Raw genomic sequence first — 55,158 nt, 5'->3', positions numbered from 1 at the left:
GGCCTGGGCGGCGACCTGCACGGCAAGACGCTGGCGATCCTCGGCCTTGGCAGCATCGGCCAACGTGTCGCGCAATTCGGCCAGGTGTTCGGCATGCGCGTCATCGCCTGGAGCGAAAACCTCACCGCCGAACGTGCGGCGCAAGCCGGTGTGACCCGTGTCAGCAAGCAGGAGCTGTTCGAACAGGCCGACGTGCTGTCGGTGCACCTGGTGCTCAGCGACCGCAGTCGGGGCCTGGTGGACGCACAAGCCCTGGGCTGGATGAAGCCCACGGCACTGCTGGTAAACACCGCCCGCGGACCGATCGTCGATGAGGCGGCGCTGATCAAGGCACTGCAGAAGCAACGACTGGCCGGTGCCGCACTGGACGTCTTCGAGCATGAGCCGCTGCCCGCGCACCATCCGTTCCGAACCCTGGACAATGTCTTGGCCACGCCCCATGTCGGGTACGTGAGCCAACAGAACTACCGGCTGTTTTTCTCGCAAATGATCGAGGACATCCAGGCCTGGGCGGCAGGGGCTCCGATTCGCCTGCTGGGTTGAACGAAAATCCCCTGTGGGAGCGGGCTTGCTCGCGAAGGCGGAGTGTCAGGCAGCATTAATGTTGATTGACCCACCGCATTCGCGAGCAGGCTCGCTCCCACAACGAATAAATGTTCATGCTGCGGTGTTCTCATCACATCAACCTTGCACTGCGTCTGGCGGGACGCGTCCTGATCTGAACCCATGAAGCTCTGGAGCAAAGCCCATGAATATTCGTTTTGCAGTTCTGATGCCCCCGTTGTTGCTGACCGTTGCGTTGTCCGGTTCCCTCGCCCTGGCCAACGGCGGCGATGACGAGCCGCCCGCCAAACCCAACTGCCCGAAAGGACAGGTGCTCGATACCCGATCGCAGCGGTGCGTCAAGCAGACCAGCAATCTGGTGCCTGACGAAGACCGCACCAACTATGCCTATCAACTGGCCAAGGACGGGCGTTACGAAGAGGCCCTGGCCCTGCTCGATACGCTGAAACAGCCAAATACCGCAAAAGCGCTGAACTATCGCGGTTACGCCACGCGTAAACTGGGACGCACCGACGAAGGCATCGGTTATTACCTGCAATCGGTAAAACTCGACCCGCAATACGCGCAAGTCCGCGAATACCTGGGCGAGGCCTATGTGGTCAAGGGCCGGCTGGACCTTGCACAGGAGCAACTGCAGCAGATCAAATCCATCTGCGGCAATACCCAGTGCGAGGAGTACCAGGACCTGGCCGAAGCCATCAACGGATCATCGAAAACCTGACAACCCGAGCGGACGGAGGTCGCCATCGCCAGCGATCAGGCAATACGAACGGAACTGAACCAGCATCTGGCGCGTTTATGGCGCTACGGCCTGCTGTTGTCCCGGCAACGGCATATCGCCGATGACCTGGTGCAGGCCACCTGCGTGCGCGCGCTGGAGCGGGCCGGGCAATACGAGTCGGGGACGCGCATGGACCGCTGGCTGCTGAGCATCCTGCACTCGATCTGGCTCAACGAAGTCCGTGCCCAGCGGGTGCGGCAAGGTCAGGGCCAGGTGGATGCCGACCAGGCCTTGTCGTTCGATGGAGAGTCGGTGGCCCAGACCCACGTGTTGGCGGCACAGGTCATCCGCCGCGTCGATGCATTGCCCGAGGCCCAGCGTGAAACGGTATTTCTCGCCTACGTCGAAGGATTGTCCTACCGCGAAGTCGCCGACGTGCTGCAAGTGCCCATCGGCACGGTCATGAGTCGCCTGGCCGCCGCCCGGGCGAAACTGGCCGAATATCCACCGTTGCACACGGTGCCCCACCCTTACCGAGGAGAACATTGATGAACACGAAACCCTCGGACGAACAACTGGTGGCTTATCTCGACAACCAGCTCGATGCCGAGCAGCGCTCGCGCATCGACGCGGCCATCAGCGCCGACCCGATGCTGGGCCTGCGCCTGCAATGGCTGGATCGCAGCAGCCTGCCGTTCAAGGACGCCTACGATGAACTGGCCCGGCAGGCGCCGGTGGATCGCCTGCAAGCCATGCTCGCCACACTGCCCTCACCCGCCCGCCCCGGGCTCAGCCGACGCTGGTTCCTGGCCGCAGCGGCCGGGTTGCTGGCCGGCGGCGTGCTGGCGGACCGTTTGTTCCTCGGCTTGCAAGCGAGCCAGCAGACTCACAGCTGGCGCGGTCTGGTGGCCGATTACATGGCGCTCTACGTGCCGGAAACCCTGGATCACCTGCCAGCTGATGAAGCCACCCAGCGGGCCCAACTGCGGACCATCGACGCGCGCCTGGGCCTGAACCTCGCTCCGGCAAAACTGAGCCTGCCCCGTGCCGAGCTCAAGCGGGCGCAAATCCTCGAGTACGACGGCGCGCCCATCGCCCAGATCACTTACCTCGATCCGGTGCACGGCCCCATGGCGCTGTGCGTGACCCGCTCCAACAGCGGCAGCCGCCATTTCGCCCGGGAACAGCGGCGCGAGCTGAACATCGTGTATTGGGCGGACATGGAACACGCCTGGATGTTGATCGGGCACCAGCCGATGGCGGATCTGGAGGAGATGGCCAAGGTGTTGCGGGGCCGGTTGAGCGCTTGATACGCAGGCACAGGTTTGCGGGGTCGTAAAAAGCCCCCGCAAGCCATCATGTTCTGCTGCCGACGCCCGACTTCTCGAGGTCTTGTACCCTTGGCGGCACACCATCCACCCCGCTCGTCATCGTGTATCTCACCGCATCGCCGACAAGAAAACAGGCGTTACCCTCTGCGGTCATGTTCGGCCCAATCCGGATCGCCAAGGTGCAACAGCCGCCATCAGGCATGACCATCGCAAACTTTGTCGACAGGCTTTCGACCTTGACGTCCCTGATTGCACTGATCGTGCCCTGCCCGCTGGTTTTTATTATTGGCGTGCCCATTCGTCCCTCCAGCCTTGCCGCCCTGTATTGACTTCGCAGGCTAATGAAACCCGTAAGCGTGGCACCTTGCTACTGTCAAACCTGACAGATGATGCGGCCGTTTGTCGTAATCAGACCGGCAATGGCAACCATAAACGGAACCGCGCCCCGCCCAGCGGCGAGGCTTGCACCGTCAGCGTGCCGCCCTGGGCTTCCAGGGAGCGGCGGCTGATCGCCAGCCCCAGTCCGAAACCACCCGTGGCGCGGTCTCGGCTGCGGTCGAGACGGTAGAAGGGTTCGAAAATCCGTTCGCGCTCGTCATCCGGAATGCCGATGCCGTCATCGTCGACCCAGATTTCACAGCCACCGGCACAGACCTGCACACCGATCTGGATACGCTTTTCGCAGTAGCGCATGGCGTTGCGCAGCAGGTTTTGCAAGGCGCGGGCGGTCAGGCGCGGGTCGAGGTTGAAGCGTTCGAGCTGGCCGTGGAGCAATACGTCGATGACGATGTCCGGGGATTGTTCGTCGTCGATGCTGCCCAGAATGCTGTCGATGAATTCGTCAAGCGACACTTCGACCCGCTCCGGTAACCGCGCCGGGTTTTGCAGACGGCTGTAGGACAGCAACTCAAGCACAAGCTCATCGAGCTCACGGATGTGATCGACCAGCCCTTGCAGGCGTTCGCGACTGGTGGCCGGCAAGTCGTCGGACAGGGCCAGCGCCAGGCCAAAATCCAGCCGTGTCAGCGGTGTGCGCAGTTCATGGGAGACTGCGTTGAGCAGATCACGCTGCTGGTTCAACAGGTTCTCGATGTCGCCGGCCATGGTGTCGAAGACGTTGGCCAGACTGCCGATGTTTGAACTCGGGGCAATCTGCGTGCGCTCGCTCAAGTGGCCCTTGCCGAAGCGTTCCGCCGCGCTTTTCAGACGTTCCAGGTCGCGCCAGTGCGGGCGCAACCACAGCAACAGGCACGCGAGCATGGTCGCGCCGATCAGCACGTTGATGCTCCAGTACAACAGGCTGACATCCATCGGGTCCGGCGGCACGACCATTTGCACCACGGTGCGCTCGTTCAGTGGTGCCACTGCCAAAGTGCGCCAGCCCCAGTCGCCGATCCGCACAACGTTCTCGCCGCGCTGCAATCGCTGCTGCTCATCAGACGTCAGGCTGCTGTCATCGTTACCGCTGAGCACGATGTGCAGCGGATTGAAGTCCTTGTCCATTTCGGCGGCCAGGGCCGGCCACTGTTCGGCCGGGGCCGCGTGAAACTGTTTGACGATCAGCGTTTGCAGGCCACGGGAGTAATCGAGGTTGTAGGTGACAAAGCGCTCCTGGAACACCTTGATCACCAGATCCGGCACCAGATAAATCGCCGCGCTGAACGAGACGATGGTCACCAGGTACAAGCGAAAGAGGATTCTGAACATCGGCTCAGCATTCCCACTCGGAACGGCTGAACAGGTAGCCCTTGCCCCACACAGTCTTGATCTTGCGCGCCTCGCCGGCGTGGTCGTCGAACTTGCGCCGCAACTTGGAAATCGCCACGTCCACCGAACGATCGGTGCCGTTGAATTCGATGCCGCGCAGGCGTTGCAGGATCTGGTCGCGGCTCAGCACCTCCCCGGCATGCCGGGCCAGCACCACCAGCAGGTTGTACTCACCGCTGGACAAGTCCACCAATTGCTCGCGCCAGGTCACGGTGCGTTCGGACAGGTCGATGCACAGGTTGCCCATCAGAATGCGGTCGTTGGCGGTCTGCGGCTCGCTGAGGCTGCTGCGGCGCAACAGGGTCCGCACCCGCGCCAGCAGCACCCGTGGCTCGCAGGGTTTGGTCACGTAATCGTCGGCCCCCATTTCCAGGCCCAGTACCTGATCGTGGCTGTCGTCGCGGGCGGTGAGCATCAGGATCGGCAAGGTCGCCGAATCGGCGCGCAGCAGGCGACAGACTTGCAGGCCGTCGAGGCCGGGCAGCATCAGGTCGAGGATCACCAGGTCCGGCGGATTGAGCCGCGCACGTTCGCGCACATGGTCACCGCGACCGATCACGCTGACGGAATAACCGTTGCGCTCCAGGTAGCTGGCAATCAGTTCGGCGAGGGCGGTGTCGTCTTCGACCAGGAGGATGTTGGGCATGGGGTGTTTCCAGAAAGAGCCGTGGCGTCTGCATTGGCCTCTTCGCGAGCAGGCTCGCTCCCACAGGGGACCGCATTTCAAATGTGGGAGCGAGCCTGCTCGCGAAGGCGGCCTGACAGACGCAATAAAATTCAAGGACTGAAGGATATACGCCCTCACTCGTCTCTGAGTAAAACCCTTACACAATTTCACACAGCACCAACAAAGCTTCACCGCTACCCTCGCCTGCGCCCAGTAGGATGCTGGGAGTCTTTATTGGGGTATTACATGTCGAAGAATCTGCTTGCCAGGCTCAGTCTGATTGCTCTGGCGTTGACACTGGGCGCGTGCGACAAGGCCTCGAACGCCGAGGAACAGGCGCCGCTGGCCACGGTTCGCATCGAGACCATCGAAGCACAACCACTGACCATCAGCAGCGAACTGAGCGGACGGATTGCCGCACCACGCATGGCCGAAGTGCGTGCCCGCGTGGCCGGCGTGGTCCTGCAGCGCACCTTCCGTGAAGGCAGTGACGTGAAACAGGGCGATGTCCTGTTCCGCATCGACCCGGCACCGTTCAAGGCCGATCTGGACAGCGCCGAAGCAGCGCTGCGCAAGGCCGAGGCCAACGCGTTCCAGGCCCGGTTGCAGGAACAACGCTATGCCCAGTTGATCGACGACAAGGCCATCAGCGGCCAGGACTACGACAACGCCCGGGCCAACGCACGGCAGACCGCCGCCGACGTCGCGGCCAGCAAGGCTGCGGTGGAGCGGGCGAAACTCAACCTCGGCTACGCCACCGTCACCGCGCCGATTTCCGGGCGCATCGGGCGTGCGCTGGTCACCGAAGGCGCGCTGGTCGGGCAGAACGAAACCACGCCGCTGGCGCTGATCCAGCAACTCAATCCGATTCATGCCGACCTGACCCAGTCCACCCGTGAGCTCAACGAACTGCGCCGCGCCTTCCGTTCCGGTCAGTTGCAGCAGGTCGGCCAGGACCAGGCCAAGGCCACGCTGATTCAGGATGACGGCAGCCTCTACCCGCTGCCGGGCAAAATGCTGTTCAGCGACATCACCGTCGACCCGGGCACCGGCCAGATCATCCTGCGCAGCGAGTTCCCCAACCCCGACCTCGACCTGCTGCCCGGCAGTTTCGTGCGCGTGCGCCTGGAACAAGCGGTCAACCGCCAGGGCATCAGCGTGCCGCAACGGGCCATCCAGCGCGACAGCGCGGGCATCGCCCAGGTGTTGCTGCTCGACGCCGAACAGCGCGTCGGCCAGCAACCGGTCGAACTGGGCGCCGTGCAGAACGATCGCTGGATCGTCACCGGCGGCCTGAAAGCAGGCGACCGCATCGTCATCGAGGGCCTGCAGCACGCCCGCCCCGGCGAGAAAGTGCAGATCGACGACACCCCTCTTCCACTTGCCCAGGTGACTGGTCAGTAAGCAGGACGCTTTTTTATGCCGCAGTTCTTTATCGACCGCCCGGTGTTTGCCTGGGTGGTCGCGTTGTTCATCCTGCTGGCCGGTGCCCTGGCCATTCCACAGTTGCCGGTGGCGCAATACCCCGACGTCGCGCCGCCGCAGATCGAAATCTATGCCGTGTACCCCGGCGCTTCGGCGCAAACCGTGGACGAAAGCGTGGTCAGCCTGATCGAGGAAGAACTCAACGGCGCCGATCACCTGTTGTATTTCGAATCCCAGAGCAGCCTCGGCAGCGCGACCATCAAGGCCACTTTCCAGCCGGGCACCAACCCGGAACTGGCGCAGGTCGATGTGCAGAACCGCCTCAAGGCCGTGGAGTCGCGCCTGCCGCAAGCGGTCATCCAGCAAGGTTTGCAGGTGGAGAAAGTCTCCTCCGGTTTCCTGCTGTTGATCACCCTGACCTCCAGCGACGGCAAACTCGACGACGTGGCGCTCAGCGATTACCTGGCGCGCAACGTGATGAACGAGATCAAGCGCCTGGACGGCGTCGGCAAGGCGCAGCTGTATGGCGCCGAGCGGGCGATGCGGATCTGGATCGACCCGCAGAAACTGCTCGCCTTCAACCTGACGCCAGCGGACGTCAACGCCGCCATCGTCGCGCAAAACGCCCAGGTGTCGGCCGGCAGCATCGGCGATCTGCCGACCCGCACCACTCAGGAAATCACCGCAACCATACTGGTCAAGGGGCAGTTGTCGACCCCCGAAGAGTTTGCCGACATCGTTCTCAAGGCCAATCCGGACGGTTCGACCGTGCGCATCAGCGATGTCGCGCGGGTCGAGATCGGTAGCCAGGAATATCAGTTTTCCACGCGTCTGAACGGCAAGCCGTCCACCGCCGTCGCCGTGCAGTTGTCGCCTGGCGCCAACGCCCTGAACACCGCGACCCTGGTGCGGGCGAAGATGGATGAACTCAAGCGCTACTTCCCGGCGAACGTCGAGTACTCGATCCCGTACGACACCTCCCCCTTCGTCAAGGTCTCGATCACCAAGGTGGTCTACACCCTCTTTGAAGCCATGCTGCTGGTGTTCGCGGTGATGTTCCTGTTCCTGCAGAACATCCGCTACACGTTGATTCCGACACTGGTGGTGCCGGTAGCATTGATGGGCACCTTTGCGACGATGCTGGCGCTGGGGTTTTCGATCAACGTGCTGACCATGTTCGGCATGGTGCTGGCCATCGGCATTCTGGTGGACGACGCCATCGTGGTGGTGGAGAACGTCGAGCGCATCATGGCCACCGAGGGCCTGTCGCCCAAGGAAGCCACGCGCAAGGCCATGCGGCAGATCACCGGGGCCATCATCGGCATCACCCTGGTGCTGGTCGCGGTGTTCATTCCGATGGCGTTCATGCAAGGCTCGGTCGGGGTGATTTACCAGCAGTTCTCGTTGTCGATGGCCACCTCGATCCTGTTCTCGGCCTTCCTCGCCCTGACCTTGACCCCGGCCCTGTGCGCGACGCTGCTCAAGCCGATTGCCAAAGGCGAGCACCACGAAAAGAGCGGATTCTTCGGCTGGTTCAACCGCCGCTTCGAGCAACTGACCGCGCGTTACCAAGGCTGGGTCGCTTATGCGTTGAAACGCACCGGGCGCTACCTGATGATCTACGGCGTGCTGCTGATTGGTCTGGGCCTGGCCTTCAGTCGCCTGCCTTCCTCGTTCCTGCCGGTGGAAGACCAGGGTTACACCATCACCGACATCCAGTTGCCACCAGGCGCGAGCAAGAACCGCACGGTGCAGGTGGCCGAGCAGGTGGAAGCGCACAACGCCGGCGAGCCGGGCATTCGCGACAGCGTGGTGATTCTCGGATTCAGCTTTTCCGGCAGCGGGCAGAATGCGGCGCTGGCGTTCAGCACGCTCAAAGACTGGTCCGAGCGCGGCAGCGACGATTCGGCCAGCTCGATTGCCGACCGGGCCAACGTCGCCCTCAGCCAGATCAAGGACGCGGTGACCTTTGCCGTGCTGCCGCCGCCCGTGGATGGCCTGGGTACATCCAGCGGCTTCGAGTTCCGCCTGCAGGATCGCGGTGGTCTCGGCCATGAGAAGCTGATGCAAGCGCGCACCGACTTGCTCGCGGCCGCCGAAAAAAGCCCGATCCTGATGAACGTGCGCGAAAGCGCCCTGGCCGAGGCGCCGCAGGTGCAACTGGTGGTCGACCGCAAGCAGGCCAACGCGCTGGGGGTGTCCTTTGCCGACGTCGGCAACGTCCTGTCCACGGCCGTGGGCTCGGCCTACGTCAACGACTTCCCCAATCAGGGGCGGATGCAGCGCGTCGTGGTGCAGGCCGAGGGCGACCAGCGCAGCCAGGTGCAAGACCTGCTGAAGATCCACGTGCGCAACACCCACGGAAAAATGGTGCCCTTGTCAGCCTTCGTGCAGGCCAAATGGACCCAGGGCCCGGCGCAGTTGACCCGCTACAACGGCTACCCGGCGATCAGCATTTCCGGTGAACCGACGCCGGGTCACAGCACCGGCGAGGCCATGGCCGAGATCGAGCGGTTGGTGGCGCAAGGCCCGGCGGGCCTGGGCCAGGAATGGACCGGGTTGTCGTTGCAGGAACGCCTGTCCGGCAGCCAGGCGCCGATCCTGCTGGGGCTGTCGCTGTTGATCGTGTTCCTGTGCCTGGCGGCGTTGTACGAGAGCTGGTCGATCCCGACCTCGGTGCTGCTGGTGGTGCCGCTGGGTGTGCTCGGCGCGGTGCTGGCCGTGACCTTGCGCGGCATGCCCAACGACGTGTTCTTCAAGGTCGGGCTGATCACCATCATCGGCCTGTCGGCGAAGAACGCGATCCTGATCATCGAGTTCGCCAAGAGCCTGTACGACGAAGGCCACGACCTGGTCGACGCCACCCTGCAAGCGGCACGCCTGCGGTTGCGGCCGATTGTCATGACTTCGCTGGCGTTCATCCTCGGCGTGGTGCCCCTGGCGATTGCCACAGGCGCCAGTTCGGCGAGCCAGCAGGCCATCGGCACCGGGGTGATCGGCGGGATGATCACAGCGACGCTGGCCGTGGTGTTCGTGCCGGTGTTTTTTGTGGTGGTGATGAAGCTAGTGCGCAAACGCCACAAGAATATCTGACCCGATACTCATCAACTGTGGGAGCGAGCCTGCTCGCGAAGGCGGAGTGTCATTCAACATAGATGTTGGATGTGATGGCCTCTTCGCGAGCAGGCTCGCTCCCACAGGGATCTCCGTGATTTCAAGACTGGGGGCAACTGGGCTAAGGTGATTGCATCGCCCCAACTCGTCGAGCCTCCATGCCCTACCTCACCCACACCCACCCTCGCCTGTCCGCCGCCACGACGCTCGGTATCGCGGCGGGCATCCTGGTTCCGGCCGATTCGGTGATCAGCAAAATCCTCATCGGCTGGAATGCCGGAGTCTGGACTTACCTGATCCTCATGTCCTGGCTCACCGTGCGTTCAAAAGCGACCGACGTAAAACGCATAGCCGAAATCGAAGACGAAAACGCCGGGCTGGTGCTGTTGGTGGTGTGCATCGCGGCATTGGCCAGCCTGGCGACCATCACCTTCGAACTGGCCGGCAGCGAAGACCTGGAAACCACGCGCAAGCTCCTGCACTACGGTTTCACTGCATTGACGGTGATCGGCTCGTGGCTGCTGATCGGGGTGATTTTCAGCGTGCACTACGCGCGCCTGTTTTACACCTGGGAAGGCAAAGAACCGGCACTGCGCTTTGCTGAAGGCCTGACGACGCCCAATTACTGGGACTTCCTGTACTTTTCGTTCACCGTCGGCGTGGCGGTGCAAACCTCGGATGTCGGCGTGGCGACCCGTGATTTGCGCAAGATCGTGCTGGCGCAGTCGCTGATCGGTTTTCTGTTCAACACCGCCATCCTCGGGTTCTCAATCAATATTGCGGCGGGCCTGTTCAACTGATGCCTGCACAAACGTTCTAGTCATCGCACTTGCAGCAGGCGTTAAATAGCTCGGTTATCCGTCCCGCAGGTGCAACATGAGCGCTCACAACTGGATCGACCTGTCCCGGGATGCCGACACCGGCATCGAGACCCTGCGTGCGCATTTCGAAGGCCACGCCTACGACCCGCACTGGCATGACAGTTATCTGGTGGGCGTCACCGAGCAAGGGGTTCAGCAATTCAATTGCCGACGGGCCAGGCACCAGAGCACGCCGGGCAAGGTGTTTTTGCTCGAGCCCGGTGACATCCATGACGGTGACGCACCGACCGCCGACGGTTTTACCTACCGCATGCTGTACCTTGATCCGCAGTGGTTGCAGCGCGAACTCGGCGCCGTGTTCGATCATGCCCCCGACAACAGCCAACTGAGTTTCGCCGCCACCCTGGCCTGCGATGCGCGCCTGGCCCAGGCCACCAGCCTGGCGTTTGAAACCCTGCATCGCGGTGAGCTGAAGATCGTCCGCCAGACCGCCCTCGACGCGTTGCTCGAGCGCCTGACCAGCCACTTGCATTGGCGCGCCCGCGATGGCCAGGACCCGCGTCTGCCGCGCGTGGCGCAGAAGGCCCGGGACTACCTGCATGCCAACGCGCAATACGACATCGGCCTCGATCAACTGGCAGCCGTCACAGGTGTCGACCGCTTCCGCCTGACCCGTGCGTTCAAAGCCGCTTACGGCATGGCGCCCCACGCGTATCTGGTGCAATTGCGCCTGGCGACCGCACGGCGAATGCTGGCCCGTGGTGAACAACCGGCGGCGGTGGCGATGGCGCTGGGCTTTGCCGACCAGAGCCATCTGGGCCGCTGGTTCGTGCGCGCCTACGGCCTGACACCGGCGATGTATCGCAAGCGCTGCTCAAATCTTCCAGACAAGTAACGTCGGAGATTGTGAAGATCGGTCTCACTGATCTTTACCGGAGTTTGCCCGCGATGCTGTCCTCTTTTCCGACGTTACTGCCTTTCTTGCTGTTTGCCTTTGTGGCCTCCATCACCCCTGGACCGACCAACATTCTGGTGCTCAGCAACAGTGCCCGATACGGCGTGGGCGCTGCCCTGCCGATTATCTTCGGCGCCTGTGCCAGTGCCGCGACGCTGGTGTTGCTGGTGGGCATGGGCGTTGGTTCGTCACTGACGGCCTGGCCTGCGTTGCAAAGCGTCATGCAATGGGCCGGCGTGGCGTGGTTGAGTTATCTGGCCTGGCAGATTATCCGTTCGCCGGCCGAAGCCATCAGCACGCAGAAATCCGGAGCTCGACTGGGATGGGTGGGCGCCGCCAGCCTGCAATGGATCAACCCGAAAACCTGGATGATGGCGCTGGCTGTGGTCAGTGTTTTCGCCGGAGCGGGGGAAGATCGGCTCATCCATGTGATCAATCTTTCATGGGTGTTTTTCCTGATCTCCTTGCCCTGCCTGGGTGCCTGGGCGCTGCTCGGTGCCGGGGCGAGTCGTTGGTTGCGCTCGCCCCGGGCCGTGCAACGTTTCAATCGCTGCATGGGCCTGGTGCTGCTGGGTTCAGCATGGCTGAGCGTGCTGGCCTGAACGCCACCCGTCGGTGTTTGTTCAACAATCGACAACCCGGGGCTTGACGGCGAATTGGCTTTTGGTGTCTTCTGAAACCGGTTTCAGCGCAATCTCACGAAGCGCTCGACCTTATAAATCCAATAAGAAGGTTTCAGACCGTGAACGATTTCTCCGCCGCCCAGCGCAGCCGCGTGACCATGCTCGACGTGGCCGAACACGCCAAGGTCTCCAAGGCCAGCGTTTCACGGTTCATCGGCGAAGACCGCACCCTGCTCTCCGATGCCATTGCCCAGCGCATCGAGCAGGCGATTGCGGAACTGGGCTATCGCCCCAATCAGATGGCCCGCGGCCTCAAGCGCGGGCGCACCCGCCTGATCGGCATGCTGGTGGCCGATATCCGCAACCCTTATTCAATTGCCGTGATGCACGGGGTGGAAACCGCCTGCCGTCAGCACGGCTATAGCCTGGTGGTGTGCAACACCGACCGCGACGACGAGCAAGAGCGCCAGCACCTGGCCCTGCTGCGCTCGTACAACATCGAAGGCCTGATCGTGAACACCCTCGGTCATCACCGTGACGAATTGCACGAACTGCACCGGGAAATGCCCCTGGTACTGGTGGACCGCAAGGTCGAGCACCTTGAGAGCGACATGGTCGGGCTGGACAATCCGGCAGCCGTTGAAATGGCCCTCGCGCATCTTGAAGAGCGCGGCTACCGCGATGTGTTGATGGTGACCGAACCGTTCGATGGCACCAGTTCACGGCTCGAGCGGGTCGCCAGTTTCAAGGCGCAAATTGCCCTGCGCCCGGCCCTCCATGGCAGCCTCATCGAAACCGGCAGCGAACTGACCGCAAAACTTGCAACCTTCCTCGACACGCCCGGCCCCGGCCCGAAAGCGCTGTTTTGCGCGAACGGCATTGCGGCGCTGGCCTGCACCCACGCGTTGCGTGAACTCAAGTGCAACCTGTTTGAGGACGTGGGCTTGATTGCTCTGGATGATCTGGACTGGTATCCGTTGGTGGGTAGCGGCATTACCGCGCTCGCGCAGCCGACCACCGAGATAGGCGCCAGTGCGTTTGAGTGTCTGCTCAAGCGGCTGCGGGGGGATGACGGGGCTGTGCGGACGCTGGATTTTTCGGCGCGGTTGATTGTTAGAGGATCGACCCTTGGACATTCTCGGTGAATGTTCCGGCCTCTTCGCGGGCAAGCCCGCTCCCACATTTGGAATGCATTCCCCTGTGGGAGCGGGCTTGCTCGCGAAGGGGCCATCAAGATCACCCACTATTTTTTTGAACAAAAATGAAACCGGTTTCAGAGGTAAAACAACAATGAACAAACCCGCCGTTTCCATCAGCCTCTCCAGCTACGGCGCCGACCTGGTGCGCCAGCGCGGCCAAGGCAGTTTTATCGAAGTACTGGCCGCCGCTGGCGCCACGCGCATCGAGTGGCGCGAGGAATTGCTGACCATTGAGGACCCCGTTCAACTGGCCAATGCCACTCAGGCAGAAGGCCTGGAGAGCGTGTATTCATCGCCAATGGAACTCTGGCTGGCCGGACAATCCAGGCCCAATCCAGAACTGATCACCGGCCTGCAACGCGCCGAGGCGTTCGGTGCCAAATGGCTGAAAGTGTCGCTGGGCTATTTCACTGACAACTGCGACCTGCACTTCCTCGCCCGGCTGCTGGACGCCAGCCCCGTGCAGTTGCTGGTGGAAAACGACCAGACCCTGCACGGCGGGCGCATCGAACCCTTCCAGCGCTTTTTCACTGAGGTCGAGCAACACCACTTGCCGATCAAGATGACCTTCGATATCGGCAATTGGCACTGGCAGGACCAGTCCGCCGCCAGCGCCGCGCGCCACCTCGGACGCCACGTCGGCTATGTGCACTGCAAAGCGGTTACGCGTCGTGCCGACGACAAGCTGGTCGCCATCGCGCCGACCGCCAGCGACTTGCAACAGTGGGAACAGCTGCTGGGGCACATGGCCCAAGGCGTTATGCGGGCCGCGGAGTATCCGCTGCAAGGTGATGACCTGGTGCAGCTGACCCGCGAACACGTGGCAGCCCTCGCCCGCCTCGGCCAGGCGCAACGGGAGAGTGCTCATGTCTGAGATCGATATTCTGTCCTTCGGCGAGACCATGGCGATGTTCGTCGCCGAGCAGGAAGGCGACCTGGCCAGCGTTGGCGCCTTCCACAAACGCATCGCCGGGGCTGACAGTAATGTGGCGATCGGTTTGTCCCGGCTTGGCTTCAACGTGGCATGGCTGAGCCGGGTCGGTGCCGATTCGTTGGGCCAGTTCGTGGTCGACACCCTGGAAAAAGAAGGCCTGGATTGTCGTCACGTCGACATCGACACCGCCCACCCGACCGGTTTTCAACTCAAGTCCCGCACCGACGATGGCAGCGACCCGGCGGTCGAGTACTTCCGCCGTGGTTCGGCGGCCAGTCACCTGTCGCCGCACTCGATCGTGCCCGAGTTGCTCAAGGCCCGACACCTGCACGCCACCGGCATTCCCCCGGCGCTGTCGGAGTCGGCGCGGCAGATGTCGTTCGAGTTGATGACCCGCATGCGCGAGGCCGGGCGCAGCGTGTCCTTCGACCCGAACCTGCGCCCGAGCCTGTGGGCGAGCGAGCGACAAATGATCACCGAGATCAACCGCCTCGCCGCCCTCGCCCATTGGGTGCTGCCGGGCTTGAGCGAAGGTCGATTGCTGAGCGGTTTCGAAGACCCGGCCGACATTGCCGCCTTCTACCTCGACCAGGGCGCCGAAGCCGTGGCGATCAAGCTTGGGCCGCACGGTGCTTACTACCGCACCCATCTTGATCAAGGTTTCGTCGCTGGCGTGCCGGTGGCAACGGTGGTCGATACGGTGGGCGCCGGCGATGGTTTTGCCGTCGGCATGATCAGCGCGCTGCTGGAAAACCATAGTTTTGCCGAGGCCGTGAAGCGTGCCAACTGGATTGGCAGCCGTGCGGTGCAGAGCCGGGGGGATATGGAGGGGTTGCCGACCCGATCCGAAATGGATGTCGAATTTGCGGCCGTCTTCGCGGGCAAGCCCGCTCCCACAGGTTTTGCGTCTGTGGGAGCGGGCTTGCTCGCGAAGGGGCCAGCACAGTCACTGAAGATCTAAAAAACCGTTACCTGCTGCAACAAAAACAACAAGCTCAGGAGCACCACTCATGAAAACCGCAACGCTCGCCACCCGCCGCTGGTGGTACATCATGCCCATCGTGTTCATCACCTATAGCCTGGCGTATCTGGATCGCGCCAACTATGGGTTCGCCGCCGCGTCCGGCATGGCGGCGGACCTGATGATCACACCAGGCTTGTCGTCGATGCTCGGCGCGCTGTTCTTCCTCGGCTACTTTTTCTTCCAGGTACCCGGCGCGATCTACGCGCAGAAACACAGCGTGAAAAAGCTGATTTTCGTCAGCCTGATCCTCTGGGGCAGCCTGGCGACCTTGACCGGGATCGTCTCCAATGCCTACTGGCTGATCGTCATTCGCTTCATGCTCGGCGTGGTCGAAGCGGCCGTCATGCCGGCGATGCTGATCTACCTGTGCCACTGGTTCACCCGCGCCGAACGCTCGCGGGCCAACACCTTCCTGATCCTCGGCAACCCGGTGACCATGCTCTGGATGTCGGTGGTCTCGGGCTACCTGGTGCAGCACTACAGCTGGCGCTGGATGTTCATCATCGAAGGTTTGCCGGCAGTGTTGTGGGCATTCATCTGGTGGCGCCTGGCCGATGATCGTCCGTCACAGGCCAAGTGGCTCAACGATCAGGAAAAGCAGGATCTGGAAAGCGCACTGGCCGCCGAACAGGTCGGTATCAAGGCCGTGAAGAACTACGCCGAAGCGTTCCGTTCATCCAAAGTGATCATCCTGGCCCTGCAGTTTTTCTGCTGGAGCATTGGCGTGTACGGTTTCGTGTTGTGGCTGCCGTCGATCCTCAAGGCCGGCGCGCAGATGGATATGGTCCAGGCCGGCTGGCTGTCGGCGCTGCCGTACCTGGCGGCGGTGATCGGCATGCTGCTGGTGTCCTGGGGTTCGGACAAACTGCAAAAACGTAAACGTTTCGTCTGGCCGCCACTGCTGATTGCCTCGATCGCCTTCTATGGCTCCTACGCCCTGGGTGCCGAACACTTCTGGTGGTCCTACACCCTGCTGGTGATTGCCGGCGCCTGCATGTACGCGCCTTACGGCCCCTTCTTCGCGATCATCCCGGAGATCCTCCCGGCCAACGTCGCGGGCGGCGCCATGGCGCTGATCAACAGCATGGGCGCCCTCGGCTCGTTTGGCGGTTCCTATCTGGTCGGTTACCTGAACAGCTCCACCGGCTCGCCGGGTGCGTCGTACCTGTTGATGAGCGGCGCGTTGATGTTCTCGGTGGTACTGACGATTTTCCTCAAGCCCGGCGCCAGCGACCGGGAGCGGCCCTCGGCCACATTAACGCGCGCCGCCACGGCACATTCCTGAATTGCAATCGAGATCCCGAAGATGAAAAAGCAGGTCGTCCTCTACAAGAAACTCTCTCCGTTATTGATGGCTCGCCTGCACGAGCAGGCCGAAGTGACGCTGATCGAAAACCTTGATGCCGAGGGCCTGGCCAAACTGCGCGATGCCCTGCCCCGCGCTCACGGTTTGCTCGGTGCCAGCCTGAAGCTGGACGCCGAACTGCTCGACCGGGCGCCCGACCTTCAAGCCATTGCCAGCGTCTCGGTGGGCGTCGACAACTACGACATCGACTACCTCACCGAACGGCGAATCCTGCTGAGCAACACGCCGGATGTGCTCACCGAAACCACCGCAGACACGGGTTTTGCACTGATCCTGGCGACCGCCCGGCGGGTAGTGGAACTGGCGAATCTGGTTCGCGCCGGCCAATGGAACCGCAACATCGGCCCTGCGCATTTCGGCAGCGACGTGCACGGCAAAACCCTGGGCATCATCGGCATGGGCCGTATTGGCGAGGCCCTGGCGCAGCGCGGGCATTTCGGGTTTGGCATGCCGGTCATCTACCACAGCCAGTCACCGAAACCGGCAGTGGAACAGCGGTTCAATGCGCGCTATCGAAGCCTGCCGGAACTGTTGCAACAGGCCGATTTCGTTTGCCTGACGTTACCGCTGACCGCTGAAACCCAAGGGCTGATCGGCGCAGAGCAGTTCGCCCAGATGCGTCCCGAGACCATCTTCATCAATATTTCGCGGGGCAAAGTGGTGGATGAAGCTGCGCTGACCGAGGCCTTGCGCACGGGCCGGATTCGCGCGGCGGGGCTGGATGTGTTCGACCGCGAACCCTTGAATCAGGACTCGCCGTTGCTGCAGTTGAACAACGTGGTGGCCACACCACACATCGGCTCGGCCACCCATGAAACACGGGAGGCCATGGCCAGGTGCGCGGTGGACAACCTGTTGGCGGCGCTGGCCGGTGAGCGGCCGGCCAATCTGGTGAATGTTGGGGCGTGGAAGGGCTGAGGTATTCGGTGCCTGTCAGGCAGCCTTCGCGAGCAAGCCCGCTCCCACAATGGATTTGCTGTGAACACAGTACTTGTGAACAATAAAGATCAAATGTGGGAGCGGGCTTGCTCGCGAAGAGGGCAGCACAGGCAACACAAATCCTTCAGGCCCGCCGCACCTCCAACAAATCCGTCGCACACAAAGCAATGCGCCGGCAGGCATCAGCCAGCTTCATCTGATCCACCACCAGGCCGATGCGGATATGTCCCGCCGCACTCGGCCCGAAAGCCTCACCGGCCAGCACCGACACGCCATAGCCTTCCAGCAGTCGCTCGGCGAAGCGCTGGGCCGACAAGCCGGTCTGGCGCACATCGACCATCACGAACATTCCGCCGTCCGGGCGTATCGGCTTGAGTCCCGGGCATTGCCCCAAGCTTGCACACACCAGGTCGCGGCGCTGGCGATACTCTTCACGCATCGAGGCCACTTCCGGCAGGTCCCGGTCCAGCGCCAACTGCGCAGCGTTCTGCACGAAATCCGGGATACCGAACAACATGCTCAGCGACAAATTGACCAGGTGACCCGCCATGGGCTTGGGCCCGATCACCCAGCCCACCCGCCAACCGCTCATGGCGTGGGACTTGGACAGGCTGTTGATCGTCGCGGTGCGCTCGGCCATGCCCGGCAGGCTCGCCGGGCTGATGTGCTGGCCTTCGTACAGCAAGTCGCTGTAGACCTCGTCACTGATCAGCCACAAATCGTGACGAATGCACAGTACCGCCAGCTCTTGCCAGATGGCCAGTGGCAAACTGGCGCCGGATGGATTGTTCGGACTGTTGAGCAGTATGGCGCGTGTCTTGGGCGTGATCCGCGCCGCGACATCCAGCGGGTCGACGCGAAACCCGTTCTGCGGGCGCACGGGCACCGGGACCACGGTGGCCGCACACGCGCCGATCACGCCTTCATAAGTCACGTACATCGGCTCGGCGACAATCACTTCATCGCCCGGGTCGAGCAGGCACTGCGCCACCGAATACACCGCGCACTGCGCCCCCGGAAAGACGATCACGTGTTCGCCATCCACCACCTGGCCATTGCGTTGCCGATGCCGGCGGGCAATGCTGTCGCGCAGCCCGCGACTGCCGCGCACTTCAGGATAGTGCGTATCACCGGCCAACAAGCTGGCGATGGCGGCCTGGACAATGGGTTGCGGCGTATCGAAGTCGGGGTCGCCAATGGACAACAGCAGGACGTCGACGCCCTGTTCGCGCAAGTGCAGCGCTCGATCGTGAATCTGCCAGGCCGCCGCACCGTCACCGGCGATTCGTTGGGTCAAGGCTGAGTAGCGCATGTTGTTCTCCTGTCGCGCGGGTACTCCAAGCCACAACCCTATCTCAAATCACGAAACGTGCCAGCATGGCGTTCAAATCCACCCTCGAAATTGCCATCGGGGACTTTGTGGCGAGGGGCTTGCCCCCTCGCCACAGAAAAACCCTCAGTCGCAGCGGACGGCCATCCGCCAGACACGCGCGATGTCGGTTGCCCGCTCACGCAGCAAGCGCGGCGCTTCGGCGCAGGCCTGCTCCAGGGTCATCGGCCCGCTTGCCAGGGCAAACGCAGCGTCGATGCCGTGCTCATAAAGCGCCTGATACCCCTCGCCCAGGGTGCCGGCGATGACGATGACCGGCACGGCGTGTTGCCTGGCGACACGCGCCACACCGAATGGCGTCTTGCCGCGCAGGGTTTGCGCATCGAAACGCCCTTCGCCGGTGATCACCAGATCGGCGCCTGCAACCGCCTCGGCCAGGCCCACCAGTTCGCCGACCACCTCGACCCCGGCCTTGAACTGCGCGCCCAGGAACGCCTTGGCGGCAAACCCCAGGCCACCCGCCGCGCCACTCCCCGGTTCGTCGCGAACATCATTGCTCAAAGCGACCGCGCAATGGTCGGCAAAGTGTCCCAGCGCCCGGTCCAGTTGTTCGACTTGCACGGGCGAGGCGCCTTTTTGCGGGCCGAAAATCGCCGAGGCGCCGTGGGGGCCGCACAGGGGGTTATTGACGTCGGCAGCGATGTCGAAGCGCACCTGCGCCAGACGAGGATCGATGTCGCTCAGGTCCACGCGGGCCAATTGCGCAAGGGCGAGTCCGCCCGGTGACAGCGTCTGTCCCTGAGCGTCCAGCAATTTCACGCCCAAGGCCTGCACGGCGCCGGCGCCGCCGTCGTTGGTCGCGCTGCCGCCAATCGCCAGGATCACCCGCTGTGCACCGGCATCCAGTGCGGCACGGATCAATTGCCCTGTGCCGAAGGTGCTGCTGATGCACGCATCCCGCTGCGCCACCGGCACCAACTGCAAACCGCTGGCCTCGGCCATTTCGATGATTGCGGTGTGGCTCTGCGGCAACCAGCCCCAGGCGGCATCCACCATGGCCCCCAGCGGCCCGCGAACCAGGGTGCGGCGCAGTTCGCCTTCGCACGCTGCAAGAATCGACTCGACAGTCCCTTCCCCGCCGTCGGCCATCGGGCATTTGATCAGTTGGGCATCAGGCCAGACCTGCGCCAATCCCAAGGCAATGGCGTCGGCCACGCCTTGAGCGCTGAGGCTGTCCTTGAACGAATCGGGGGCGATCACGATTTTCATGGGAATTCTCCAGTTCCAATGCCCACATGCTGCCAGCCGCCATGAACAATAACGCCGGTCCGCTGCACAAGCGGTGTTGAGGATTATTGTTCATTTCCACAAAACCCGAGGCAGACGTTTCACCTGTAGGAGCGAGCTTGCTCGCGATGGAGGGTAACGATGACGCGGAAAATCAGACTTACCGCGGCGTCCTCTGGTTTTTCGCGAGCAAGCTCGCTCCTACAGGGGGATTTTGTCGCTCACGAAATTGAGTCCGGCTCGGGCAGCAGTTGCACACCCAGATACAACGCGAGCATTCCATCAAGCCGCAGCGGATCGACGCCGCTGAGCTCGGCAATCCGCTCCATGCGATAACGCAGGCTGTTGCGATGAATGCCCAGCGCATCGGCGCAGGCCTGGCTCTGGCCGTCGTGTTCACACCAACTGCGCAGGGTCGCCAGCAACTGACCATTGCTGTCCTTGGCAATGACCTTGCGCAGCGGGTTGAGCAATTCGTCGAGGGCGTCGTCGTTGCGGTGGCGCCAGAGCATCACCGGCAGTCGATAGCGGTTGAGCGTCAACAGCCGGGAGCGCGGCAACACTTCGCGCCCGTAGGCCAGCAAGTCACCGACCCGGCGATAGCAGCGACGCAACCCCGCCAGCCCATCGGCTTGCCCACCGACGGCAATGCGCAGGATGTTCCAGCCGAGGCCGTCAAGCTTGTCCAGCAAGCGCTCGTTCTCGATCGTCTGGCTGGCCGGACGGCACCAGAGCAACGAAGTTTTGGCCGAGCTGACGCACCAACTGTCCGGGTGGCGAGTGGTCAACCAGGCACTCAGTGCCTCGACGGTTTGCCCCGCAGCATGTTCCAGGCCCAGTTCGAACAGGTACGGCACCCGGGTCATTTGTGGCTTGAGACCCAACTGCTGCGCCTCATCGATCAGTCGCGGAGAATCCCCGGCTTCGCTGAGCAGCAGCGCCAGCAGATCATCGCAGCGCTGGCGTCGCCATTGCTGTTCGGACTGTTGGTTGCGCTGGCCCACCAGCATCTCGGCGGTCATGCGCACCAGTTCGGCATAGGTGCGCAGTTGCTCGGGTTCGCCGGTGATACCCAGCACGCCGATCAGGCGCTGATCGAGCAACAGCGGCAGGTTGATGCCCGGCTGCACACCCTTGAGATGAATCGCCGTCTGCGCATCGATCTCCACCACGCGGCCGTTGGCCAGGACCAGTTGCGCGCCTTCATGCCGGGTGTTGACCCGCTCCGGTTCGCCGCTGCCCAGGATCAGGCCCTGGCTGTCCATGACGTTGACGTTGTACGGCAGGATGGCCATCGCCCGGTCGACGATGTCCTGGGCCAGGTCGTGATCGAGTTCGAACATGCAGGTGATCCTTGAAGACGGTGATGGAACGGGTTGTTCACCCGCACAGGCCTTGGTTGCAAACCCTGTGCTCAGGCACAAAGACAGCCACCCTGAGGGTGGTCGAGACTCTCTGGGCGATCAACGTTACCCTTTGCATCGCAAAAAATCATAATAAAGAGAGAGCCGCCATGACACAGAGCGCCGTAGCGTCCGAGGCCATCGCTGACGACAAAAACGCCGTCTACAAACGCATCACCCTGCGTTTGATCCCCTTCATTTTCATCTGCTACCTGTTCAACTACCTCGACCGGGTCAACGTTGGATTTGCCAAGCTGCAGATGCTCGACGCGCTGAAGTTCAGCGAAACCGTGTACGGCCTGGGCGCCGGCATCTTCTTTATCGGATACGTGCTGTGCGGCGTACCCAGTAACCTGGCCTTGACCAGATTCGGCCCGCGGCGCTGGATCGCGCTGATGATGATGGCCTGGGGCACGCTGTCGACCTGCCTGCTGTTCGTCACCACGCCGACCGAGTTCTATACCCTGCGCCTGTTCACCGGCGCCGCCGAAGCCGGGTTCTTCCCTGGCGTGGTGCTGTATCTCTCGCAGTGGTTCCCGACCTTCCGCCGTGGCCGCATCATGGCGCTGTTCATGTCGGCGATCCCGGTCTCCGGCCTGCTCGGCAGCCCCTTCTCCGGCTGGATTCTCAACCACTTCGCCGCGGGCCAGGGCGGTCTCGCCGGTTGGCAGTGGATGTTCCTGCTGCAAGGCATTCCGACGGTGATCCTCGGTGCGCTGGCTTATTTCCTGCTCAGTGACAGTTACGCCAATGCAAAATGGCTGACCCCCTTCGAGCGTTCGGTGCTGGAAGCGGACCACGCTGAAGACCTGGCCAACAAACCGAAAACCACCACTGATTCGCTGCTGGCGGTGTTCAAGAACCCGGCGATCTGGGCCTTCGGCCTGATCTACTTCTGCATCCAGAGCGGCGTGTACGCGATCAACTTCTGGCTGCCATCGATCATCAAGAACCTGGGCTTTGGCGATAACTTGGTGATCGGCTGGCTCAGTGCGATTCCGTACCTGCTGGCGGCGGTGTTTATGCTGATCGTGGGTCGCTCGGCGGACCTGCGCAAAGAACGTCGCTGGCATCTGGTGGTGCCGATGCTGATGGGCGCGCTGGGGCTGCTGATCGCGGTGAACTTCGCCGCCAACCCGGCCATCGCGATTCTCGGCCTGACCATCGCCACCATGGGCGCCCTCACCGGCCTGCCGATGTTCTGGCCGGTGCCGACCGCCCTGCTCAGTGCCGGCGCTGCTGCCGGTGGCCTGGCGCTGATCAACTCGATGGGCCAGATGGCCGGTTTCCTCAGCCCGTACCTGGTGGGTTGGGTCAAGGACAGCACCGGCTCGACCGATGCGGCGCTGTACCTGCTGGCGGGGGTGATTGTCTGCGGCAGTCTGCTGGCGTTGCGCATGACCCGTACGTTGCGCGCCTAAGCACCACCACCCTCGTGGGAGCGAGCCTGCTCGCGAAAGCAGAGTGTCAGCGACATCAATGCTGACTGACACACCGCTTTCGCGAGCAGGCTCGCTCCCACAAGGTTTTTAGCGTTGGCCGGATAATTCGGTTTGCCCCGCATAGCGACTCTGGTATCTGATTGAGCCTTTCCCACCGGTAAAAGGATTTGCTCATGAGCTATCGCACACTGGGTCATTCGGGCCTGCAGGTGTCCACCCTGACCCTGGGCACCATGATGTTCGGCGAACAGACCAGTACCGAAGACTCCCTGCGCATCATCGACAAGGCCTGGGACCAGGGCATCAATTTCATCGACACCGCCGACGTCTATACCAACGGCCGTTCCGAGGAAATCGTCGGCGAGGCCATCGCCAGCCGCCGTCATGAATGGGTGCTGGCCACCAAGGTCGGCTTCGGTCCCGTGGACGGTGTGCCCAACCGCAGCGGTCTGAGCCGCAAGCATCTGTTCAACGGTCTCGACGCCAGCCTGACGCGCCTGGGCACCGACTACCTCGACATCTACTACCTGCACCGTGAAGACCACAACACGCCGCTGGACGTCACGGTATCGGCCATCGGCGACTTGATTCGCCAAGGCAAGATCCGCTATTGGGGCCTGTCCAATTATCGTGGCTGGCGCATCGCTGAAGTGATTCGCGTGGCTGACAAGCTCGGCGTTGACCGGCCGGTGATCAGCCAGCCGCTGTACAACATCGTCAACCGCCAGGCTGAAACCGAGCAGATCACGGCGGCGCAAAACTATGGTCTGGGCGTGGTGCCCTACAGCCCGCTGGCACGCGGGGTGCTCAGCGGTAAATACGCGCCGGATGTGAAACCGGACGCCAACAGCCGTGCCGGTCGCCAGGACAAACGCATCCTGGAAACTGAATGGCGCGTCGAATCCCTGCGCATCGCCCAGCAGATCCAGCAGTACACCCAGGAACGCGGCGTCGGCATCGTCGAGTTCGCGATTGCCTGGGTGCTGAACAACAGCGCCGTGACCTCGGCGATTGTCGGGCCGCGTACCGAAGCGCAATGGGACGCCTACACTAAGGCGCAGGCGGTGAAGATCACGGTCGAGGACGAGGCGTTCATCGATGCGCTGGTGACACCGGGGCATGCGTCGACACCGGGGTTCAATGATGTGAGCCATTTTGTGTCGGGGCGTAAACCGCGTAGCAACTGAGTGAACAGATAACCCATTGTGGGAGCGGGCTTGCTCGCGAAGGCTGCTTAACATTCAACATTGATGTTGGCTGGAAAACCGCTTTCGCGAGCAAGCCCGCTCCCACAGTTGGACCGTGTTGATTGATTGGTCAATATTCGGCTCGAAAACCACGTATCCTCCGCACCCCCCGTTTCACCTTCAACCTCGCGAGGACAGCTTGTCTAAAGGTATCGCTCTATCGGTTTCAGCCTCGGTGCTGTTTGCCGTCATGTATTACTACACATCGCTGCTCACACCCTTGAGCGGCGTGGAAATCTTCGGTTGGCGCATGCTGCTGACCGTGCCGTGCATGACCGTGTTCATGGTGGTGTCCGGCGAGTGGAAGCGCGTGCTGGAGATCGTACGGCGCGCCAAGGCCGATCCGAAGCTGATTGGCGCGCTGATCGCCTCCTCTGCCCTGCTCGGCGTGCAATTGTGGCTGTTCATGTGGGCGCCGCTCAACGGTTACAGCCTGGATGTATCCCTGGGTTACTTCCTGCTGCCGCTGACCATGGTGTTGACCGGGCGGATCGCCTATGGCGAACGCCTGTCGTACCTGCAAAAGGTCGCCGTGGTGTTCGCCTGCCTGGGCGTGGTCAATGAGGTGTATCAGGTCGGTGGTTTTTCCTGGGCGACCTTGCTGGTCTGCATTGGTTATCCGGCCTACTTCGTTCTGCGCAAACGGCTGGCAGCAGACAACCTCGGCGGCTTGTGGCTGGACATGGCGTTGACGCTACCCGTGGCCTTCTGGTTCGTTCAGAGCGGTGCACAAGGTTTTCTCGTGTTTGACCAGCACCCATGGTTGTCGCTGCTGATCCCGCTGCTCGGCGTGATCAGCGCGTCGGCGCTGGTGGTCTACATCATTGCCAGTCGCCTGCTGCCGTTCAGCCTGTTCGGCTTGCTGAGCTACGTCGAACCGGTGCTGCTGCTGGGCGTGGCGCTGCTGTTGGGAGAGAGCATCAAGGCTGGTGAATGGCTGACCTACATCCCGATCTGGATGGCGGTGCTGGTGCTGGTCTTCGAAGGGTTCAAGCATCTGGTGCGGCAGCGCAGGCCTTAATCGCCGACACAAAACAATGTGGGAGCGAGCTTGCTCGCGATAGCGGTTGTACATTCAACGTCAATGTTGACTGACACACCGCCATCGCGAGCAAGCTCGCTCCCACAGGTTTATCGGTGTAATGGTTTAGTCCGTGGACAACACACCACGACGAACCTGGTCACGCTCGATCGATTCGAACAGCGCCTTGAAGTTGCCTTCGCCGAAACCGTCATCGCCCTTGCGCTGGATGAACTCGAAGAACACCGGCCCCATCAGGGTTTCCGAGAAGATCTGCAACAGCAGACGCTTGTCGCCCGACTCGGACGAACCGTCCAGCAAGATGCCACGCGCCTGCAGTTCGCCGACCGGCTCGCCGTGGTTCGGCAAACGGCCTTCGAGCATTTCGTAATAGGTGTCCGGCGGCGCGGTCATGAAACGCATGCCGATGCTTTTCAGGTGGTCCCAGGTCTTGAGCAGGTCATCGGACAGGAAGGCAACGTGCTGGATGCCCTCGCCGTTGAACTGCATCAGGAACTCTTCGATCTGCCCGGCGCCCTTGGACGACTCTTCGTTCAACGGGATGCGGATCATGCCATCGGGTGCGGTCATGGCCTTGGAGGTCAGGCCGGTGTACTCGCCCTTGATGTCGAAGTAGCGGATTTCGCGGAAGTTGAACAGCTTCTCGTAGAAGTTGGCCCAGTAGGCCATGCGACCGCGATACACGTTATGGGTCAGGTGATCGATGATCTTCAGACCGGCACCGACCGGGTGGCGGTCAACGCCTTCGATGAACACGAAGTCGATGTCGTAGATCGAACTGCCTTCACCGAAACGGTCGATCAGGTACAGCGGCGCGCCGCCGATGCCTTTGATCGCCGGCAGGTTCAGCTCCATCGGGCCGGTTTCGATGTGGATCGGCTGGGCGCCGAGTTCCAGGGCACGCTTGTAGGCCTTTTGCGAATCCTTGACGCGGAACGCCATGCCGCACACCGATGGGCCGTGCTCGGCCGCGAAGTACGAGGCGACGCTGTGGGGTTCGTTGTTGAGGATCAGGTTGATCGCGCCCTGACGATACAGGTGCACGTCCTTGGAGCGGTGGGTCGCCACCTTGGTGAAGCCCATGATCTCGAAGATCGGCTCCAGGGTGTTCGGGGTCGGCGATGCGAGCTCGATGAATTCAAAGCCCATCAGGCCCATCGGGTTTTCGTATAAATCTGCCATGGTTGGCGCCTCATCATTTTTTATCAATTAACTAAGGTTAGTTGTAAGCAATGCTGAGACCGCTGGGTGGCGCACAGGAGATGCCCCGCACGCTGCGGGCGAGAAAATCACCGTAGATCAGTTGAAACCCGAATATCTTCATTGTCGACCCAAGGCTCTTGCGGGCGAGGCTTCTGCTGCCAGAAGACGATTATTATTGTATGCGTAACCTGATTCTACACAGCGTAAATAGATTTGTCCGCCTTCTGTATCAAATCCCCTTTTTCCTTACCCGCGCAAGGGGTTTGTTGCAGAGGAAAATCCCCGCCAGTATCAACCCGCCACCCAGGCACATGGCCAGCGTCAGCGGCTCATCGAGCAACAGCGCTGGAAAAGCGACGGATCGACATCGGCTTTGTGGTGTTGCCCAAGGAGCGTTTCAACACGGTCGCGCTGCTGCCCGCTGACCACCCGCTGGCGGTTCACGACAGTCTGAACCTGAAGGACCGGTGCGACTTCCCGTTTGTGCTGACCGAGGCCGGGTCTTCGGAGCTGGTTTCACGCCTGTTCACCGCGGCCCGACTGACGCGCAACATCCGTTATCGCTGCTCGCAGCTGAGGAGCACCCTGGATGTCGTCGCTCGTGGCGACGGGGTGACGGTCGGCGCCGAAGGTTCATTGCCAGCATAACTACCAAGGGCCAACTATCATGGCCATTATCCGAACTCTTTATGGGAGGCGTATTGCCCTGCCAGCTGTTGAGAGCCTTACTTCTTCGTGACGGGATTCGCGAATGCCGCTGAAAGCCAAAACCCGCAGTCGCAGCACAAAAGTTGCTGTCACCCTGATCAGCGGATTGCTCCCGGTGCTGCTGGGGGCCACCATTCTTTACATGCAGGCAGGGCGTGCGCTCAAGCAAGACAGCGAAAAAACCGCCGAGGAAGCAGTTCGTCAGTTCGACTTGATGCTCGACAACGCCTCTCAGGCCGCTCGCGAGCTGCTGCCAATGGCCGGCCAAAGTTGCGGTGAGGTCAAACTGGCGCTGCGCGAGCAGGTCACTCGTCGCCCATTCGTGCGCTCGACCAATCTGGTGTGGGACAACAACCTCTATTGCAGCTCGCTGTTCGGCGACTACCAGGAGACGGTCAGCCCCGGAGACTACACCCAGGGCGCTTTGTGGCTCATGAACGGCAATCCGGTGACGCCCAACACCGCCTTGCTGGTGTACCGCCTGAGCGAAGGAAAAAAAGGTGCGCTGACGACCCTCTATGGTTATCACTTGGGCAACGTTCTGCGCTTGATCGGCCGCCAGACCTTGCTGGTGCTGCAAGTTGGCCCGGACTGGATGTCCGCCGATGGCAAGGTTCACACAGGTGCCGCGCCTGAACTCCCCGTTGCGCAGAGCCGCTTGACCTCCGGGCACTATGCTTTGGCCGTGCAAGCCGGTTTCCCCAAAGGCGAAACCTGGCGATACATGAGCAGCGAGTATCCCCCCCTGTTCAGTCTGCTGATTTTCTTCGGTGTGATTGCCGGGTCAATTGGTCACTTCCTGCAAAAGCGCTCATCGGCCCCCACCCAGGAAATGCAACGGGCACTGGAAGCCGCAGAGTTCATTCCGTATTTCCAGCCCGTGGTGCATGGCGACAGCAAGAGCTGGTCCGGCACTGAAGTGCTGATGCGCTGGAAACATCCGAAGGAAGGCCTGGTGCGTCCGGACCTGTTCATCCCGTTTGCCGAGCACTGCGGACTGATCGTACCGATGACCCGTTCGCTCATGCGACAAACCGCCGCCCTGCTCGCGCCGAAATCCGCCGGATTCAACAAACCCTTTCACATTGGCATCAACATTACCGCCAGCCATTGCCAAGACCTGGATCTGGTCAAGGATTGCCGCGAGTTTCTCGATGCGTTCGAGCCGGGCTCGATCTACCTGGTACTGGAACTGACCGAGCGCGAACTTATCGAGCCAACGGCGATCACCCTGCAACTGTTCGAGCAACTTCGCGAACTGGGCGTGAAGATCGCCATCGACGATTTCGGCACGGGTCATTCAAGCCTTGGCTACCTGCGGCAGTTCAATGTCGACTTCCTGAAAATAGACCAGAGTTTTGTCGCCATGATCGGCATCGACACCCTCTCCAGCCACATCCTCGACAGCATCATCGACCTGGCCGTGAAACTCGACCTTGCCATGGTGGCCGAAGGTGTCGAAACCCGTGAGCAGAGTGATTACCTCAGCGCTCGTCAGGTCAACTTCCTGCAGGGTTATCTGTTCGGCAAACCCATGCCCGGGGCGGAATTCATTAGTGCATTAAGCAACCATTAACTCGAAAATTTAATCGATAAAACAACGACTACAGGCATAAATTTGAATCAAGACACTACCAACGTTACATGAAGAAAAAGACAGGATTTACTCTTGGCCAATTAACTACTACAATTTTTCCTGCCTGCGCTAATTTGGCAGGTGAGCCACTATCACCGAGTCGCTTCAAGGCTCTTGGCTTATAGCTTTGTTTGCGGTTGGTATCAGCCAAACACACTATTGGAGTAAAGATATTGTCCAGACTCGCTGAATTTCGTGCAGCCGAAAAGGCCCTTCAAGAACAGCTCAAGCAGTTGGAATCCCTGAAGAACGATGCCGGGCTCAAGAAAGAAATCGAATTCGAAGAGAAGCTCCAGGGCTTGATGAAAACCTATGGCAAGAGCCTGCGCGACATCATCGCCATTCTCGACCCGAACCCGGCAAAATCCGGCCTGCAAGCAGCAGCACCGAAAACCCGCCGCGCCCGTGTGGTCAAGGTTTATCAGAACCCGCACACCGGCGAGCTGATTGAAACCAAGGGCGGCAATCACCGCGGCCTGAAAGCCTGGAAAGAACAGTACGGTGCAGCCACCGTCGATTCCTGGCTGCGCGGCTAACTCTCGCGGCGACAAAAAAGCCCTGCTTATGCAGGGCTTTTTCATGGGCTATCTAAATGCCCGCGGCGAGCACAGGACAACTACCTGGCCGCCAACTACTTTGTGCTTAATCCATTTGGATATCTAAAATTTTTTTCATGCATCGAAAAAGCACTGTCGCCCACTAAAGTTTCAAGCTGTTACGGGTTGCGTCTATTTCATCCTGGCTCGCCTTATAAGCCTCGGCCTGCCCTGCATAGGAAAAAACATAGGCCTTATCGGCATCCACCGCGGCCACCAATGTTTGCGAAAGCACATGCCTGCCGTTTTGCGTCACGGTGCAGGTTGTTTCCAGCGCGGCCAATCGACTCAAGGTAGTCGAATGAATTCGCGTACAGACACTTTGATACCCACCCTGAAAGAAGTCTTTTTGAACCGACTTGCGCATCTCCAGCAATACGCCTTCGAGGTTTACCTGATGATCGCTTTGCACCGGGCTCATGGTCAGCTCCATCACCAGGAGCGGCGATCCGTCCTGATCATTTTTCACCGCCCGCTGGCGACTCACCCCCGCCGCAGAGTCAGGGACGGCTTCGATCTGCCAGCCTTGCGGCCAGGTCACCACTGGCGCATCGGCATGAGCAGCACCAGCCAGCGAAAACACACTCAGCAGGATAAACAGCAGGTTACGGAATCGAATCATTGCAATCGGCACTCACGGATCAAGCCGTAAAGTCTGGGCCCAGGCCGGCTGTCAGGCAATAGCCGACTGTTTGGGTTTGGTGATGTCCGAACCCTTGCGTATCATTGTCTCCATTCGTTAGCCCACATATTTTCCGGAGGGCCCATGAGCCTGCACGAATTGAACACCTTCCCCGGCGTCACCGCCCAACCGGACACTGCCACGCAGAAATTTGTCTTCAACCACACCATGCTGCGGGTCAAGGACATCACCAGATCCCTGGACTTCTACACACGCATCCTGGGCTTTAGCCTGGTGGAAAAACGCGACTTCCCGGAAGCCGAGTTCAGCCTGTATTTCCTGGCGCTGGTCGACAAAAACCAGATCCCGGCCGATACCGCCGCGCGCACCGAGTGGATGAAATCGATCCCCGGTATTCTCGAACTGACCCACAACCATGGCACAGAGAACGACCCGGACTTCGCCTACCACAATGGCAACACCGACCCCCGCGGTTTTGGCCATATCTGCATCTCGGTGCCGGACATCGTCGCCGCCTGCGAGCGCTTTGAAGCACTGGGCTGCGATTTCCAGAAACGCCTGAGCGATGGCCGCATGAAGAGCCTGGCATTCATCAAGGACCCGGACGCCTACTGGGTCGAGATCATCCAGCCAGCTCCACTGTAGGAGCGAGCTTGCTCGCGATAAACCTGAGTACACCGCGGGGCACCTGCCAACCCGCGTTATCGTTGACGACCATCGCGAGCCAGCTCGCTCCTACATAAGTGATGTGCAAGACACAAAAAACCCCATGATCGCTCATGGGGTTTTGTGTTTTCAGCGCCGGGTTTTATGCCGGGGCGGACGTGCGGATCAGGTGATCGAAGGCGCTTAGCGAAGCCTTGGCGCCCTCGCCCACCGCAATCACGATCTGCTTGTACGGCACAGTGGTCACGTCGCCGGCGGCGAACACACCCGGCACCGACGTTTCACCGCGAGCGTCAACAATGATCTCGCCACGGGGTGACAGCTCAATGGTGCCCTTGAGCCAATCGGTGTTGGGCAGCAAACCGATCTGCACAAAAATTCCTTCCAGTTCCACACTGCGCACTTCGTCGCTCTGGCGATCCTTGTAGCGCAGGCCGTTGACCTTCTGGCCGTCGCCGGTGACTTCGGTGGTTTGCGCACTGGTGATCACGGTGACGTTCGGCAGGCTGTGCAACTTGCGCTGCAACACCGCATCGGCGCGCAACTGAACGTCGAACTCCAGCAGCGTGACGTGGGACACGATACCCGCCAGGTCGATGGCCGCTTCGACGCCGGAGTTACCGCCGCCAATCACTGCCACGCGCTTGCCCTTGAACAGCGGACCGTCGCAGTGCGGGCAGTACGCCACGCCTTTGTTGCGGTATTCCTGCTCGCCCGGGACGTTCATTTCACGCCACCTCGCTCCGGTCGCCAGAATCAAGGTCTTGGCTTTGAGCGATGCGCCGCTGGCGAAGTGAATCTGGTGCAACTCGCCATTTTTGCCGGGCACCAGTTTGTCGGCACGTTGCAGATTCATGATGTCCACGTCGTACTGCTTGACGTGTTCTTCCAGGGCCACGGCCAGTTTCGGCCCTTCGGTTTCCTGCACCGAGATGAAGTTTTCGATGGCCATGGTGTCCAGCACCTGACCACCAAAACGCTCGGCCGCGACGCCGGTGCGAATGCCTTTACGGGCCGCATAGATGGCCGCCGAAGCACCGGCCGGGCCACCGCCGACCACCAGCACATCAAAAGCTTGCTTGGCGCTGATTTTCTCGGCCTGACGCTCAATGCCGCTGGTGTCGATCTTCGCGAGGATTTCTTCCAGGCCCATGCGGCCCTGACCGAAATTCACACCATTGAGGTAGATGCTTGGGACCGCCATGATCTGGCGCTCATCGACTTCAGCCTGGAACAGTGCACCGTCGATGGCGACGTGGCGAATGTTCGGGTTCAGTACCGCCATCAGGTTCAGCGCCTGGACCACGTCCGGGCAGTTCTGGCACGACAGCGAGAAGTAAGTCTCGAAGTTGAACTCACCTTTGAGCGAACGGATCTGTTCAATCACCTCGACACTGGCCTTGGACGGATGACCGCCGACTTGCAACAAGGCCAGCACCAGCGAAGTGAATTCATGGCCCATCGGGATGCCGGCGAAACGCAGGCTGATGTCGGCTCCCGGGCGATTGATCGAGAACGATGGCTTGCGTGCATCATCACCGTTGTCGAGCAAAGTAATCTGGGTGGAAAGACTGGCAACGTCTTTCAACAGTTCGAGCATTTCCTGGGATTTCGCACCGTCGTCGAGGGAAGCAACTATCTCGATCGGCTGGGTGACCCGTTCCAGGTACGATTTCAACTGGGCTTTAAGATTGGTGTCCAACATACGGGCGATTTCCTTTTTGCTTTTGCGAAGACATAAAAAAACGCCCGAGCGAATCTCGCCCGGGCGTTTTTATTGGGCGGTGCAGCTTGCTTAGAAGGTGCGGAAGTCCGCCCTGATGAAGCGCGTCACAGACTTAGATCTTGCCGACCAGGTCCAGGGAAGGCGCCAGAGTGGCCTCGCCTTCTTTCCACTTGGCAGGGCAAACCTGGCCCGGGTGAGCAGCGACGTACTGGGCAGCCTTGATTTTGCGCAGCAGCTCGGAAGCGTCACGACCTACACCGCCGTCGTTCAGTTCAACGATCTTGATCTGGCCTTCCGGGTTGATCACGAAGGTGCCACGGTCAGCCAGGCCTGCTTCTTCGATCAGCACGTCGAAGTTGCGGGAGATGGCGTGGGTCGGGTCGCCGATCATGGTGTACTGGATCTTGCCGATGGCTGGCGAAGTGTTGTGCCAGGCAGCGTGGGCAAAGTGGGTGTCGGTGGAAACGCTGTAGATCTCGACGCCCAGTTTCTGGAAGGCGTCGTAGTTGTCAGCCAGGTCTTCCAGCTCGGTCGGGCAGACGAAGGTGAAGTCGGCCGGGTAGAAGAACACGACAGACCACTTGCCTTTCAGGTCAGCGTCCGAGACTTTTACGAAGTCGCCATTTTTGAATGCGTCAGCTTTGAACGGTTTAACTTGGCTGTTGATGATAGGCATCGTTGACTCTCCGTCAGGGGTTAAGAAGTTGATGGAGAGAACTTTACCCACTCGACGAACGGAAGGCTCATTGGCAAACCTGATGCTGCTGATTGGCTTTCGCTATTAGCCGACTGTATTTATAGAAGAAAACGATCTCTAGGACTCAATCGGCTTTTCCGTGAGGCGCGCCATCCCGAGGAACGGACTGACTTCGATGTAGCGCATGGCCGACTTCATGTCCTTCCAGCCCACATAACTCATCAGCGACTTCAGATCCCAACCACTTTGATGGGCCCAGGTCGCAAAGCCACGGCGCAAGGAATGGCTGGTGTAGAGTTCGCCGGCAATGCCTGCGCGCGCCAACGCCTGGCGCAACAAGGGAATCACGCTGTTGGCGTGCAACCCCTCCTCACCCAGATGCCCCCAGCGATCGATGCCACGAAACACCGGCCCACGCACCAGTGCCGCTTCGGTGATCCATTCGATGTAAGCCTGCACCGGGCACAACCGCTGCAAGGCCGGCGTCTGATAAGTCTTGCCGAGGTTGTCGCGATCACTCTTGCTGCGCGGCAGATAAAGGCTGATGCCGGAACCGGCGCTGGCCTGCACGTGTTCAACCTGAAGCCTGCACAACTCGTCGCTGCGAAAGCCGCGCCAGAAGCCCAGCAGGATCAACGCCATGTCGCGCCTGGCCCGCAGCAATCCCGGTCGGTCGCCTTCGGCCTTTGCGATTTGCACTTCCAGCTCCAGACGACTGACCACCTGCTCCAGGTGTTGAAGCTGCAAGGGTTCGGCCTGTTTTTCCTGGGCCGGATGCAACGCACGGATGCCCTTGAACACCTTGCGCACCACCGGCGCCTTGGTGGGGTCGGCAAAACCCTGGCTGTTGTGCCACTGCGCCAAGGCCGACAAGCGCAGTTTCAGCGTATTGATCGACAACACCCCGGCATGCGCCACCAGGTAGCGCGCCACGCTGTCACCGGTTGCCGGCAGAAAACCGCCCCACGTGACTTCGAAGTGTTCGATGGCCGCCCGATAGCTGCGACGGGTGTTGTCGCGAGTCGCGGCTTGCAGATAGCGATCCAGATCGCTCATAGGACATGAACCTGTTTTGACCGACTTGTAGGAGCGAGCCTGCTCGCGATGATCGTTAACGATGACGCTGGTTGGCAGGTGCCCCGCGGCGGTCTTGGGGTTATCGCGAGCAAGCTCGCTCCTACAAGGGTATGTGTACGGAAATAGCGCGAGGAATACCTCGAAACTGCTATCACACGGGGTAATACCAGTATATCCCGTGTTAATTGCATTCAGTATTTAACTTTATCAATTGAATGGTACAATGTGTATTTACGTGGTACGTACCACATCAACAAAACCCGGGAGATCTCATGGCACGCGGCGGTGTAAATAAAGCGGTGGTGCAAGCCGCTCGGTTGGCGATCCTCGCCCGTGGCGAAAACCCCAGCATCGATGCCGTACGGATCGAAATGGGCAATACCGGCTCGAAAACCACGATTCATCGCTACCTTAAAGAGCTCGATGACAGGAACGAGACGGTTGAAGCGCCAGCGGAACCGATTGACGACGAACTGATGGCGCTGGTGGCGCGGCTCGCACAAAGACTCAAGGAGCAGGCACAGGAACCCATCGACCAGGCGCGCACGCAGTACGAGGAACAACGCAAGGCGCTGGAAAAACAGCTCGACGAAGCGCAAGAGGCCAACAGCGAACTGCACCAGCAATACGAGTTCCAGAGCCTGGCACTGACTCAGGAATCCGAGGCCCTGCAAGAAACCCGCGCCATGCTGCAAACGGAGCAAACCCGTAACGCCGGGATGAACCAGGCGCTGGCCGATTTCGAATTGCGCTTGAAAGACAAGGACGAGCAGATCCGCTCCCTCGAGGAAAAGCACCTGCACACCCGCGACGCACTGGAGCACTACCGCAATGCGGTCAAGGAACAGCGCGAACAGGAAATGAGTCGCCACGAAGGCCAGGTGCAACAGCTACAGATGGAACTGCGCCAGGCACAACAAAGCGCACTGGTACGCCAGGATGAAATCACTCAATTGCACCGTGACAACGAACGCTTGCTGACTGAAAACCGCGGCACACTGCGCGAGCTGAGCCTGCTGCAGGAACAGCTCAAACAAAGCAATACCCGCCAGGATCAGTTGCTGGAACAGGCCACCCGCGTCGACGGCGAACGCACTCTCCTCCAGGAACGCCTGCGCGTCGCCCTGCTGGAAAGTCAGGCACTCAAACAGAACTTCGATGAGCAATCGCAGCTCAACAAGTCACTGGAAATTGAACTGACCAGAACCCGGACGGATCTGGAAGAACACATACGTCTGGCCGCGACCCTTGCGGCAGCGGCAGACGCAGCGAAGGACGATTAACCGGCGACCGGCGTGCGCATGGTGACGAACTCTTCGGCGGCCGTCGGGTGCACGCCGATGGTTTCGTCGAAGTCGCGCTTGGTGGCGCCGGCCTTCAAGGCGATCGCCAGGCCCTGGACGATCTCACCGGCATCCGGACCGACCATGTGGCAACCCAATACCTTGTCAGTCTTGGCATCCACCACCAGCTTCATCAGCGTGCGCTCCTGGCACTCTGTCAGGGTCAGCTTCATTGGCCGGAAGCGGCTTTCGAAGATCTGCACCTCGTGGCCGGCTTCGCGGGCCTCTTCTTCGGTCAAACCGACGGTGCCGATGTTCGGCAGGCTGAATACCGCCGTCGGGATCATCTTGTAATCCACCGCACGATACTGCTCAGGCTTGAACAGGCGTCGCGCAACCGCCATGCCTTCAGCCAGCGCGACCGGCGTCAGCTGAACACGACCGATCACATCGCCCAGCGCCAGGATCGACGGCTCGGCGGTCTGATACAGTTCGTCGACCTCGACAAAACCCTTCTTGTCGAGCTTGACCCCGGTGTTTTCCAGCCCGAGATTGTCCAGCATCGGACGACGCCCGGTGGCGTAGAACACACAATCGGCTTCCAGCTTGCGGCCGTCCTTGAGCGTGACTTTCAAGCTGCCATCGGCCTGCTTGTCGATACGCTCGATGTCCGCGTTGAATTGCAGGTTCATGCCACGCTTGGTCAACTCTTCCTGCAAGTGCTTGCGCACCGAACCGTCAAAGCCGCGCAGGAACAGTTCGCCGCGATACAGCAACGTGGTCTGGGCGCCCAGACCATGGAAGATCCCGGCGAACTCGACGGCAATGTAGCCACCGCCCACCACCAACACCCGCTTGGGCAGCTCTTTGAGGAAGAACGCCTGGTTGGAACTGATGGCATGCTCGTGCCCCGGAATCTCCGGAATCTGTGGCCAGCCACCGGTCGCGATCAGGATGTTCCTGGCGGTAAAGCGCTCGCCATTGATCTCGACCTGATGCGGATCGACGATCTTCGCGTGCCCCTCATGCAAGGTCACGCCGCTGTTGACCAGCAGGTTGCGATAAATGCCATTGAGGCGATTGATCTCATGGTCCTTGTTGGCGATCAGCGTAGCCCAATCGAACTGCGCTTCATCCAGGCTCCAGCCAAAACCGGATGCCTGCTCGAAGTCCTCGGCGAAGTGCGCACCGTAGACCAGCAATTTTTTCGGTACGCAACCGACGTTCACACAGGTGCCGCCCAGGTAGCGACTCTCGGCCACCGCCACTTTCGCGCCAAACCCGGCGGCAAACCGCGCAGCCCGTACACCGCCGGAACCGGCACCAATCACATAAAGGTCAAAATCGTAGGCCATTTTCAATCTCCTCGGCAGGCCAACAGCATACCTGCGGACAGCCGCTGAGCAAGCATTGTGCTGAAATGCTCAGGCTGGGCAATGCGCGACCCAATCTTCGTTTTCGATCAATGCCCCTCTGCGGATTGCGTTTTCGGTGTCCGCAGAGTGCGCCAAGCAATCAAAATCGCCATGAGTGCCAAGCCGAACGTCACCCACGAAACCAAACCGATTCCACCTTCGAATGCCCTTCCCGCCTGCGCCATCAATTCCCTTGCTTGATCACCCGACAAGTCGGCCGCCACATGATAGGCGCCAGACAGCGTCTCACTCGCCAGCATCATCTGCACTTCGCTCAGGAAGCTCGGAAGCTGCAATGCACCGCGATAGTAGGCGGTGACGACACCACCTAGCACTGTCGTCCCCAGAACTACGCCTACTTCATAGGCCGTTTCGCTAATGGCCGACGCGGCGCCTGCCTTTGCCGGCGGTGCGGCAGACAAAATCACATCATTGGACACCGTCGCGATCGCGCCCACGCCAATGTTCAACAAGGCAAAAGCCACCACCAGAACGGTCAGGCTACTGCCCATAGTGGCGACCAGCAAAAACGCCGCTCCAGCAAAAGCCATCAGAATCGGTATCAGCACATGCACCTGTAATCGCCGTGCAATTGGTACGACCGCCATTCCCACTATGATCGCCATAACCTGACCAGGAACCAACGCGAGGCTAGCACTCAAGGGCGACATCTGAAGAACGATCTGCAGGAACTGAGTGGTAAAGAATACGAAGCCGACGAGAAACGCGAGACTCATCAAATTGATCGCGACAGAGCCGCTAAAGGCGCCACTACGAAACAGACTCAGATCCATCAGCGGCACTGACAAACGTAACTGTCGAAACACAAACATCCATCCCGCAACTGCGCCTACTGCAAATGCTGTCAGCGCCATCCAGTCGATACCATTACTGGCGCTGTGCTTAATGCCATAAACAATGGCACCAAGGGCTACCATCGATTGCAGGATGCTTATCGGATCCAACGGTCCTGAAGCATCGCGCTCGGATTCGGGCAACAACAGTGGCCCCAGCACCAGCAGTGGCACCAACACGGGCACCGCCAACAGGAAAATCGCCCCCCAACTGAAGAATTCCAGCAACACCCCGCCCACCAAAGGACCGAGTGCCGAACCTACCGTCAACGTCGTCGCCCAGATCGCGACTGCGAGCCTGCGTTCTTCTCGGTCCTCGAACACCGAACGTATCAACGCCAGCGTTGAGGGCATCAGCATTGCGCCGAAAACGCCCATACAAGCTCGCCCGGCAATCAGTTGCGCGGCGGTATCGGAATACGCGGTTAATACCGACACAATCGCAAAACCCAAGGACCCGATCAACAACAACTTACGATGACCGACCCGATCTCCCACACTCCCCATCGATACCAGCAATCCCGCCAATACCAAGGAATAAGCATCGATCATCCACAACTGCTGGCTAGCACTTGGACTCAGGGCCTCGGCAATCTTTGGCAACGCGAATCCAAGTACCGTATTGTCAATTGTTACCAGCAATACCGGTAGCATCAGTACGCTTAGAGCCAACCACCGTTTTAGGGTCACGCCTCCTGTGAACGCCATTCACGAAACTCCATTTCCTCATAAACCCCAGCGACTTTAAGCGTGCCCTTGACCTGACATTAGTCACACCGAGCAAGCCGGCTCTGGTACATCCCATTTAATACAGAGGTTTTTAGTCGCAACAATCATCGTTTGCCCCTGCAATTAATAAATCAGGATTTTCTTTCGCAACGCCTACCGATGGATGTCAGGCGATGCCTACCTTCCCGATCCCTGCATACTTGAGCCAGCACAAAAGCAAACGCCCCGAACAAGTCGGGGCGTTTGCCTGGACCTTCATCTGTTTGTTGTTACACAAACTGAGAAGGTGAATTCAATACAAGCAGCTCAAGCGCTATCAATAAGCCTTGCCCGTCTTGTAGAAGTTCTCGAAGCAGAAGTTGGTCGCGTCGATGTAGCCTTCAGCGCCACCGCAGTCGAAACGCTTGCCTTTGAACTTGTAGGCAATCACGCATCCATCCTGCGCCTGTTTCATCAGGGCGTCAGTGATCTGGATTTCGCCGCCTTTGCCTGGCTCGGTTTGTTCGATCAGGCTGAAGATGTCCGGCGTCATGATGTAACGACCGATGATCGCCAGGTTCGACGGGGCATCTTCCGGCTTTGGTTTCTCGACCATGTTGCGCACGCGGTACAGGTCGTCACCAATCAGGTCGCCTGCAATCACGCCGTACTTGCTGGTTTCCTGCGGGTCCACTTCCATGATCGCGACGATGGTGCAGCGATACTGCTTGTACAGCTTGACCATCTGCTTGAGTACGCCGTCACCTTCCAGGTTGACGCACAGGTCATCCGCCAACACCACGGCGAACGGCTCGTCGCCGATCAGCGGGCGACCGGTCAGGATCGCATGACCCAGGCCTTTCATTTCTGTCTGGCGAGTGTAGGAGAACGAGCACTCATCCAGCAGGCGACGGATGCCGACCAGGTATTTCTCCTTGTCGGTGCCCTTGATCTGGTTTTCCAGCTCGTAGCTGATGTCGAAGTGGTCTTCCAGGGCGCGCTTGCCGCGACCTGTAACGATGGAGATTTCGTTCAAGCCGGCATCCAGTGCTTCTTCGACGCCGTACTGGATCAGTGGCTTGTTCACCACCGGCAGCATTTCTTTGGGCATGGCTTTAGTCGCTGGCAGGAAGCGAGTACCGTAACCGGCTGCTGGGAACAAGCATTTCTTGATCATAAAAGTCCTTGAAAGGGCTGTGTGTACGAGTTTCGGCGCAGTCTAATCAGGCGGCGCGCACCTTACAATGCCCCCGCGCTGGCTAACTGATGCCAACATAGAGAATTATTCTGGCGGATAGTTCCCTGCGAGGTTGCACAGGCGATTGCACAGCCTCTTATACATAGCAGAGACTGGCGCAAATGCACGGCTTTCTAGCGCCCGGAACCCATCACCATACGCCCATCGGCCCCGTTGCGTGCGTTTGCCGGTATCATGGCGCGATTGAACCAGACAACGAGGCAAATAGATGTCGGAAGTAAAAAGCGTCAACGGATTCCTGATCAACAAGGTGAAAGACGGCCAATGGTGGGTGGCCAGTGTCGCCGGTGAAAATATCGCCGGGCCTTTCCTTTCCGAAACCTTGGCAATCGAAGTGGCCTCGGTGCTGGAGCTTGAGCATCCGGAACCCAAGCGACGTGGCAAGGACAAGAGCTGATCGACGTACGATGCGAAAAGCCCTGCCGTGGCGCAGGGCTTTTTTATGAACACCGAAAAAGAAGTGGCCTTTGGCTATAACCTTTTGAGTCCGACGCTGTCTCAGCCTTAGCCCACCCCCCTGACGATGATCAAACCATGAATAAAATTTTGCCTTTGCTAGCGGTATTGGCCCTGAGCGGCTGCGCAACGTCGGAAGAAACCTACCTGGGCAACGGAGAGCAGGGTCTGACGATCGATTGCTCGGGAGAGGCGAATTCCTGGGCCGCCTGCTACGAAAAGGCCGATGCCTCCTGTGCAGGTACCGGCTACCGGATTGTCGGCACCGACGGCACGCCAGCGCTCAAGGTCAGTGAAAAAACCCTCGGCGCCGATATCGGCAATTACAAGAACCGTAGCGTCGTGGTGGTCTGCAAATAGGGCGCTCTGCCCTACAGATGAATTTCGGCGAACCTGATCCCGAGTCCGCGCACCGTTTCAATCAGATCGTCGAGTTTGCCAAAGGACTCGACTTCATCATTGTCATCCACCAGGAAATAGCTGCGCCCGGCGCTTTTCTTGAAAAACACGATCCATTCCCCCAGCTCCGCCGGATTCTGTATCACATGGGTGGCAGAGATAAGTCCCTCTGCATGACGCTCCCGGACCTGCTCTCGTTTCATAGTCGACTCCAGAAATGACGATGCCGCCAAAAACAGGCTTTGGCGGCATCGGTGCTGTTGGTCGATAGTTTATCAGCCGGAAATGCACTCGGTGGCAGCCTTCTGTACATCCTTTGGACGCACCGGGACGTTGGACATGCTTTCGTGCAGCTTGATGCTGCTGCCACCGGAGCGCTCTTCAATGTCGAATACGGCTGACGGCCCCGTGGAAAACTTGAGCGGCACGATCACACGCAGGCCATCCTTGTGCGGTTCGATTTGCAAGGCGCCACGACTGTCGGTCAGTTTTTCGCTGAGGCATTGCGCATATTCATGGGGTTTCTTGCCAGAAATCACGCTCATGGTCGGCAGTGACTCGTTGATGTCAGAGACGTTCGCACAACCACTCACCAATGCCGCCAGCGAAACAACCCACAAACCCCACTTCATACAAAACCTCCGATAAAGAGGCTCGGACAACGCAGATGCGTTTTTTCTCCGAGGCAAACTGCTTTATCGCTCATCAAAGGTGAAATTAGCGTTTTTTATTGTCAAGGCGGCCGGATAATAAGGCCTTCAGGCTGATAAACTGCGCCCATCGCCCATGCTATCGTTTTGATTTTGTAGAAAAAGCCCTTCTGGAGGCGCCCCATGAAATTTATCCATCAGCGCGAGCACCTCAATGAAGACGACATCGTCGTCATTCAATGCTCCCAAATGTGCAACATCCGTTTGATGAACGACGCCAACTTCCGCAGCTTCAAGAATGGCGGCCGTCACACCTATCACGGCGGAGCGTTCGACACGTTTCCGGCACGCATCACCGCCCCCAGCACCGGTTTCTGGAACATCACGATCGACACCGTCAACCGCCGCGCTATCAGCGTGACGCGCAAGCCCACCCTGACGCATTCGATCAAAATCATTCGCCGTTCCAGCACGAAACTGAGCTGATCAGCACACCCGAAACACAAGACAGGCAGATACGACCGTGGCCCAAACGACCAAGTACGTCATCAAATACAAACTCAACGGTGAGCGCCGCTTCGAGTTTGCCCAGCTTGAAAACGGCACCGCAGAAGAAGCCAAAGCGGCGCTGGATGCCATTCATGGACCGGACGACGTCATCAGCGAAATCAGCGTCAGCAAAGCGCTGTAACGCAATCCGGAGCGACAATGGACGTCGGCTCCCGTTCGCAGTTCGACCGCAAGCGCCGGAGTGCCTGCTTCATTCATGTCTTGCAGACTGGCCACCTCAACCACAAGAGGCCCGGCAATGAGCGAGCAATATCTGGAGCGGCTGGACTGGCCCCGGCTGGAACAGCAACTTGACCTGGACGGTTACGCCGTCATCCCTTCACTGCTGAGCCACAAGGCTTGTGATCAGGTCAGCGCCCTGTACCCCCGGACCGAGCCCTTTCGCTCGCACGTGGTGATGGCTCGTCACGGCTTCGGCCGCGGCGAGTACAAATATTTCAGCTACCCGTTGCCGGACCTTGTGACTCGCTTGCGCAGCGCGCTCTACCCGCGCCTGGTGCCCATCGCCAATCGCTGGCATGAACAAATGGGCTTGCCGCAGCGTTTTCCTGGCACTCATCCGGCCTTCCTCGAGCGCTGTCATGCAGCTGGTCAGAACCGTCCGACACCCTTGTTGCTGCAATATGGTCCGCAGGACTACAACTGCCTGCATCAGGATCTGTACGGTGAGCACGTTTTCCCATTGCAAGTGGCGATTCTGCTGTCAGACCCCGATCAAGACTTCACCGGCGGCGAATTTGTCATGACCGAACAACGCCCGCGGATGCAGTCACGGCCGATGGTCATCGACCTGAAGAAAGGTGACGGGCTGATCTTTGCCGTCAACCAGCGGCCGGTCAAAGGCACTCGCGGTTACTACCGCGTGACCCTGCGCCACGGCGTGAGTCGCCTGCACAGCGGCAAACGGCATACCCTTGGAATCATCTTTCACGATGCGACATGAGTCCATGTACCCGCTGACTTTCGATCTGTTTGCCGATGCAGAGCCCGAGCAAGAGCCCCGACGCGAGCAGATCGGCGAACAATCCTGGGTGCTCAGAGGTTTTGCCCTGCCCTGGTTCGAGCGTTTGCTGCCCGCGCTGGAGGCGGTGCTGCTGGCCGCGCCGTTTCGGCAGATGGTCACGCCCGGCGGCTTTACCATGTCGGTCGCCCTGAGCAGTTGTGGCACATTCGGCTGGACCACGGACCGCACCGGATACCGCTACACCCGTCACGATCCTCAGACCGGTCAGCCCTGGCCATTGATGCCCGAGGTGTTTCTCCAATTGGCACAAGCGGCGGCGCAGGCTGCGGACTTCAGCGACTTTGTGCCCGATTCCTGCCTGATCAACCGCTACATCCCCGGGGCAAAAATGTCATTGCATCAAGACAAGGACGAACATTCCTACGCAGCCCCCATCGTTTCGGTATCGCTGGGCTTGCCGGCGATCTTCCTGTTCGGCGGTTTTGCACGCAGTGACAAAAGCCAGCGCATCCCCCTGCTGCATGGTGACATCGTGGTCTGGGGTGGCATGGATCGCCTGCGTTATCACGGCGTATTGCCGATCAAGGACGGCTGCCACCCGAGGCTGGGCGAGCAACGCATCAACTTCACCTTCCGCACCGCCGGATGAAGACTTCGAATTTGACCGCAAGCGCCGGAGTGTGTGGGAATTGCCCCATGGTTAATGTGCAGGCAACTCCTCAAAGGACGTGACGCCATGACAACCCGATCGACCAAGATCACCACCGAAAACGATCCGCGCTGGGCCGCCGTGGTCGCGCGCGATCCCAAGGCTGACGGGCAGTTTGTCTATGCCGTGAAGACCACAGGCATCTACTGCAACCCCAGCAGCCTCGCACGCCTGCCCAAGCCACACAATGTCGAGTTCTTCGATAGCGCCGAACAGGCCCGGGCCGCGGGGTATCGTCCGAGCAAGCGCGCGGCAAAGGACCAGAGCGAACTCGCTGCGCAGCATGCCGCCACAGTGGCCGCTGCCTGCCGCCAGATTGAACGCGCCGAAACGCTGCCCACCCTGGGCGAATTGGCCGAAGCTGCGGGATTGAGCAGCTTCCATTTCCATCGCGTGTTCAAAGCCGTCACCGGCCTGACGCCCAAGGGCTACGCCGATGCCCATCGTTCGCGCAAGGTGCGCGAGCGTCTGGCAGACGGCGGCTCGGTGACCGATGCCCTGTATGACGCCGGCTTCAACTCCAACAGCCGGTTTTACGAAGCGGCCGACCAACTGCTCGGAATGAAACCCGGGGACTACCGCGCGGCCGGGCAAAACAACGACATTCGTTTTGCCGTCGGCCAGTGTTCGCTGGGGGCGATTCTGGTGGCGCAAAGTGAACGCGGGGTTTGCGCAATTTTGCTCGGTGATGATCCGCACCAACTGGTCTGTGATCTGCAAGACAAGTTCCGGCGAGCCAATTTGATAGGTGCCGATCATGAATTCGAGCAATTGATTGCCAGGGTCGTCGGCTTTATCGAGGCCCCGGCCATTGGCCTGGACCTGCCATTGGACGTGCGCGGCACCGCATTCCAGGAACGGGTCTGGCAAGCGCTGCGGGAGATTCCTGTCGGCAGCACGGCGAGCTACGCCGATGTCGCGCTACGCATCGGTTCGCCCAAAGCCGTTCGCGCCGTCGCTCAAGCCTGCGGCGCGAACAGCCTGGCCGTGGCGATCCCGTGCCATCGCGTGGTGCGCAGCGATGGCAATCTCTCGGGCTATCGCTGGGGTGTCGAGCGTAAACGCCAGTTGCTGGAGCGCGAATCGCGGTAATCAGCGATTCACATCCACCACCACGCGCCCGCGCAACTGCCCGGCAAGCAAGCGCGGTGCGGCCTCGATGGCTTCGCTCAAGCCAATTTCGTGACTGATCAACGGCAACAGGTTGAAGTCCAGGTCCTTGGCCAGGCGACTCCAGGCCTCCACGCGTTTGGCTTTGGGCTGGGTCACGCTGTTGATGCCGGCCAGGGTCACACCGCGCAGGATGAATGGCGCAACGGACGCCGGAAAGTCCATGCCCTGCGCCAAACCGCAGGCCGCGACCGTGCCATTGGCCTTGGTGCTGGCGCACGCATTGGCCAGGGTGTGGCTGCCGACCGAATCGATGACGGCCGCCCAGCGCTCCTTGGCCAAGGGTTTGCCCGGCTCGGACAAGGTGGCGCGATCGATGATTTCGCTGGCGCCCAGTTGCTTCAGGTAGTCGTGCTCCGACGTACGTCCGGTGGACGCGACCACCCGGTAGCCGAGCTTGCTCAGCAACGCGATGGCGAAACTGCCGACGCCACCGTTGGCGCCGGTCACCAGGATTTCACCCTGCCCCGGCGTCACCCCGTTATGCTCCAAAGCCAGGATGCACAGCATGGCCGTGTAGCCCGCCGTACCGATGGCCATCGCCTGGGCGGCGGTGAATGCCTTGGGCAGCGGGATCAGCCAGTCACCGTTCAGGCGAGCTTTCTGCGCCAGGCCGCCCCAATGCCCTTCCCCTACGCCCCAGCCATTGAGCAGGACATGGTCACCGACCTTGTAGTCCGGATGCCCGCTGACCTCGACCACACCGGCCAGATCGATGCCCGGCACCATCGGGAATTTGCGCACCACCGGACTGCTGCCGGTGATCGCCAGACCATCCTTGAAGTTCAGCGTGCTGTAGGCGACACGCACCGTGACATCGCCCTCGGGTAACTGATCGTCCTGGATCTCTTGCAGTGTGGCCCGGTAACCGCTGTCGTCTTTGTCGATCAAAATACCTTTGAACATTAAGGCCTCTCAATGGAATCAGTCGGGTTGTGGTGCATTTGAAATAACACATGGCAACGGATTGTCGTACCCGACTTTAAGCCAATCAACCGACCCGTCGGGCACCGAAGAAAGCCCGGTGAACTCAAATGACGACTGGCCTTGCGCCAATCGTTGCGTTACAAATCCTGTTCTACCGTCCCTGCCCTGCTTCAACGTCGGAGAATACAGCACATGAACCAATGGCCAGATACCCGCATTCTTGACCTGCTCGGGATCGAACTGCCGATCATTCAGGGGCCGATGGCCGGTGCCACAAACTCGTCCATGGTGATTGCGGCCTGCAATGCCGGCGGCCTCGGCTCGATGCCCGCGGCGATGCTCAGCATCGATCAACTGCGCGAAGAGCTGAAAACCATCCGCCAACACACCCGGCGCCCGATCAACGTCAATTTCTTCTGTCATCAGCCTCCAGCCCCTGATGAGCAACGCGCGCAGGACTGGAAAAACCTGCTGCAGCCCTACTACCAGGAACTCGGCGCCGATTTCGCTGCGCCAACCGCCGTGTCCAATCGGGCGCCGTTCGATGACGCGGCCTGCCAAGTGATCGAAGAATTTCGCCCCGAAGTGGTGAGCTTTCACTTTGGCCTGCCGGAAAAATCCCTGCTGGACCGGGTCAAAGCCACCGGTGCGAAAGTGTTGTCCTCGGCCACCACCATCGAAGAAGCCGTATGGCTGGAGCAGCATGGTTGCGATGCGATCATTGCCATGGGTTTTGAGGCCGGAGGCCATCGCGGGATGTTCCTCAGCGATGACCTGAGCAGCCAGGTGGGCACGTTCGCCCTGGTGCCACAAGTCGTCGATGCAGTGAAAGTGCCGGTGATTGCCGCTGGCGGTATCGCTGACGCACGGGGCGTCGCCGCCGCCTTCATGCTGGGCGCTTCGGCGGTACAGGTGGGCACCGCGTACCTGTTCACCCCGGAGGCCAAGGTCAGCCCGTCCCATCACAAAGCGTTGCGCACCGCCAAGGAAAGCGAGACGGCGGTTACCAACGTGTTCACCGGTCGCCCGGCCCGGGGCATTCTTAATCGGGTGATGCGCGAACTGGGACCCATGAGCGCCAAGGCTCCGGCCTTCCCTTTGGCCGGTGGCGCGTTGATGCCGTTGCGGGCCAAAGGTGAAGCGGACTTCAGCAACCTCTGGGCCGGCCAGGCATTTACTCTCGGCGTTGAATTGACCACCGAGGCGCTGACTCGAAAACTGGCTGAAGAAGGACTGGCGAGGCTGCTGGGTCGCCCCTGAACTTCACTTTCGTCAAAATTGTATACAGTTTTTTGGCAATACATTCCGTTAAAAGGCAATTCGCTATATATTTATGTACATAACGATTTACCCTTGCTGCAATTGCCTTTAACGGAGCCGTTTCATGACTATTTGCGTCTCACGTTTTGCCCCTGCGTGCCTCACGAGCCTGCTCGCCATATTTGCCTTCGGCTCAGCCCAGGCGGACGAAGTCCAGGTGGCTGTCGCTGCCAACTTCACCGCGCCCATCCAGGCCATTGCCGCTGATTTCGAAAAGGATACCGGGCATAAACTGGTCACCGCCTTTGGTGCCACCGGCCAGTTCTACACCCAGATCAAAAACGGCGCGCCGTTCGAAGTGTTCCTCTCGGCAGACGACAGCACCCCGAAAAAACTCGAGGCTGAAGGCGACACCGTCAAGGGTTCGCGCTTCACCTACGCAGTCGGCACCCTGGCGCTATGGTCGGCCAAGGAAGGCTACGTCGATGCCAAGGGCGATGTGCTGAGAAAGAACGAATACCAGCACCTGTCCATTGCCAATCCGAAGGCTGCGCCTTACGGCCTGGCGGCAACCCAGGTGCTGGCCAAAGAAGGTCTGACCGACAAGGTCAAGGACAAGATCGTTGAAGGCCAGAACATCACCCAGGCCTATCAGTTCGTCTCCACCGGCAACGCCGAGCTGGGTTTTGTCGCCCTGTCGCAGATCTACAAGGACGGCAAGATCACCAGCGGTTCGGCCTGGATCGTTCCGGCCAGCCTGCACGACCCGATCAAACAGGACGCCGTGATTCTCAACAAAGGCAAGGACAACCCGGCCGCCAAGGCATTGGTTGACTACCTCAAGGGGCCGAAAGCGGCAGCTGTCATCAAGTCCTACGGCTACGAAATCTAAAATGTCGCTATCGAGTGCCGATTTTTCCGCCATCTGGCTGACCCTGAAACTGGCGTCCCTGACGACCGTCATCCTGCTGATTGTCGGCACTCCGATTGCGTTATGGCTTTCGCGCACCCGCTCCTGGTTGCGCGGCCCGGTAGGGGCGATTGTCGCCCTGCCCCTGGTGCTGCCACCAACCGTGATCGGTTTTTATCTGTTGCTGGCGTTAGGCCCTCACGGGTTCATTGGCCAGTTCACCCAATCACTCGGCCTTGGCACCCTCACGTTCAGTTTTGCAGGCCTGGTCATCGGTTCGGTGTTGTATTCGATGCCCTTTGTCGTCCAGCCGCTGCAAAACGCTTTTTCCGCCATTGGCACGCGCCCCCTCGAAGTGGCCGCGACGCTGCGGGCCAATCCCTGGGATACCTTTTTCAGCGTGACGCTGCCATTGGCCCGCCCCGGTTTCATTACCGCCGCCATTCTCGGTTTCGCCCACACCGTCGGCGAGTTCGGCGTAGTGCTGATGATCGGTGGCAATATTCCCGAGAAGACCCGCGTGGTCTCGGTGCAGATCTACGATCACGTCGAAGCCATGGAATACGCCCAGGCCCATTGGCTGGCCGGGGCGATGCTGGTGTTCTCGTTTGTCGTCTTGCTGGCGCTGTATTCCAGCCGAAAAACCAAAGCGGGCTGGAGCTGACCGATGATTTATATGCGCCTGAAACTGGATTACCCGGGCTTCGCCCTGGACGTCGACCTGCAACTGCCGGGCCGTGGCGTCACAGCACTTTACGGTCATTCCGGTTCGGGCAAGACCACTTGCCTGCGCTGCATCGCCGGCCTGGAACGAGCCGATCAGGGTTTTATCCAGGTCAATGATGAAGTCTGGCAAGACAGCGCAAACAAGGTTTTCGTCGCGCCGTACAAACGCGCGCTGGGCTACGTGTTCCAGGAAGCCAGCCTGTTTCCTCATCTGTCGGTGCTGGCCAACCTGGAGTTTGGCCTCAAGCGCATCCCGAAGCCGCAGCGTCGGGTCGACATGGCCCACGCCAGCGAGTTGCTGGGCATCAGCCATTTGCTGGATCGACGCCCGCAACACCTTTCGGGCGGCGAACGACAGCGCGTCGGTATCGCCCGCGCCTTGCTCACCAGCCCGAAACTGTTGTTGATGGACGAGCCACTGGCCGCACTGGATGCCCAACGCAAAAGTGAAATCCTGCCCTACTTGCAACGCCTGCACGACGAACTCGACATTCCGGTGCTGTACGTCAGCCACTCCCAGGATGAGGTCGCGCGGCTGGCCGACCATATCGTGTTGCTCAGCAACGGCAAGGCACTGGCCAGCGGCCCGATCGGCCAGACCCTGGCGCGCCTCGACTTGCCTCTGGCCATGGGGGACGACGCCGGCGTGGTGATCGAAGGCCGCGTCAGCGCCTATGACGCCGACTATCAATTGCTGAGCCTGCAATTGCCCGGCACCAGCCTCAACATTCGAGTACCGCATACGCCCATGGATGCAGGCCAGGCACTGCGCTGCAAGGTCCAGGCGCGGGATGTCAGCCTGAACCTGCACAGTGCCGGGCAAAGCAGCATTCTCAATCGCCTGCCGGTCACCGTGGTCAGTGAAATGAACGCCGACAACGCCGCCCATGTGCTGATTCGCCTGGATGCGGCCGGAACGCCGCTGCTGGCGCGGATCACGCGTTATTCCCGTGATCACCTGAACATCCACCCTGGCCAGCAACTCTGGGCACTCATCAAAGCGGTCGCGGTGCTGGCGTAAATCCGCCGGCACGACTGCAGCGGGGCGCGGTCCATGGCTGTAACGCCCCGTGATTCCTCGCCCTGGACGCCTGTCATGCCCGACGCACTGCCACCTGACCTGCATTATGTCGATGACACTCAGCCGGGCATCACCCGCAGGAAACTGCGCGGAAGATTCGCCTATTTCAACCCGGCGGGCCAGCGCATCACCGACCCGGAGGCGATCAAACGCCTCAACGCACTCGCGGTGCCACCCGCCTATACCCAGGTGTGGATCTGCGCCGATCCATGCGGGCACCTGCAGGCCACCGGGCGGGATGCCCGGGGTCGCAAACAATACCGTTATCATCCGCGCTGGCGGGAGGTGCGCGACGCCGACAAATACTTGCGCCTGCGTGAGTTCGGGCTGGCCTTGCCGAAACTGCGTCAGCGACTGGAAGCCGAATTGGCCGCACCGGGATTCAGTCGCGACAAAGTCATGGCCACGGTCATCACCCTGCTGGACACGACGTTGATCCGTATCGGCAACAGCCAATATGCCCGGGACAACCGCTCCTACGGCCTGACGACCTTGCGCAGCCGCCATGTGGAGATCAACGGCAGTGCCATCCTGTTCCAGTTCCGCGGTAAAAGTGGCGTCGAGCACCAGATCACCGTGAAAGACCGAAGACTGGCGCGGATCATCAAACGCTGCCAGGACATTCCCGGGCAGAACCTGTTTCAGTATCTGGATGAAAACGGAGACCGGCACACCGTCAGTTCATCCGACATCAACAGCTATTTGCAAACCCTCACCGGCGCCGATTTCACCGCCAAGGATTACCGCACCTGGGCCGGCAGCGTCCTGGCTCTGGCGATGTTGCGCAAACTGCAGTGGGAGCCTGAAACAGACGCCAGGCGGCACCTGGTGGAAATGGTCAAGAATGTTGCCAGGCAGCTCGGCAATACCCCGGCGGTGTGCCGCAAATGCTATATCCACCCCGCGGTGCTGGACGGTTTCCTTCTCGGTGACCTGGCGCAACTGCCAAGAACCAGGGCGCGCAAGGGGCTATCGGCCGAGGAGGTCGGGCTGGCGAACTTCCTTGAGAGAATTCCCGCCGCGCCTGAACCGACGAGTTGACCTGCCTATTTTTTGCACGATCACCAATGACTTCTATAGTTGAACTGAACACGAATCCGCTGCGGAGACGCCATGGAAGACATTTTCGTCGTGAAGCGTTGCAACAAGATCATCATTCATGGCCGTCGTGAGGGTGAAAATGACCATCTGCCTCCGGATGCCGCAGTCTGGTATCGCATCGCCGATACCCGCACCCAAGGTTTTATCGGAGATGGCTACGACACTGAAGAAGACGCTCTGCGTGTTTGCCGGCAGTTGAACGCCAAATCACAAGTGACAGCCCGACAAAGTTGAGGGGCCTGTCACCATTTTTTAACGGGTCTATACTGAAATGGCTGAAGGAACAGCGACCCCAACGGCAGAAAGCTCGCTCCCGGCGGGCTTTTTGCTGCCACACCAGGTTTCTTGAACGGAGGTGTCTCCCATGTCCGAAAAAGAGTCCATCACCACCCTGCTCACCTTGCTGGACTCCCGTCAGGCGCGCCTGGCTGCAGCCTGCAAGGAAATCGCCGACTGGGTCGATCATCAAGGCGGACACCCCACCGCCCTCAGAATTCGTGATCGCCTGAACGACATCGAGAAGGACACGCCGCTGATCCGGCACACACTGTCTTCTCTCCAGCCTGTCGACCGGCCTCTGCCTCGGTTCAGATGATCCGCCACGGATTCGAGGTACGAGGACAGGCCCGATTCGGGCAGCATGACCGGTGGCACTGACGCCTCCGGATAGCTGGCTGCCTGCCGAGTTTTCACCCTCTCTTGCAACCCGACCTCGTGCCGGGATTTTTTGTTGCGCAAAACCAATCGAACGTCACCGCTCTTGTGGGGTCAACCGATCACATGTCACCAAGGAGACGTTCCAATGGTCACTCATTTCAAAGTCAGCGGGCACCTGGCCTGCGGTCACCACGGCAACAACCTGGTATCGACCCGCGAACTCAATCGGGTGAAATGCAGAAGCTGCCGAAACACCGACGCCTACAAAGAAGCCCGCAAGACCGAACGCAACGCTGCCCGCCGCGCAGCACGCAAAGCCAAAGCCGTGCACACCGCCGATAACTGGCGTTCAGCCTGGACCGAACGACTGACCGCGATGGCCGGCCTGCAACGACTGCCACGGGGATTTGCCGGCCAACCTTTCGTCTAAGTAATTGAAACAGCTACCAGGCTTTTACTGCGATCAGATGTCCCTGCACGCTGGCTCCATGACCTCGCGCAGGGACATGCGCTTGAATGCCTCGACCAGCGCGCGCCCTTCCTCTGGCGTACAAGTGACAGCCAGCCGCATGGTCGCCTCGCCCAAGTGCCAGATCAAAAGCAACTGCCAATAGGCGGCCTGCAACCCCTGGGCATCCTCGACAGCCTGCAATGCCTGTTCAATGCAACGACGGCTCTCAGCGTTGTAGCGTTCGGCAAGCGTTCGGATGACGGAACTCGACGGCCGGCCCGCGATTTCAGCGACTACGTGCAGCCCACGGCGGCTGCGGGCATCTGGGGAAATGGGCGTACGATGTAATGCATTGGCGAGAACAGGGTTCGTCGGCTAGGGTCTCTTGCGTACCGAACTGCGGCGCCTTAATTGGCAGGAGCCTGATCAAGGAGAAAACGCATGTCACTCAATCGTAGTGCCGAACAAACCTACCGCCAGTGGTCCACCCCGATCCTGCTGGAACTCAAGGAGCGAGAGCATCAATTGACCCCGTCAGACCGCCAGGCGTTGGAAAACGTGTTGCAGGAAAGAAGGCTGATCAACACCGGCAACCCGACCGGCAACGATCGTCGCAAGACCGGCCCGGCTTCCTGAAAAAAATCCGGCAACCACCATCAAGACAGAAATGATGGCGCAGAAACCGCAAGGGCTTGCATCGGCTTTCGCTGGCAAGCCCTTGATCCCGCATAACGCCCGCTAGCGGAGTCTTTGCCGCGCTAGAACCACCCACTGCGATCATCTTCCAGCGCCTGGCGACACTGCTTGAGTTGGGCGTTGTAAATCTCTGATTGCTTTTGCACTTTCCTGGCAACCTGCATCAGCCACGGCTTACTGCGATAGGAATTGCGGCTAAAGCCCCCACGCCCCTCGTGATAAGCCAGGTACTGATTGTAAGTGTCCCATTTGGAGATTCCGAGCTGACGTTGCGTGCCAGTGGTGTACCAGCCGATAAACATGATCGCGTCGTCGAAACTGTCACGTGAACCGCCGTTGCCAGTACTGTCCTTGTACTCACCCCACACCGGGTCCTGAGCCTGCGCATAACCATAGGCCGAACTGACTCGCCCCCAGGGAATCACCCAGAGCAGGTAGTCACGCGGCGGCAATGCGTCCGCCACGTAGCTGCTTTCCTGCTTCATGATGGCCATGGCCACATGCAGAGGCGTCCCATACTCACTCTGCATTTCCAGCGAGTCCTCGTACCAGTCTGGATATTCACGGTAAATACTGCAGAGATTGTCTTGATCCTTGGGTGGAGTCGTTGTGCAACCTGTCAAAAACATGAACAACAAAGCCAACAGCAAAATATTTCGTTGTGTCATTCATCACGCTCAAAAATAAGGTTCTTCGCACAATCCCGGGTAACTACTGTAGGAGCCAGCCTACTGGCGATGAACTCAAGTGCCCCGCGTTCATCCAGTTCACACGCGTTATCGTTAACGACCATCGCTGGCAAGCCAGCTCCCACAAGGGACCGTGCCCACGCTGAAACTGTAGGAGCCAGCCTGCTGGCGATGGACTCCAGTGCGCCGCGTTCATCCAGCTCCCCCGCGTTATCGTTAACGACCATCGCTGGCAAGCCAGCTCCCACAAGGGACCGTGCCCACGCTGAAACTGTAGGAGCCAGCCTGCTGGCGATGGACTCAAGCGCGCCGCGTTTATCCAGTTCACACGCGTTTTCGTTAACGACCATCGCTGGCAAGCCAGCTCCCACAAGGGGCCGTGCCCACGCTGAAACTGTAGAAGCCAGCCTGCTGGCGATGAACTCAAGCGCGCCGCGTTTATCCAGTTCACACGCGTTTTCGTTAACGACCATCGCTGGCAAGCCAGCTCCTGCAAGGTGCCTGAGTCAGGCAGGTGCAGGCAAAAACGTCAGAAGACCTCCAGCTTGATCACGTCACCCTTATCGAACGGGTTCTTTGTAAATCCCTGTTGCACGACGAGACCAGAGAGGGACTCCGGGTTTCGATTCAGAGCATCTTCTCCAGACCGACCTTGTCGCTGAGCCAGGCTTTGAAGCTGCGCCATTTGCCGCCGGGTTCCTTGCGCAAGGTATGTTGGCGGCCGTCGTCCTCGGTGAACCAGACGACTTCGCCGTTTTCCAGTCGGGCCTGGTAACTCATGGCCGGCGCCATGCCCTCAAGCGCCGCCTGGCGCACGTAGCCGGCCAGTTCGGGACTGTCGACCAGGACCCCGACTTCAGTGTTCCAGAACACTGAACGCGGGTCGAAATTGAACGAACCGATGAACACCTTCTGCTTGTCCAGGATCATGGCCTTGGTGTGCAGGCTGGAGTCCGAGCCACCACTGAATCCAAACGAAGAGCTGCGGCCGGGATCGTCCGGCTGACGCCGCAGCTCAAAGAGTTTCACGCCATGTTCGAGCAGCGTCTTGCGATACGGTGCATAGCCGCCATGCACCGCCGGCACATCGGTGGCTTCCAGTGAGTTGGTCAGCAGGCGCACATCAACGCCGGCATCGGCACGACCCAGTAGATAGTCCATGCCCGACTTTTGCGGGACGAAGTAGGCCGACATCATGATCAGCTCGTTGCTGACGCCATCGAGTTCAGGCCGCAGTTGTGTGGCCATCAATAACGCGCGTGCCGGTTCGCCGTCAGCCAGGACCTTGCTCGGAGCGTCCCACATCGCCGTGCTATGGGCCCAGATCAGCTGCTTGCGCCAAGTCTCGAGTTGCGGTCGAGTCTGGTAGGTCATGAGATGGTTGTACAAAGCCCTGTGCTCGGTACGTGAGGACTGGAGCGATTGCTCCAGACGTTGGCGGCTCTCGAGCAAGTCCTGTGCTGTCGGCTTGTTGATCTGGAAGTCACTGATCGACTGGCTCAAGGCGCTGTTCCAGTACTGATCGAAGCTGTGCCCCAACTGCTCGGCGACCGGGCCGATGCAAAGCAGGTCCATATCGGTGAAGTTGAGATCGGGCTTGGCGTCGAAATATTCATCCCCCAGGTTGCGTCCGCCGACGATGGCTGCGCTGTTGTCAGCCAGCCACAGTTTGTTGTGCATGCGTCGGTGCTGCTGGGAAAGATCAAGCAAGCGACCCATGGTTCGAGTCACCACGGTGCTGCGACCCAGATGCAAAGGGTTGAAGACGCGGATATGGATGTTCGGGTGCACCGCCAGGGTAGCGATGACTTCTTCCTGGCCGTCGGTGGCCGTGTCATCGAGCAGCATACGTATCCGTACGCCGCGATCGGCAGCCAGCAGCATTTCATTAACCAGTGCCCGGGTGCTGAGACCGTTATGCACGATGTAATACTGCAGATCGACGGATTTCTGCGCATTGCGGATCAACTCGGCGCGCGCCCGGAATGCTTCACTGCTGTTGGGCAGCAAGCGAAAACCCGAACGCCCCTCATGCGCGGCGGCCTGAGCCTGGATCGAACGCCCGAAAGCC

The 55,158-nt window shown here is 60.3% G+C and carries 56 protein-coding genes and 3 pseudogenes (2 of these 59 only partly in view); 38 read left to right on the top strand and 21 right to left on the bottom strand.

The features are described from left to right. The 4 genes from PPUTUW4_RS12450 to PPUTUW4_RS12435 form a co-directional block, all read left to right on the top strand. Positions 1-543: the 3' portion of a D-2-hydroxyacid dehydrogenase family protein gene (locus PPUTUW4_RS12450; RefSeq protein ID WP_015094961.1), read on the top strand. The gene continues 411 nt to the left of window position 1, outside the view; 543 of the gene's 954 nt are visible here — the last part of the coding sequence; its start codon lies off the left edge, out of view; the stop codon is at positions 541-543. A gap of 205 nt (positions 544-748) precedes the next feature. Beyond that, on the top strand, positions 749-1,285 hold the full coding sequence (locus tag PPUTUW4_RS12445) for a tetratricopeptide repeat protein (protein WP_015094960.1): 537 nt from the start codon (positions 749-751) through the stop codon (positions 1,283-1,285). A 66-nt stretch (positions 1,286-1,351) separates the two neighbouring features. Next, positions 1,352-1,834, top strand: coding sequence for an RNA polymerase sigma factor (locus PPUTUW4_RS12440; RefSeq protein ID WP_310650742.1), 483 nt, complete (start codon positions 1,352-1,354; stop codon positions 1,832-1,834). Further along, positions 1,834-2,595 (top strand): hypothetical protein, encoded by a 762-nt coding sequence (locus PPUTUW4_RS12435; protein ID WP_015094958.1) that lies wholly within the window; start codon positions 1,834-1,836, stop codon positions 2,593-2,595. Before PPUTUW4_RS12440 ends, PPUTUW4_RS12435 begins: the two co-directional genes overlap by 1 nt. Before the next feature lie 46 nt (positions 2,596-2,641). On the opposite strand, the gene PPUTUW4_RS12430 is transcribed toward PPUTUW4_RS12435, so the two are convergent. From PPUTUW4_RS12430 to PPUTUW4_RS12420, 3 genes are all read right to left on the bottom strand, one after another. Next, entirely contained in the window at positions 2,642-2,914 is a 273-nt protein-coding gene (locus tag PPUTUW4_RS12430) for a hypothetical protein (protein ID WP_015094957.1), read from the bottom strand. Between the two features lie 110 nt (positions 2,915-3,024). Further along, positions 3,025-4,323: an ATP-binding protein gene (locus PPUTUW4_RS12425; RefSeq protein ID WP_015094956.1), complete on the bottom strand. Its 1,299-nt coding sequence runs from the start codon at positions 4,321-4,323 to the stop codon at positions 3,025-3,027. 4 nt (positions 4,324-4,327) lie between these two features. Next, positions 4,328-5,029: a response regulator transcription factor gene (locus tag PPUTUW4_RS12420; RefSeq protein WP_007970971.1), complete on the bottom strand. Its 702-nt coding sequence runs from the start codon at positions 5,027-5,029 to the stop codon at positions 4,328-4,330. Between the two features lie 267 nt (positions 5,030-5,296). On the opposite strand from PPUTUW4_RS12420, the gene PPUTUW4_RS12415 reads away from it, so the two are divergent. From PPUTUW4_RS12415 to PPUTUW4_RS12370, 10 genes are all read left to right on the top strand, one after another. Next, positions 5,297-6,454, top strand: coding sequence for an efflux RND transporter periplasmic adaptor subunit (locus PPUTUW4_RS12415; protein WP_015094955.1), 1,158 nt, complete (start codon positions 5,297-5,299; stop codon positions 6,452-6,454). Positions 6,455-6,469: 15 nt separating this feature from the next. Next, entirely contained in the window at positions 6,470-9,568 is a 3,099-nt protein-coding gene (locus tag PPUTUW4_RS12410) for an efflux RND transporter permease subunit (protein WP_015094954.1), read from the top strand. Between the two features lie 179 nt (positions 9,569-9,747). Further along, positions 9,748-10,389 (top strand): DUF1345 domain-containing protein, encoded by a 642-nt coding sequence (locus PPUTUW4_RS12405; protein ID WP_015094953.1) that lies wholly within the window; start codon positions 9,748-9,750, stop codon positions 10,387-10,389. 76 nt (positions 10,390-10,465) lie between these two features. After that, the gene (locus PPUTUW4_RS12400) at positions 10,466-11,305 is read left to right on the top strand and encodes an AraC family transcriptional regulator (protein WP_015094952.1); all 840 of its coding nucleotides are present in this window, start codon (positions 10,466-10,468) and stop codon (positions 11,303-11,305) included. Between the two features lie 53 nt (positions 11,306-11,358). Next, on the top strand, positions 11,359-11,967 hold the full coding sequence (locus tag PPUTUW4_RS12395; RefSeq protein ID WP_015094951.1) for a LysE family translocator: 609 nt from the start codon (positions 11,359-11,361) through the stop codon (positions 11,965-11,967). A 140-nt stretch (positions 11,968-12,107) separates the two neighbouring features. Next, on the top strand, positions 12,108-13,133 hold the full coding sequence (locus PPUTUW4_RS12390) for a LacI family DNA-binding transcriptional regulator (protein ID WP_015094950.1): 1,026 nt from the start codon (positions 12,108-12,110) through the stop codon (positions 13,131-13,133). Between the two features lie 145 nt (positions 13,134-13,278). Beyond that, positions 13,279-14,061, top strand: a complete 783-nt coding sequence (locus PPUTUW4_RS12385; RefSeq protein ID WP_015094949.1) for a TIM barrel protein — start codon at positions 13,279-13,281, stop codon at positions 14,059-14,061. Further along, complete coding sequence (locus PPUTUW4_RS12380; protein WP_015094948.1) at positions 14,054-15,082, top strand: sugar kinase; 1,029 nt, start codon at positions 14,054-14,056, stop codon at positions 15,080-15,082. The genes PPUTUW4_RS12385 and PPUTUW4_RS12380 overlap by 8 nt, the downstream gene beginning before the upstream one ends. 49 nt (positions 15,083-15,131) lie before the next feature. Next, entirely contained in the window at positions 15,132-16,430 is a 1,299-nt protein-coding gene (locus PPUTUW4_RS12375) for an MFS transporter (RefSeq protein ID WP_015094947.1), read from the top strand. A gap of 21 nt (positions 16,431-16,451) precedes the next feature. Next, positions 16,452-17,429 (top strand): D-glycerate dehydrogenase, encoded by a 978-nt coding sequence (locus PPUTUW4_RS12370; RefSeq protein ID WP_015094946.1) that lies wholly within the window; start codon positions 16,452-16,454, stop codon positions 17,427-17,429. 145 nt (positions 17,430-17,574) lie between these two features. On the opposite strand, the gene PPUTUW4_RS12365 is transcribed toward PPUTUW4_RS12370, so the two are convergent. The 3 genes from PPUTUW4_RS12365 to PPUTUW4_RS12355 all read right to left on the bottom strand — a co-directional run bounded on the left by PPUTUW4_RS12365 (position 17,575) and on the right by PPUTUW4_RS12355 (position 21,410). After that, positions 17,575-18,762 carry an aminotransferase class I/II-fold pyridoxal phosphate-dependent enzyme gene (locus PPUTUW4_RS12365; protein WP_015094945.1) on the bottom strand — a complete coding sequence of 396 codons (1,188 nt, stop codon included), beginning with the start codon at positions 18,760-18,762 and terminating at the stop codon, positions 17,575-17,577. Positions 18,763-18,906: 144 nt separating this feature from the next. Next, positions 18,907-20,049, bottom strand: coding sequence for a glycerate kinase (locus PPUTUW4_RS12360; RefSeq protein WP_015094944.1), 1,143 nt, complete (start codon positions 20,047-20,049; stop codon positions 18,907-18,909). 239 nt (positions 20,050-20,288) lie between these two features. Beyond that, entirely contained in the window at positions 20,289-21,410 is a 1,122-nt protein-coding gene (locus PPUTUW4_RS12355; RefSeq protein WP_015094943.1) for a sugar diacid recognition domain-containing protein, read from the bottom strand. A 170-nt stretch (positions 21,411-21,580) separates the two neighbouring features. Between PPUTUW4_RS12355 and PPUTUW4_RS12350 the strand changes: the two genes are divergently transcribed. The 3 genes from PPUTUW4_RS12350 (at position 21,581) to rarD (ending at position 25,180) form a co-directional block, all read left to right on the top strand. Beyond that, positions 21,581-22,891, top strand: a complete 1,311-nt coding sequence (locus tag PPUTUW4_RS12350; RefSeq protein ID WP_015094942.1) for an MFS transporter — start codon at positions 21,581-21,583, stop codon at positions 22,889-22,891. Positions 22,892-23,085: 194 nt separating this feature from the next. Beyond that, positions 23,086-24,099, top strand: coding sequence for an aldo/keto reductase (locus PPUTUW4_RS12345; RefSeq protein ID WP_015094941.1), 1,014 nt, complete (start codon positions 23,086-23,088; stop codon positions 24,097-24,099). A 199-nt stretch (positions 24,100-24,298) separates the two neighbouring features. Beyond that, positions 24,299-25,180, top strand: coding sequence for an EamA family transporter RarD (gene rarD, locus PPUTUW4_RS12340; protein ID WP_015094940.1), 882 nt, complete (start codon positions 24,299-24,301; stop codon positions 25,178-25,180). 126 nt (positions 25,181-25,306) lie between these two features. Here rarD and hppD read toward each other — a convergent pair whose 3' ends face one another. After that, complete coding sequence (hppD, locus tag PPUTUW4_RS12335) at positions 25,307-26,383, bottom strand: 4-hydroxyphenylpyruvate dioxygenase (RefSeq protein ID WP_007979060.1); 1,077 nt, start codon at positions 26,381-26,383, stop codon at positions 25,307-25,309. A 250-nt stretch (positions 26,384-26,633) separates the two neighbouring features. Beyond that, a pseudogene (locus tag PPUTUW4_RS30225) lies at positions 26,634-26,750 on the bottom strand (EamA/RhaT family transporter); the annotation flags it as partial. On the opposite strand from PPUTUW4_RS30225, the pseudogene PPUTUW4_RS12330 reads away from it, so the two are divergent. From PPUTUW4_RS12330 to PPUTUW4_RS12320, 3 genes and pseudogenes are all read left to right on the top strand, one after another. Then, positions 26,750-27,046: pseudogene (locus PPUTUW4_RS12330) on the top strand (LysR family transcriptional regulator substrate-binding protein); the annotation flags it as partial. The pseudogenes PPUTUW4_RS30225 and PPUTUW4_RS12330 sit on opposite strands and share 1 nt — an antisense overlap. A 109-nt stretch (positions 27,047-27,155) precedes the next feature. Beyond that, positions 27,156-28,688 carry an EAL domain-containing protein gene (locus PPUTUW4_RS12325; RefSeq protein ID WP_015094939.1) on the top strand — a complete coding sequence of 511 codons (1,533 nt, stop codon included), beginning with the start codon at positions 27,156-27,158 and terminating at the stop codon, positions 28,686-28,688. Positions 28,689-28,921: 233 nt separating this feature from the next. Further along, positions 28,922-29,284, top strand: a complete 363-nt coding sequence (locus PPUTUW4_RS12320) for a histone-like nucleoid-structuring protein, MvaT/MvaU family (RefSeq protein WP_007975932.1) — start codon at positions 28,922-28,924, stop codon at positions 29,282-29,284. Between the two features lie 163 nt (positions 29,285-29,447). Here PPUTUW4_RS12320 and PPUTUW4_RS12315 read toward each other — a convergent pair whose 3' ends face one another. Further along, positions 29,448-29,966, bottom strand: coding sequence for a DUF4946 domain-containing protein (locus PPUTUW4_RS12315; RefSeq protein WP_015094938.1), 519 nt, complete (start codon positions 29,964-29,966; stop codon positions 29,448-29,450). A 144-nt stretch (positions 29,967-30,110) separates the two neighbouring features. Here PPUTUW4_RS12315 and gloA point away from each other — a divergent pair, with 144 nt between their 5' ends. Then, positions 30,111-30,632: a lactoylglutathione lyase gene (gloA, locus tag PPUTUW4_RS12310; protein ID WP_015094937.1), complete on the top strand. Its 522-nt coding sequence runs from the start codon at positions 30,111-30,113 to the stop codon at positions 30,630-30,632. 163 nt (positions 30,633-30,795) lie between these two features. Here the strand turns inward: gloA and ahpF are convergent, their stop codons facing one another. The 3 genes from ahpF to PPUTUW4_RS12295 all read right to left on the bottom strand — a co-directional run bounded on the left by ahpF (position 30,796) and on the right by PPUTUW4_RS12295 (position 34,132). Beyond that, positions 30,796-32,358 (bottom strand): alkyl hydroperoxide reductase subunit F, encoded by a 1,563-nt coding sequence (ahpF, locus tag PPUTUW4_RS12305; protein WP_015094936.1) that lies wholly within the window; start codon positions 32,356-32,358, stop codon positions 30,796-30,798. A 133-nt stretch (positions 32,359-32,491) separates the two neighbouring features. Continuing rightward, positions 32,492-33,055 carry an alkyl hydroperoxide reductase subunit C gene (gene ahpC, locus PPUTUW4_RS12300; protein ID WP_007975937.1) on the bottom strand — a complete coding sequence of 188 codons (564 nt, stop codon included), beginning with the start codon at positions 33,053-33,055 and terminating at the stop codon, positions 32,492-32,494. 138 nt (positions 33,056-33,193) lie between these two features. Next, positions 33,194-34,132 (bottom strand): site-specific integrase, encoded by a 939-nt coding sequence (locus PPUTUW4_RS12295; RefSeq protein WP_015094935.1) that lies wholly within the window; start codon positions 34,130-34,132, stop codon positions 33,194-33,196. Between the two features lie 293 nt (positions 34,133-34,425). On the opposite strand from PPUTUW4_RS12295, the gene PPUTUW4_RS12290 reads away from it, so the two are divergent. Then, positions 34,426-35,436 (top strand): DNA-binding protein, encoded by a 1,011-nt coding sequence (locus tag PPUTUW4_RS12290; RefSeq protein WP_015094934.1) that lies wholly within the window; start codon positions 34,426-34,428, stop codon positions 35,434-35,436. Here the strand turns inward: PPUTUW4_RS12290 and gorA are convergent. From gorA to galU, 3 genes are all read right to left on the bottom strand, one after another. After that, positions 35,433-36,791, bottom strand: coding sequence for a glutathione-disulfide reductase (gorA, locus tag PPUTUW4_RS12285; protein ID WP_015094933.1), 1,359 nt, complete (start codon positions 36,789-36,791; stop codon positions 35,433-35,435). The genes PPUTUW4_RS12290 and gorA overlap by 4 nt on opposite strands. A 107-nt stretch (positions 36,792-36,898) precedes the next feature. Continuing rightward, complete coding sequence (locus PPUTUW4_RS12280; RefSeq protein WP_015094932.1) at positions 36,899-38,413, bottom strand: MFS transporter; 1,515 nt, start codon at positions 38,411-38,413, stop codon at positions 36,899-36,901. A gap of 337 nt (positions 38,414-38,750) precedes the next feature. Then, on the bottom strand, positions 38,751-39,590 hold the full coding sequence (gene galU / locus PPUTUW4_RS12275) for a UTP--glucose-1-phosphate uridylyltransferase GalU (protein WP_007975949.1): 840 nt from the start codon (positions 39,588-39,590) through the stop codon (positions 38,751-38,753). Positions 39,591-39,879: 289 nt separating this feature from the next. Between galU and PPUTUW4_RS12270 the strand changes: the two genes are divergently transcribed. Then, the gene (locus tag PPUTUW4_RS12270; protein WP_015094931.1) at positions 39,880-40,068 is read left to right on the top strand and encodes a hypothetical protein; all 189 of its coding nucleotides are present in this window, start codon (positions 39,880-39,882) and stop codon (positions 40,066-40,068) included. 137 nt (positions 40,069-40,205) lie between these two features. Further along, positions 40,206-40,487 (top strand): hypothetical protein, encoded by a 282-nt coding sequence (locus PPUTUW4_RS12265; RefSeq protein ID WP_015094930.1) that lies wholly within the window; start codon positions 40,206-40,208, stop codon positions 40,485-40,487. Positions 40,488-40,498: 11 nt separating this feature from the next. On the opposite strand, the gene PPUTUW4_RS12260 is transcribed toward PPUTUW4_RS12265, so the two are convergent. Beyond that, on the bottom strand, positions 40,499-40,729 hold the full coding sequence (locus PPUTUW4_RS12260) for a hypothetical protein (protein ID WP_007975952.1): 231 nt from the start codon (positions 40,727-40,729) through the stop codon (positions 40,499-40,501). Positions 40,730-40,801: 72 nt separating this feature from the next. Continuing rightward, a complete protein-coding gene (locus PPUTUW4_RS12255; RefSeq protein ID WP_015094929.1) occupies positions 40,802-41,158 on the bottom strand; it encodes a hypothetical protein in 357 nt (118 codons plus the stop codon). Positions 41,159-41,359: 201 nt separating this feature from the next. Here PPUTUW4_RS12255 and PPUTUW4_RS12250 point away from each other — a divergent pair, with 201 nt between their 5' ends. From PPUTUW4_RS12250 to ada, 5 genes are all read left to right on the top strand, one after another. Continuing rightward, positions 41,360-41,662 carry a DUF1883 domain-containing protein gene (locus PPUTUW4_RS12250; protein ID WP_007912251.1) on the top strand — a complete coding sequence of 101 codons (303 nt, stop codon included), beginning with the start codon at positions 41,360-41,362 and terminating at the stop codon, positions 41,660-41,662. Between the two features lie 37 nt (positions 41,663-41,699). Next, entirely contained in the window at positions 41,700-41,867 is a 168-nt protein-coding gene (locus tag PPUTUW4_RS30030; RefSeq protein WP_008020806.1) for a hypothetical protein, read from the top strand. 117 nt (positions 41,868-41,984) lie between these two features. Further along, positions 41,985-42,689: a 2OG-Fe(II) oxygenase gene (locus PPUTUW4_RS12245; RefSeq protein WP_015094928.1), complete on the top strand. Its 705-nt coding sequence runs from the start codon at positions 41,985-41,987 to the stop codon at positions 42,687-42,689. Beyond that, on the top strand, positions 42,679-43,359 hold the full coding sequence (alkB, locus tag PPUTUW4_RS12240; protein WP_015094927.1) for a DNA oxidative demethylase AlkB: 681 nt from the start codon (positions 42,679-42,681) through the stop codon (positions 43,357-43,359). Before PPUTUW4_RS12245 ends, alkB begins: the two co-directional genes overlap by 11 nt. Positions 43,360-43,446: 87 nt before the next feature. Continuing rightward, on the top strand, positions 43,447-44,511 hold the full coding sequence (gene ada / locus PPUTUW4_RS12235) for a bifunctional DNA-binding transcriptional regulator/O6-methylguanine-DNA methyltransferase Ada (protein ID WP_015094926.1): 1,065 nt from the start codon (positions 43,447-43,449) through the stop codon (positions 44,509-44,511). Here ada and PPUTUW4_RS12230 read toward each other — a convergent pair whose 3' ends face one another. Beyond that, positions 44,512-45,495: an MDR family oxidoreductase gene (locus PPUTUW4_RS12230; RefSeq protein ID WP_015094925.1), complete on the bottom strand. Its 984-nt coding sequence runs from the start codon at positions 45,493-45,495 to the stop codon at positions 44,512-44,514. A gap of 213 nt (positions 45,496-45,708) precedes the next feature. On the opposite strand from PPUTUW4_RS12230, the gene PPUTUW4_RS12225 reads away from it, so the two are divergent. From PPUTUW4_RS12225 to PPUTUW4_RS12190, 8 genes are all read left to right on the top strand, one after another. Beyond that, positions 45,709-46,776 (top strand): nitronate monooxygenase family protein, encoded by a 1,068-nt coding sequence (locus PPUTUW4_RS12225; RefSeq protein ID WP_015094924.1) that lies wholly within the window; start codon positions 45,709-45,711, stop codon positions 46,774-46,776. A gap of 124 nt (positions 46,777-46,900) precedes the next feature. Beyond that, on the top strand, positions 46,901-47,668 hold the full coding sequence (gene modA, locus PPUTUW4_RS12220) for a molybdate ABC transporter substrate-binding protein (RefSeq protein ID WP_015094923.1): 768 nt from the start codon (positions 46,901-46,903) through the stop codon (positions 47,666-47,668). Position 47,669: 1 nt separating this feature from the next. Beyond that, positions 47,670-48,350: a molybdate ABC transporter permease subunit gene (gene modB / locus PPUTUW4_RS12215; RefSeq protein WP_015094922.1), complete on the top strand. Its 681-nt coding sequence runs from the start codon at positions 47,670-47,672 to the stop codon at positions 48,348-48,350. A gap of 3 nt (positions 48,351-48,353) precedes the next feature. Further along, positions 48,354-49,433: a molybdenum ABC transporter ATP-binding protein gene (modC, locus tag PPUTUW4_RS12210; RefSeq protein ID WP_015094921.1), complete on the top strand. Its 1,080-nt coding sequence runs from the start codon at positions 48,354-48,356 to the stop codon at positions 49,431-49,433. Between the two features lie 75 nt (positions 49,434-49,508). Then, positions 49,509-50,534 carry a DNA topoisomerase IB gene (locus tag PPUTUW4_RS12205; protein ID WP_015094920.1) on the top strand — a complete coding sequence of 342 codons (1,026 nt, stop codon included), beginning with the start codon at positions 49,509-49,511 and terminating at the stop codon, positions 50,532-50,534. A gap of 72 nt (positions 50,535-50,606) precedes the next feature. Continuing rightward, positions 50,607-50,828 (top strand): hypothetical protein, encoded by a 222-nt coding sequence (locus PPUTUW4_RS12200; RefSeq protein ID WP_015094919.1) that lies wholly within the window; start codon positions 50,607-50,609, stop codon positions 50,826-50,828. A gap of 130 nt (positions 50,829-50,958) precedes the next feature. Further along, positions 50,959-51,189, top strand: a complete 231-nt coding sequence (locus PPUTUW4_RS12195; RefSeq protein WP_007975977.1) for a hypothetical protein — start codon at positions 50,959-50,961, stop codon at positions 51,187-51,189. A gap of 207 nt (positions 51,190-51,396) precedes the next feature. Next, positions 51,397-51,681, top strand: a complete 285-nt coding sequence (locus PPUTUW4_RS12190; protein WP_041474854.1) for a hypothetical protein — start codon at positions 51,397-51,399, stop codon at positions 51,679-51,681. 33 nt (positions 51,682-51,714) lie between these two features. Here PPUTUW4_RS12190 and PPUTUW4_RS12185 read toward each other — a convergent pair. Further along, a pseudogene (locus tag PPUTUW4_RS12185) lies at positions 51,715-51,969 on the bottom strand (TetR/AcrR family transcriptional regulator); the annotation flags it as partial. A 174-nt stretch (positions 51,970-52,143) separates the two neighbouring features. Between PPUTUW4_RS12185 and PPUTUW4_RS12180 the strand changes: the two are divergent. Beyond that, positions 52,144-52,338, top strand: a complete 195-nt coding sequence (locus PPUTUW4_RS12180; RefSeq protein ID WP_015094917.1) for a hypothetical protein — start codon at positions 52,144-52,146, stop codon at positions 52,336-52,338. A gap of 122 nt (positions 52,339-52,460) precedes the next feature. On the opposite strand, the gene PPUTUW4_RS12175 is transcribed toward PPUTUW4_RS12180, so the two are convergent. Both PPUTUW4_RS12175 and PPUTUW4_RS12165 read right to left on the bottom strand, forming a co-directional pair. After that, positions 52,461-53,066: a hypothetical protein gene (locus tag PPUTUW4_RS12175; protein ID WP_015094916.1), complete on the bottom strand. Its 606-nt coding sequence runs from the start codon at positions 53,064-53,066 to the stop codon at positions 52,461-52,463. Positions 53,067-53,714: 648 nt separating this feature from the next. Then, a protein-coding gene (locus tag PPUTUW4_RS12165; protein ID WP_015094914.1) for a phospholipase D family protein crosses the window boundary here: on the bottom strand, positions 53,715-55,158 show its 3' portion. Its footprint extends 104 nt past the window's final position; 1,444 of the gene's 1,548 nt are visible here — the last part of the coding sequence; the start codon falls outside the window, past its right edge; the stop codon is at positions 53,715-53,717.

Origin of the sequence: Pseudomonas sp. UW4 (genome assembly GCF_000316175.1) — a bacterium.
In the GTDB taxonomy this organism is placed as follows: Bacteria; Pseudomonadota; Gammaproteobacteria; order Pseudomonadales; family Pseudomonadaceae; genus Aquipseudomonas; species Aquipseudomonas laurylsulfatiphila.
Note: the sequence above shows the minus strand (reverse complement) of the source record. Positions and strands in the feature narration are given on the sequence as shown.

Excerpts from the sequence above, each read along its gene's own strand:
- PPUTUW4_RS12445 (WP_015094960.1), top strand. The coding sequence starts at position 749 with ATGAATATTCGTTTTGCAGTTCTGATGCCCCCGTTGTTGCTGACCGTT.
- PPUTUW4_RS12435 (WP_015094958.1), top strand. The coding sequence starts at position 1,834 with ATGAACACGAAACCCTCGGACGAACAACTGGTGGCTTATCTCGACAAC.
- PPUTUW4_RS12430 (WP_015094957.1), bottom strand. The coding sequence starts at position 2,914 with ATGGGCACGCCAATAATAAAAACCAGCGGGCAGGGCACGATCAGTGCA.
- PPUTUW4_RS12425 (WP_015094956.1), bottom strand. The coding sequence starts at position 4,323 with ATGTTCAGAATCCTCTTTCGCTTGTACCTGGTGACCATCGTCTCGTTC.
- PPUTUW4_RS12420 (WP_007970971.1), bottom strand. The coding sequence starts at position 5,029 with ATGCCCAACATCCTCCTGGTCGAAGACGACACCGCCCTCGCCGAACTG.
- PPUTUW4_RS12415 (WP_015094955.1), top strand. The coding sequence starts at position 5,297 with ATGTCGAAGAATCTGCTTGCCAGGCTCAGTCTGATTGCTCTGGCGTTG.
- PPUTUW4_RS12410 (WP_015094954.1), top strand. The coding sequence starts at position 6,470 with ATGCCGCAGTTCTTTATCGACCGCCCGGTGTTTGCCTGGGTGGTCGCG.
- PPUTUW4_RS12405 (WP_015094953.1), top strand. The coding sequence starts at position 9,748 with ATGCCCTACCTCACCCACACCCACCCTCGCCTGTCCGCCGCCACGACG.
- PPUTUW4_RS12400 (WP_015094952.1), top strand. The coding sequence starts at position 10,466 with ATGAGCGCTCACAACTGGATCGACCTGTCCCGGGATGCCGACACCGGC.
- PPUTUW4_RS12395 (WP_015094951.1), top strand. The coding sequence starts at position 11,359 with ATGCTGTCCTCTTTTCCGACGTTACTGCCTTTCTTGCTGTTTGCCTTT.
- PPUTUW4_RS12385 (WP_015094949.1), top strand. The coding sequence starts at position 13,279 with ATGAACAAACCCGCCGTTTCCATCAGCCTCTCCAGCTACGGCGCCGAC.
- PPUTUW4_RS12380 (WP_015094948.1), top strand. The coding sequence starts at position 14,054 with ATGTCTGAGATCGATATTCTGTCCTTCGGCGAGACCATGGCGATGTTC.
- PPUTUW4_RS12375 (WP_015094947.1), top strand. The coding sequence starts at position 15,132 with ATGAAAACCGCAACGCTCGCCACCCGCCGCTGGTGGTACATCATGCCC.
- PPUTUW4_RS12370 (WP_015094946.1), top strand. The coding sequence starts at position 16,452 with ATGAAAAAGCAGGTCGTCCTCTACAAGAAACTCTCTCCGTTATTGATG.
- PPUTUW4_RS12365 (WP_015094945.1), bottom strand. The coding sequence starts at position 18,762 with ATGCGCTACTCAGCCTTGACCCAACGAATCGCCGGTGACGGTGCGGCG.
- PPUTUW4_RS12360 (WP_015094944.1), bottom strand. The coding sequence starts at position 20,049 with ATGAAAATCGTGATCGCCCCCGATTCGTTCAAGGACAGCCTCAGCGCT.
- PPUTUW4_RS12355 (WP_015094943.1), bottom strand. The coding sequence starts at position 21,410 with ATGTTCGAACTCGATCACGACCTGGCCCAGGACATCGTCGACCGGGCG.
- PPUTUW4_RS12350 (WP_015094942.1), top strand. The coding sequence starts at position 21,581 with ATGACACAGAGCGCCGTAGCGTCCGAGGCCATCGCTGACGACAAAAAC.
- PPUTUW4_RS12345 (WP_015094941.1), top strand. The coding sequence starts at position 23,086 with ATGAGCTATCGCACACTGGGTCATTCGGGCCTGCAGGTGTCCACCCTG.
- hppD (WP_007979060.1), bottom strand. The coding sequence starts at position 26,383 with ATGGCAGATTTATACGAAAACCCGATGGGCCTGATGGGCTTTGAATTC.
- PPUTUW4_RS12325 (WP_015094939.1), top strand. The coding sequence starts at position 27,156 with ATGCCGCTGAAAGCCAAAACCCGCAGTCGCAGCACAAAAGTTGCTGTC.
- PPUTUW4_RS12315 (WP_015094938.1), bottom strand. The coding sequence starts at position 29,966 with ATGATTCGATTCCGTAACCTGCTGTTTATCCTGCTGAGTGTGTTTTCG.
- gloA (WP_015094937.1), top strand. The coding sequence starts at position 30,111 with ATGAGCCTGCACGAATTGAACACCTTCCCCGGCGTCACCGCCCAACCG.
- ahpF (WP_015094936.1), bottom strand. The coding sequence starts at position 32,358 with ATGTTGGACACCAATCTTAAAGCCCAGTTGAAATCGTACCTGGAACGG.
- ahpC (WP_007975937.1), bottom strand. The coding sequence starts at position 33,055 with ATGCCTATCATCAACAGCCAAGTTAAACCGTTCAAAGCTGACGCATTC.
- PPUTUW4_RS12295 (WP_015094935.1), bottom strand. The coding sequence starts at position 34,132 with ATGAGCGATCTGGATCGCTATCTGCAAGCCGCGACTCGCGACAACACC.
- PPUTUW4_RS12290 (WP_015094934.1), top strand. The coding sequence starts at position 34,426 with ATGGCACGCGGCGGTGTAAATAAAGCGGTGGTGCAAGCCGCTCGGTTG.
- gorA (WP_015094933.1), bottom strand. The coding sequence starts at position 36,791 with ATGGCCTACGATTTTGACCTTTATGTGATTGGTGCCGGTTCCGGCGGT.
- PPUTUW4_RS12280 (WP_015094932.1), bottom strand. The coding sequence starts at position 38,413 with ATGGCGTTCACAGGAGGCGTGACCCTAAAACGGTGGTTGGCTCTAAGC.
- galU (WP_007975949.1), bottom strand. The coding sequence starts at position 39,590 with ATGATCAAGAAATGCTTGTTCCCAGCAGCCGGTTACGGTACTCGCTTC.
- PPUTUW4_RS12270 (WP_015094931.1), top strand. The coding sequence starts at position 39,880 with ATGTCGGAAGTAAAAAGCGTCAACGGATTCCTGATCAACAAGGTGAAA.
- PPUTUW4_RS12265 (WP_015094930.1), top strand. The coding sequence starts at position 40,206 with ATGAATAAAATTTTGCCTTTGCTAGCGGTATTGGCCCTGAGCGGCTGC.
- PPUTUW4_RS12260 (WP_007975952.1), bottom strand. The coding sequence starts at position 40,729 with ATGAAACGAGAGCAGGTCCGGGAGCGTCATGCAGAGGGACTTATCTCT.
- PPUTUW4_RS12255 (WP_015094929.1), bottom strand. The coding sequence starts at position 41,158 with ATGAAGTGGGGTTTGTGGGTTGTTTCGCTGGCGGCATTGGTGAGTGGT.
- PPUTUW4_RS12250 (WP_007912251.1), top strand. The coding sequence starts at position 41,360 with ATGAAATTTATCCATCAGCGCGAGCACCTCAATGAAGACGACATCGTC.
- PPUTUW4_RS12245 (WP_015094928.1), top strand. The coding sequence starts at position 41,985 with ATGAGCGAGCAATATCTGGAGCGGCTGGACTGGCCCCGGCTGGAACAG.
- alkB (WP_015094927.1), top strand. The coding sequence starts at position 42,679 with ATGCGACATGAGTCCATGTACCCGCTGACTTTCGATCTGTTTGCCGAT.
- ada (WP_015094926.1), top strand. The coding sequence starts at position 43,447 with ATGACAACCCGATCGACCAAGATCACCACCGAAAACGATCCGCGCTGG.
- PPUTUW4_RS12230 (WP_015094925.1), bottom strand. The coding sequence starts at position 45,495 with ATGTTCAAAGGTATTTTGATCGACAAAGACGACAGCGGTTACCGGGCC.
- PPUTUW4_RS12225 (WP_015094924.1), top strand. The coding sequence starts at position 45,709 with ATGAACCAATGGCCAGATACCCGCATTCTTGACCTGCTCGGGATCGAA.
- modA (WP_015094923.1), top strand. The coding sequence starts at position 46,901 with ATGACTATTTGCGTCTCACGTTTTGCCCCTGCGTGCCTCACGAGCCTG.
- modB (WP_015094922.1), top strand. The coding sequence starts at position 47,670 with ATGTCGCTATCGAGTGCCGATTTTTCCGCCATCTGGCTGACCCTGAAA.
- modC (WP_015094921.1), top strand. The coding sequence starts at position 48,354 with ATGATTTATATGCGCCTGAAACTGGATTACCCGGGCTTCGCCCTGGAC.
- PPUTUW4_RS12205 (WP_015094920.1), top strand. The coding sequence starts at position 49,509 with ATGCCCGACGCACTGCCACCTGACCTGCATTATGTCGATGACACTCAG.
- PPUTUW4_RS12200 (WP_015094919.1), top strand. The coding sequence starts at position 50,607 with ATGGAAGACATTTTCGTCGTGAAGCGTTGCAACAAGATCATCATTCAT.
- PPUTUW4_RS12195 (WP_007975977.1), top strand. The coding sequence starts at position 50,959 with ATGTCCGAAAAAGAGTCCATCACCACCCTGCTCACCTTGCTGGACTCC.
- PPUTUW4_RS12190 (WP_041474854.1), top strand. The coding sequence starts at position 51,397 with ATGGTCACTCATTTCAAAGTCAGCGGGCACCTGGCCTGCGGTCACCAC.
- PPUTUW4_RS12180 (WP_015094917.1), top strand. The coding sequence starts at position 52,144 with ATGTCACTCAATCGTAGTGCCGAACAAACCTACCGCCAGTGGTCCACC.
- PPUTUW4_RS12175 (WP_015094916.1), bottom strand. The coding sequence starts at position 53,066 with ATGACACAACGAAATATTTTGCTGTTGGCTTTGTTGTTCATGTTTTTG.